The 56,321-nt window shown below is 58.1% G+C and carries 54 protein-coding genes, 1 tRNA gene and 1 pseudogene (1 of these 56 running past the window's edge); 32 read left to right on the top strand and 24 right to left on the bottom strand.

Annotated features, from left to right (window positions below; translation table 11 throughout):
- Positions 1-22: 22 nt before the first annotated feature.
- Positions 23-115, top strand: a tRNA-Sec gene (locus CRO59_RS28675).
- 244 nt (positions 116-359) lie between these two features.
- On the opposite strand, the gene CRO59_RS21155 is transcribed toward CRO59_RS28675, so the two are convergent.
- Positions 360-1,652 carry an OprD family porin gene (locus CRO59_RS21155; protein WP_097089849.1) on the bottom strand — a complete coding sequence of 431 codons (1,293 nt, stop codon included), beginning with the start codon at positions 1,650-1,652 and terminating at the stop codon, positions 360-362.
- Between the two features lie 199 nt (positions 1,653-1,851).
- Complete coding sequence (locus CRO59_RS21160) at positions 1,852-3,234, bottom strand: aspartate aminotransferase family protein (RefSeq protein WP_097089848.1); 1,383 nt, start codon at positions 3,232-3,234, stop codon at positions 1,852-1,854.
- Positions 3,235-3,393: 159 nt separating this feature from the next.
- Here CRO59_RS21160 and CRO59_RS21165 point away from each other — a divergent pair, with 159 nt between their 5' ends.
- Complete coding sequence (locus CRO59_RS21165) at positions 3,394-4,002, top strand: TetR/AcrR family transcriptional regulator (RefSeq protein ID WP_097089847.1); 609 nt, start codon at positions 3,394-3,396, stop codon at positions 4,000-4,002.
- 6 nt (positions 4,003-4,008) lie between these two features.
- On the opposite strand, the gene CRO59_RS21170 is transcribed toward CRO59_RS21165, so the two are convergent.
- The 3 genes from CRO59_RS21170 to CRO59_RS21180 all read right to left on the bottom strand — a co-directional run bounded on the left by CRO59_RS21170 (position 4,009) and on the right by CRO59_RS21180 (position 5,539).
- Positions 4,009-4,332, bottom strand: a complete 324-nt coding sequence (locus CRO59_RS21170; RefSeq protein WP_256578475.1) for a hypothetical protein — start codon at positions 4,330-4,332, stop codon at positions 4,009-4,011.
- Between the two features lie 176 nt (positions 4,333-4,508).
- Positions 4,509-5,180, bottom strand: coding sequence for a DUF3313 domain-containing protein (locus CRO59_RS21175; protein ID WP_097089846.1), 672 nt, complete (start codon positions 5,178-5,180; stop codon positions 4,509-4,511).
- A gap of 35 nt (positions 5,181-5,215) precedes the next feature.
- On the bottom strand, positions 5,216-5,539 hold the full coding sequence (locus CRO59_RS21180) for a hypothetical protein (protein ID WP_097089845.1): 324 nt from the start codon (positions 5,537-5,539) through the stop codon (positions 5,216-5,218).
- A 165-nt stretch (positions 5,540-5,704) separates the two neighbouring features.
- Between CRO59_RS21180 and CRO59_RS21185 the strand changes: the two genes are divergently transcribed.
- The 6 genes from CRO59_RS21185 to CRO59_RS21210 all read left to right on the top strand — a co-directional run bounded on the left by CRO59_RS21185 (position 5,705) and on the right by CRO59_RS21210 (position 12,309).
- Positions 5,705-6,415, top strand: coding sequence for a response regulator (locus CRO59_RS21185; RefSeq protein ID WP_097089844.1), 711 nt, complete (start codon positions 5,705-5,707; stop codon positions 6,413-6,415).
- A complete protein-coding gene (locus CRO59_RS21190) occupies positions 6,412-7,740 on the top strand; it encodes an ATP-binding protein (protein WP_097089843.1) in 1,329 nt (442 codons plus the stop codon). The genes CRO59_RS21185 and CRO59_RS21190 overlap by 4 nt, the downstream gene beginning before the upstream one ends.
- A gap of 62 nt (positions 7,741-7,802) precedes the next feature.
- Positions 7,803-8,987 (top strand): DUF2252 family protein, encoded by a 1,185-nt coding sequence (locus CRO59_RS21195; RefSeq protein WP_097089842.1) that lies wholly within the window; start codon positions 7,803-7,805, stop codon positions 8,985-8,987.
- A gap of 93 nt (positions 8,988-9,080) precedes the next feature.
- Entirely contained in the window at positions 9,081-10,370 is a 1,290-nt protein-coding gene (locus CRO59_RS21200; RefSeq protein WP_097089841.1) for an FAD-binding oxidoreductase, read from the top strand.
- Between the two features lie 13 nt (positions 10,371-10,383).
- On the top strand, positions 10,384-10,941 hold the full coding sequence (locus CRO59_RS21205; RefSeq protein ID WP_027614278.1) for a helix-turn-helix domain-containing protein: 558 nt from the start codon (positions 10,384-10,386) through the stop codon (positions 10,939-10,941).
- Positions 10,942-10,962: 21 nt separating this feature from the next.
- A complete protein-coding gene (locus tag CRO59_RS21210) occupies positions 10,963-12,309 on the top strand; it encodes a glutamine synthetase family protein (RefSeq protein WP_097089840.1) in 1,347 nt (448 codons plus the stop codon).
- A gap of 351 nt (positions 12,310-12,660) precedes the next feature.
- Here CRO59_RS21210 and CRO59_RS21215 read toward each other — a convergent pair whose 3' ends face one another.
- The 3 genes and pseudogenes from CRO59_RS21215 to CRO59_RS29015 form a co-directional block, all read right to left on the bottom strand.
- Positions 12,661-13,353, bottom strand: coding sequence for a PA1136 family autoinducer-binding transcriptional regulator (locus CRO59_RS21215; protein WP_256578474.1), 693 nt, complete (start codon positions 13,351-13,353; stop codon positions 12,661-12,663).
- Between the two features lie 23 nt (positions 13,354-13,376).
- Complete coding sequence (gene hchA / locus CRO59_RS21220) at positions 13,377-14,255, bottom strand: glyoxalase III HchA (RefSeq protein WP_097089838.1); 879 nt, start codon at positions 14,253-14,255, stop codon at positions 13,377-13,379.
- A gap of 242 nt (positions 14,256-14,497) precedes the next feature.
- Positions 14,498-14,611 (bottom strand): annotated as a pseudogene (locus CRO59_RS29015) (FAD-dependent oxidoreductase); the annotation flags it as partial.
- Between the two features lie 510 nt (positions 14,612-15,121).
- Between CRO59_RS29015 and CRO59_RS21230 the strand changes: the two are divergent.
- The 4 genes from CRO59_RS21230 (at position 15,122) to CRO59_RS21245 (ending at position 17,943) form a co-directional block, all read left to right on the top strand.
- Positions 15,122-15,664, top strand: coding sequence for a redoxin domain-containing protein (locus CRO59_RS21230; protein ID WP_097089837.1), 543 nt, complete (start codon positions 15,122-15,124; stop codon positions 15,662-15,664).
- 11 nt (positions 15,665-15,675) lie between these two features.
- Positions 15,676-16,215 (top strand): thioredoxin domain-containing protein, encoded by a 540-nt coding sequence (locus CRO59_RS21235; RefSeq protein WP_070086726.1) that lies wholly within the window; start codon positions 15,676-15,678, stop codon positions 16,213-16,215.
- Positions 16,216-16,313: 98 nt separating this feature from the next.
- Entirely contained in the window at positions 16,314-17,414 is a 1,101-nt protein-coding gene (locus tag CRO59_RS21240; protein ID WP_096795982.1) for a low temperature requirement protein A, read from the top strand.
- A gap of 226 nt (positions 17,415-17,640) precedes the next feature.
- Complete coding sequence (locus tag CRO59_RS21245; protein ID WP_025569629.1) at positions 17,641-17,943, top strand: putative quinol monooxygenase; 303 nt, start codon at positions 17,641-17,643, stop codon at positions 17,941-17,943.
- An 89-nt stretch (positions 17,944-18,032) separates the two neighbouring features.
- On the opposite strand, the gene CRO59_RS21250 is transcribed toward CRO59_RS21245, so the two are convergent.
- The 5 genes from CRO59_RS21250 to CRO59_RS21270 all read right to left on the bottom strand — a co-directional run bounded on the left by CRO59_RS21250 (position 18,033) and on the right by CRO59_RS21270 (position 22,050).
- Positions 18,033-19,016: an LLM class oxidoreductase gene (locus tag CRO59_RS21250; protein WP_097089836.1), complete on the bottom strand. Its 984-nt coding sequence runs from the start codon at positions 19,014-19,016 to the stop codon at positions 18,033-18,035.
- Between the two features lie 435 nt (positions 19,017-19,451).
- Positions 19,452-19,889 carry a hypothetical protein gene (locus CRO59_RS21255; protein ID WP_256578473.1) on the bottom strand — a complete coding sequence of 146 codons (438 nt, stop codon included), beginning with the start codon at positions 19,887-19,889 and terminating at the stop codon, positions 19,452-19,454.
- A 138-nt stretch (positions 19,890-20,027) separates the two neighbouring features.
- Entirely contained in the window at positions 20,028-20,672 is a 645-nt protein-coding gene (locus CRO59_RS21260) for a hypothetical protein (protein WP_256581064.1), read from the bottom strand.
- Positions 20,635-20,892, bottom strand: coding sequence for a hypothetical protein (locus CRO59_RS21265; RefSeq protein ID WP_097089833.1), 258 nt, complete (start codon positions 20,890-20,892; stop codon positions 20,635-20,637). Before CRO59_RS21265 ends, CRO59_RS21260 begins: the two co-directional genes overlap by 38 nt.
- Positions 20,893-21,132: 240 nt before the next feature.
- Positions 21,133-22,050 carry a LysR family transcriptional regulator gene (locus tag CRO59_RS21270; RefSeq protein WP_097089832.1) on the bottom strand — a complete coding sequence of 306 codons (918 nt, stop codon included), beginning with the start codon at positions 22,048-22,050 and terminating at the stop codon, positions 21,133-21,135.
- 179 nt (positions 22,051-22,229) lie between these two features.
- On the opposite strand from CRO59_RS21270, the gene CRO59_RS21275 reads away from it, so the two are divergent.
- The gene (locus tag CRO59_RS21275; protein WP_097089831.1) at positions 22,230-22,877 is read left to right on the top strand and encodes a hydrolase; all 648 of its coding nucleotides are present in this window, start codon (positions 22,230-22,232) and stop codon (positions 22,875-22,877) included.
- A gap of 188 nt (positions 22,878-23,065) precedes the next feature.
- On the opposite strand, the gene CRO59_RS21280 is transcribed toward CRO59_RS21275, so the two are convergent.
- The 4 genes from CRO59_RS21280 to CRO59_RS21295 form a co-directional block, all read right to left on the bottom strand.
- Positions 23,066-24,376, bottom strand: a complete 1,311-nt coding sequence (locus tag CRO59_RS21280) for a glycosyltransferase family 39 protein (RefSeq protein ID WP_097089830.1) — start codon at positions 24,374-24,376, stop codon at positions 23,066-23,068.
- 345 nt (positions 24,377-24,721) lie between these two features.
- On the bottom strand, positions 24,722-27,343 hold the full coding sequence (locus CRO59_RS21285; protein ID WP_097089829.1) for an EAL domain-containing protein: 2,622 nt from the start codon (positions 27,341-27,343) through the stop codon (positions 24,722-24,724).
- Between the two features lie 168 nt (positions 27,344-27,511).
- Positions 27,512-28,450: an AraC family transcriptional regulator gene (locus CRO59_RS21290; RefSeq protein WP_097089828.1), complete on the bottom strand. Its 939-nt coding sequence runs from the start codon at positions 28,448-28,450 to the stop codon at positions 27,512-27,514.
- Positions 28,451-28,475: 25 nt separating this feature from the next.
- Positions 28,476-29,309, bottom strand: a complete 834-nt coding sequence (locus CRO59_RS21295) for an oxidoreductase (protein ID WP_097089827.1) — start codon at positions 29,307-29,309, stop codon at positions 28,476-28,478.
- Positions 29,310-29,689: 380 nt separating this feature from the next.
- Between CRO59_RS21295 and CRO59_RS21300 the strand changes: the two genes are divergently transcribed.
- The 6 genes from CRO59_RS21300 to CRO59_RS21325 all read left to right on the top strand — a co-directional run bounded on the left by CRO59_RS21300 (position 29,690) and on the right by CRO59_RS21325 (position 36,562).
- Entirely contained in the window at positions 29,690-30,358 is a 669-nt protein-coding gene (locus tag CRO59_RS21300) for a GntR family transcriptional regulator (RefSeq protein ID WP_097089826.1), read from the top strand.
- 79 nt (positions 30,359-30,437) lie between these two features.
- Positions 30,438-31,244 carry an ABC transporter substrate-binding protein gene (locus CRO59_RS21305; protein ID WP_097089825.1) on the top strand — a complete coding sequence of 269 codons (807 nt, stop codon included), beginning with the start codon at positions 30,438-30,440 and terminating at the stop codon, positions 31,242-31,244.
- An 11-nt stretch (positions 31,245-31,255) separates the two neighbouring features.
- Entirely contained in the window at positions 31,256-32,032 is a 777-nt protein-coding gene (locus CRO59_RS21310) for an amino acid ABC transporter permease (protein ID WP_007967116.1), read from the top strand.
- 2 nt (positions 32,033-32,034) lie between these two features.
- Positions 32,035-32,814 (top strand): amino acid ABC transporter ATP-binding protein, encoded by a 780-nt coding sequence (locus CRO59_RS21315; protein WP_097089824.1) that lies wholly within the window; start codon positions 32,035-32,037, stop codon positions 32,812-32,814.
- A 171-nt stretch (positions 32,815-32,985) separates the two neighbouring features.
- Entirely contained in the window at positions 32,986-34,596 is a 1,611-nt protein-coding gene (locus tag CRO59_RS21320) for a gamma-glutamyltransferase family protein (RefSeq protein ID WP_097089823.1), read from the top strand.
- A 106-nt stretch (positions 34,597-34,702) separates the two neighbouring features.
- Positions 34,703-36,562 (top strand): ABC transporter ATP-binding protein, encoded by a 1,860-nt coding sequence (locus CRO59_RS21325; protein WP_097089822.1) that lies wholly within the window; start codon positions 34,703-34,705, stop codon positions 36,560-36,562.
- Positions 36,563-36,622: 60 nt separating this feature from the next.
- On the opposite strand, the gene CRO59_RS21330 is transcribed toward CRO59_RS21325, so the two are convergent.
- Positions 36,623-37,714 carry a GlxA family transcriptional regulator gene (locus tag CRO59_RS21330; protein ID WP_097089821.1) on the bottom strand — a complete coding sequence of 364 codons (1,092 nt, stop codon included), beginning with the start codon at positions 37,712-37,714 and terminating at the stop codon, positions 36,623-36,625.
- 87 nt (positions 37,715-37,801) lie between these two features.
- On the bottom strand, positions 37,802-39,202 hold the full coding sequence (gene gabP / locus CRO59_RS21335) for a GABA permease (protein ID WP_097089820.1): 1,401 nt from the start codon (positions 39,200-39,202) through the stop codon (positions 37,802-37,804).
- 412 nt (positions 39,203-39,614) lie between these two features.
- On the opposite strand from gabP, the gene CRO59_RS21340 reads away from it, so the two are divergent.
- The 3 genes from CRO59_RS21340 to CRO59_RS21350 all read left to right on the top strand — a co-directional run bounded on the left by CRO59_RS21340 (position 39,615) and on the right by CRO59_RS21350 (position 42,204).
- Positions 39,615-40,091, top strand: coding sequence for a GNAT family N-acetyltransferase (locus tag CRO59_RS21340; RefSeq protein ID WP_097089819.1), 477 nt, complete (start codon positions 39,615-39,617; stop codon positions 40,089-40,091).
- Positions 40,092-40,176: 85 nt separating this feature from the next.
- A complete protein-coding gene (locus CRO59_RS21345) occupies positions 40,177-40,560 on the top strand; it encodes a helix-turn-helix domain-containing protein (RefSeq protein WP_027611764.1) in 384 nt (127 codons plus the stop codon).
- Positions 40,561-41,136: 576 nt separating this feature from the next.
- Positions 41,137-42,204, top strand: a complete 1,068-nt coding sequence (locus CRO59_RS21350; protein WP_097089818.1) for an alkene reductase — start codon at positions 41,137-41,139, stop codon at positions 42,202-42,204.
- A gap of 92 nt (positions 42,205-42,296) precedes the next feature.
- Here CRO59_RS21350 and CRO59_RS21355 read toward each other — a convergent pair whose 3' ends face one another.
- Positions 42,297-43,346: a 3-oxoacyl-[acyl-carrier-protein] synthase III C-terminal domain-containing protein gene (locus CRO59_RS21355; protein ID WP_097089817.1), complete on the bottom strand. Its 1,050-nt coding sequence runs from the start codon at positions 43,344-43,346 to the stop codon at positions 42,297-42,299.
- Positions 43,347-43,800: 454 nt separating this feature from the next.
- On the opposite strand from CRO59_RS21355, the gene CRO59_RS21360 reads away from it, so the two are divergent.
- Positions 43,801-44,472, top strand: coding sequence for a lipopolysaccharide kinase InaA family protein (locus CRO59_RS21360; RefSeq protein WP_097089816.1), 672 nt, complete (start codon positions 43,801-43,803; stop codon positions 44,470-44,472).
- 130 nt (positions 44,473-44,602) lie between these two features.
- Here the strand turns inward: CRO59_RS21360 and CRO59_RS21365 are convergent, their stop codons facing one another.
- A complete protein-coding gene (locus CRO59_RS21365; RefSeq protein ID WP_027611768.1) occupies positions 44,603-45,355 on the bottom strand; it encodes an SDR family NAD(P)-dependent oxidoreductase in 753 nt (250 codons plus the stop codon).
- A 109-nt stretch (positions 45,356-45,464) separates the two neighbouring features.
- Here CRO59_RS21365 and CRO59_RS21370 point away from each other — a divergent pair, with 109 nt between their 5' ends.
- Together CRO59_RS21370 and CRO59_RS21375 are read left to right on the top strand one after the other, a co-directional pair.
- Complete coding sequence (locus tag CRO59_RS21370) at positions 45,465-46,382, top strand: LysR family transcriptional regulator (RefSeq protein ID WP_097089815.1); 918 nt, start codon at positions 45,465-45,467, stop codon at positions 46,380-46,382.
- Between the two features lie 130 nt (positions 46,383-46,512).
- On the top strand, positions 46,513-46,926 hold the full coding sequence (locus tag CRO59_RS21375; protein WP_097089814.1) for a nuclear transport factor 2 family protein: 414 nt from the start codon (positions 46,513-46,515) through the stop codon (positions 46,924-46,926).
- A 56-nt stretch (positions 46,927-46,982) separates the two neighbouring features.
- Here CRO59_RS21375 and CRO59_RS21380 read toward each other — a convergent pair whose 3' ends face one another.
- Positions 46,983-47,939: a LysR family transcriptional regulator gene (locus tag CRO59_RS21380; protein ID WP_097089813.1), complete on the bottom strand. Its 957-nt coding sequence runs from the start codon at positions 47,937-47,939 to the stop codon at positions 46,983-46,985.
- A gap of 42 nt (positions 47,940-47,981) precedes the next feature.
- Here CRO59_RS21380 and CRO59_RS21385 point away from each other — a divergent pair, with 42 nt between their 5' ends.
- The 4 genes from CRO59_RS21385 (at position 47,982) to CRO59_RS21400 (ending at position 52,895) form a co-directional block, all read left to right on the top strand.
- Positions 47,982-48,413 carry a GFA family protein gene (locus tag CRO59_RS21385; protein ID WP_097089812.1) on the top strand — a complete coding sequence of 144 codons (432 nt, stop codon included), beginning with the start codon at positions 47,982-47,984 and terminating at the stop codon, positions 48,411-48,413.
- A gap of 381 nt (positions 48,414-48,794) precedes the next feature.
- Entirely contained in the window at positions 48,795-50,249 is a 1,455-nt protein-coding gene (locus CRO59_RS21390; protein WP_097089811.1) for a DUF1254 domain-containing protein, read from the top strand.
- Between the two features lie 34 nt (positions 50,250-50,283).
- Positions 50,284-51,777: a DUF1254 domain-containing protein gene (locus CRO59_RS21395; protein WP_096796007.1), complete on the top strand. Its 1,494-nt coding sequence runs from the start codon at positions 50,284-50,286 to the stop codon at positions 51,775-51,777.
- Positions 51,778-51,845: 68 nt separating this feature from the next.
- Positions 51,846-52,895: a hypothetical protein gene (locus CRO59_RS21400; RefSeq protein WP_177409033.1), complete on the top strand. Its 1,050-nt coding sequence runs from the start codon at positions 51,846-51,848 to the stop codon at positions 52,893-52,895.
- Positions 52,896-53,051: 156 nt separating this feature from the next.
- Here CRO59_RS21400 and CRO59_RS21405 read toward each other — a convergent pair whose 3' ends face one another.
- Positions 53,052-53,321, bottom strand: coding sequence for a hypothetical protein (locus CRO59_RS21405; protein ID WP_097089810.1), 270 nt, complete (start codon positions 53,319-53,321; stop codon positions 53,052-53,054).
- A 322-nt stretch (positions 53,322-53,643) separates the two neighbouring features.
- Here CRO59_RS21405 and CRO59_RS21410 point away from each other — a divergent pair, with 322 nt between their 5' ends.
- From CRO59_RS21410 to CRO59_RS21420, 3 genes are all read left to right on the top strand, one after another.
- Positions 53,644-54,618, top strand: a complete 975-nt coding sequence (locus CRO59_RS21410; protein WP_027611777.1) for a quinone oxidoreductase — start codon at positions 53,644-53,646, stop codon at positions 54,616-54,618.
- A complete protein-coding gene (locus CRO59_RS21415; protein ID WP_027611778.1) occupies positions 54,615-55,553 on the top strand; it encodes a LysR family transcriptional regulator in 939 nt (312 codons plus the stop codon). The genes CRO59_RS21410 and CRO59_RS21415 overlap by 4 nt, the downstream gene beginning before the upstream one ends.
- Before the next feature lie 151 nt (positions 55,554-55,704).
- Positions 55,705-55,947 carry a hypothetical protein gene (locus CRO59_RS21420; protein WP_096796081.1) on the top strand — a complete coding sequence of 81 codons (243 nt, stop codon included), beginning with the start codon at positions 55,705-55,707 and terminating at the stop codon, positions 55,945-55,947.
- A 50-nt stretch (positions 55,948-55,997) separates the two neighbouring features.
- Here CRO59_RS21420 and CRO59_RS21425 read toward each other — a convergent pair whose 3' ends face one another.
- Positions 55,998-56,321, bottom strand: partial view of a bestrophin family protein gene (locus tag CRO59_RS21425; RefSeq protein ID WP_007967141.1) — the 3' end only. 579 nt of this gene lie beyond the right edge of the window; only the last 324 of its 903 coding nucleotides appear in the window; its start codon lies off the right edge, out of view; its stop codon occupies positions 55,998-56,000.

The following is a 56,321-nucleotide window of genomic DNA, read 5'->3' on the forward strand; positions in this document are numbered from 1 at the left end:
GCCGACGCACCCTGAGTTCAAAGGAAGGCAATCGCGCCCGGTGGCGCGGCCGGGCTTCAAACCCGGTTGGGGACGGCATCCGTTCCCGGGCAGGTTCGACTCCGGCTGCCTTCCGCCGATTACCGCAGCATCCATGACGCACTGAATCCCCTGTGGGAGCGAGCCTGCTCGCGAATGCGGTACGTCATTCAACGTCTATGCCGACTGATCGGCCGCTTTCGCGAGCAGGCTCGCTCCCACAGGGGGGGCAGGCTGGCGCGTACCAGCAGGGTTTCGTTGTCGGCGGCTTCGCGGAGTTTTTCCAGTCGATGGATTCGTAGGGCGACATCGGGCCAGAGGCTGGGTTTAACCACCAGCCATCAGAACCCCAACGGGTACTGAATCACTAAATAAATCCGGTCGATATCATCCCCGGCCTGTGCCTCGTTGGCCCGGTGCGAGACATGCGACAGCTGCACCGACAGGTCCTTCGCCGTGCCCGATTGCACGATGTATTTCAGATCGATATCCCGTTCCCAATGCTTGCCGCCAGCGCCTTGCTGCGGCTGATAGTCGCCAGTCTCGGCATCGAACGGGTTGTACGCGCCGCCCTTGGGCGCGTGAGTGCCGTCGATGTGGTCGCCGGAGACGTAGCGGGTCATGAAGGTCAGGCCAGGGATGCCGAAAGCGCCAAGGTCGAGGTCGTAGCGTGCTTGCCAGGAGCGTTCGCCGGCGCCGTTGAAGTCGGCGTATTTGATCGAGTTGGCGAGGTAGATCGAGTCACCGCCCACGAAATCGAACGGCGTGTCGCCATTTATGCGTTGCCAGCCGAGCATGACCGCGTGCGCGCCGAAACTGTACTTGCCGGACAGGCTGAACGCGGTGTTGTCGATGGCGCCGGCCAGCGCCCGACCGGTATCGCGGGTGTGGTAGAGGTTGGCATCGAGCAATAGGCCGGACTGTTTGAAGTGCAGATTGGCGTAGTACTGATGCCAGGTGTCAGTCAGGTCCGAGGCGTAAAGCGATCCACCAACCGGACTGTCGCCGAACAGATCGGCGCCGAGAAAACTGATTCCGCCAGCCTCGGTAGTGGCGCCGTAACCGGAAAAGTCGCCGTGGCTCGAAGAGCTGTCCTGATTCTTGAACGCGGTGAAGTGTCCGGCCGTGAAGTTAACGTTGTCGATTTCACGGCTGTTCACTAGCAAACCTGTGGCGTATTCCGGTTGCAGGCGTTTGTCCGAGGTGTCGAACACCGGCGTTTCCCCGGTCATCTCGCCGAACGCGAGGGTGGTGCGCGAAGCTTTCAGTTTGAACGCGCCGCCAGCGCTGGAGTAGTTCGGTTCACTACGACCATTGCTGTCGACCGGCAACAGACCCGTGCCGGAATGTCCTTTGCCGCCGTCGAGTTTCAGACCGAGAAAGGCGTGGGCATCGATGCCGAATCCGACAGTGCCTGGCGTGTAGCCAGAGGTGAACGTGCCGATAAAGCCCTGGGCCCATTCCTGTTTATAGTTTTTGCCGGAGGGAGAGGGCGAGCGGTAGTCGTTGCTCAGGAAGAAGTTGCGGCTGAGCACTTCGGTTTTGGCGTCGTCGAAGAAGTCATTGGCCAAAGCACTGTCGCTCGCTGCGCAAAGCAGTGCCAACAATGCAAAGTGTGGTGTTGAGGAAGCCATCAAGAGAGACCGACAATCAGGGAAGGTCTCTGATGATGGGCAGGATCAACCGGGCTGGATTGAGCCGATGTGCTGAGTTCAAGCCATTCCTGATTCCCTTGTAGGAGTGAGCCTGCTCGCGATAGCGGTCGATCAGTTTAGATCGATGTTAATGACACACCGCTATCGCGAGCAGGCTCACTCCTACAAGGGGTATGCGTTACAGCACGCCGTATTCGCGAGCCGTGCGATCCACGGCGATTCGTGTTTTGTCGACCAATTCATCCAGCTCCGCGCGCGTGGCGATCAATGCGGGGGCCATGATCATCCGGCCCAGCGTCGATCGAATGATCAGGCCTTCCTCAAAACCAATGGTGCGGCAGCGCCAGGCGATGTCGTTCTCGTTGGCGAAACGCTTGCGGGTGGCTTTGTCTTCGGCGAACTGCAATGCCGCCACCAGCCCGACGCCCTGAACCTCACCCACCAGCGGGTGGTTGCCGAACACTTCGCGCAGGCAGTTCTGCAGGTACGGGCCGGTGTCGTTTTTCACCTGAGTGACGACGCCTTCATCGCGCAAGGCCTTGAGGTTGGCGATGGCCACCGCAGCCGCCACCGGGTGACCGGAATAGGTCAGGCCGTGAGCGAACACGCCGCCTTTTTCCACCAGCGCTTCGGCCATACGTCGCGACAGGATCAGCCCGCCCATGGGGATGTAGCCGGAGGTCAGGCCTTTGGCGATCGACAGGGTGTCCGGTTCAAAACCGAAGGCCTGGTGCGCGAACCATTCGCCGGTGCGACCAAATCCGCCGATGACTTCGTCAGCACACAGCAGCACGTCGTATTGGCGGCAGATGCGCTGGATTTCCGGCCAATAGGTGGCGGGCGGAATGATCATGCCGCCAGCGCCCTGGAACGGTTCGGCGACGAACGCGGCGACCTTGTCGGCGCCCAGTTCGAGGATCTTGTCTTCCAGTTGCCGTGCGGCGCGCAGGCCGAATTCTTCCGGGCTGAGGTTGCCTTCGTGGGCGAACCAGTACGGCTCGTCGATGTGCGCCACGTCAGGGATGGTGCCGCCCATTTCGTGCATGAACTTCATGCCGCCCAGCGCCGTCGCAGCCAGGGTCGAGCCGTGGTAGCCGTTCCAGCGGCCGATCATGATTTTCTTCTCGGGCTGGCCCATCACCTGCCAGAACTTGCGCACGGTGCGGATCAGCACCTCGTTGGCTTCCGAGCCGGAGTTGGTGTAGATCGCGTGGCTGTAGTGCTGGGGCAGCAGGCTGAACAACAGCTCGGAGAGCTCGATCACCTGCGGGTGAGTGGTGTGGAAGAACATGTTGTAGTAGGGCAGTTGTTGCAGCTGTGCGCTGGCGGCAGCGGCCAGGTCCTTGCGCCCGTAACCGAGGTTGGTGCACCACAGGCCGGACATGCCGTCCAGGTAGCGATTGCCGTCGTTGTCCCACAGTGCCAGGCGATCACCGCTGACCATCACCCGCGGGCCTTCCTCGTTGAGCGCCTTCTGGTCGACGAACGCGTGAATGTGGTGGGCGGCGTCGGCGGCCTGATAATCGCGGGTGCTGCGGGTCGGATCGAATTCGGCAGACATGACGGTTCTCCAGAGAAACGGGGCAAGTGGGTGCGCGTTCATTCCAGCGGTGCACGGTTAATATTTGTCACCGACAAATATTTTTGTAAAGAAAATATTTGTCGGTGAAAAAAGAAATCCGTAGGCTGACGCCGATCAGCAAGACAGGACATCAGTACCATGAGCGGGCTCAGAGAACGGCAAAAGGAACAGCGCAGGGAAGTCATCGCGCAGGCAGCGCTGGAGTTGTTCAAGACCAACGGTTTTGCGGCCACCACGCTGGACCAGATCGCGATCCAGGCCGGGGTTTCCGCGCCGACGGTGGTCAATTATTTCGGTGGCAAACAGGAGATTCTGCTGGCCTTGCTCAAACAGCCGGACGAGCAGGCGATGCGCGAGGCGCGGGCCAATCTGGATGACGACAGCGATCCGCTGGAGGCGTTGTGCGAGTTCGAAGGCTTGATGACCGACTATCAACTGCAAGCGATGCCGGCCTCATTGTGGCGTGAACTGGCGCCGTTTCTGCTTACGGGTGAACTGGCGCTGGCGTTGAGCCCGTGGAATGCGGCGGTGATCGAAGAAACCAAGGCGCTGCTCGGGCATTTTCAGGCGCAAGGCAAGGTGCGGGCGACGGTAGATCTGGACGTGGCGGCGACGTTGTTCAACCAGTACGCGAACATGGCGTTTATCCGTCTGGCGACCGAGCCTGAGCCGGACAGGGCGGCACATGCCGAACACATGCGCGGTGTGCTGGGTTTGATCTGCCATGGCATTTTGAGCAGCGAGTAGTGGTTTTCAGGTTTTCGGCAACCACGGCTGCATCTGCTTCAGCATCCCGCGTCCGCCACGGCGCAACCCGGCGGCCACGGTCAGCCACGACAGCTCGGTAATGATCACCTCGCGGGCCTGCAGCAAGCGCACTTCGCCCGCCGTGCCACCGGCCGTTCCGCCATCCGGCATGTATACCGTCATCCAGTCACCGAGACTTTCCACCACCAGACACAGGCGCCAGCCTTGTTCCTCGGCAATCAGCCCGACCCTCGAGCCGTCGGGGTTTTCCATCCCGGCAAAGCGTGTGGTGGTGTCCTTGAACAACTGGTAACCCGGCAGATTGCTCAAGACCTTGTCTACGGTGTTTTCGATCGCTGAAAGTCTCTAGTGACTAGTTGCCAGACACACCGCTTTCGCGAGCAGGCTCGCTCCCACATTGGAATGCAGTTCCCCTGTGAGAGCGGGCTTGCTCGCGAATAGGTCAGCACATTCAGTGAGCAAGGCTAGCTGAAAAAGTCACACGGCTAACGACGGGTCGCCAGGTAGGACTTCCCAAGATCACTGGCCCAACCGTCCAGCACCGCTTTGACGTCATCGGCGGTCAGCACCTGCTTGTCATTTTCCAGCGGTAGCCCGATGCCCTTGCGCACGACTTCGGCGACCACTTCGCCGGTTGAGCCGTCTTCGAATGAGACTTCGGTGGTGATTTCGCTGTCCTGATCGCGAATGCCGGTGGCGGTGCTCACGCCGGCGGCAACCAGCGTCACCGGTAGCCATTCATAAAAGCGCAGGCCCTGGGTGCTGGCGGCGACGCGGGTGATCGCCGGTCTGACCGTCAGGGTGTTCGGGCCGGGTTGTGGCACCAGGCGCATGACCTTGCCCAGTTCCAGCCTGAGCGCGGCGTCGTAGTAATCGGTGACGCCGGACAGCGTGCTCAGCGGGATCCGCTCGGTCGGCGCGGCGCTCGGGTAGAACTGGCTGGGCGCCAGATAGGCCTGGGTGTAACGCCCCCGCGCCAGCGCCGGGCTGACCCAACCCAGCACCTTCTGCCCAGATGGCGACTGGCGCTCGCTGAGCACGCTGTAATCGTGCAGAAATCCGGTGTACTTCTGCGGTTCGACGGTTTTGCTGCTGCAGGCCGAAAGGCTCAGGGACGCCGTACACAGCACCGACATCAAGCAATGGCTTCTGATCATGCGAATCCTTGTTTTGCGCTTTTGCCTCGCGTCGTTCAAGCGCGGGCAGTGATTGGGGAGGAGAGCGGCGGGGTGTTGTCCGAGCACTCGATGTGCAGCTGGCCGTGGCTCATGATCCATTGGATCAGGTCGGCGGTCGGAATCGAATGCACGTACTCGACCCATTGCGAATCGCCGGGGCCGTACTGCTCGAAATAGCGGCGCAGGACGATTCGGCTTTGATCATCTGACAGGCCCAGGCAGAACTCCTGGAACAACAGCGGCGTATCCTGCTCGGGCGCGCTGGTGCGCTGGCTGAGAATCAACGGATAGCGGGCGTCGTGGCCCTCGGCGGTATAACGGTTGTGCAATGCGCTCATTGAAAGCCCCCCGGTTGTCGATGGCGTGCAGGGTGCCTGAGGGGTTTTGCCGCAGAATGTCCGATTGATGTCCGGGGCGACGGAATGTTGCTCGATTGAAATATATGACCCGCCCGCCAGAATAGTTTTAGATGCGTTCTTTTTTGGCCTGAGGATCCTGTGCCCGTGAGCAGACTGCTGATCGTCGACGATGACGTGGAAATTCTCGCCCTGCTGAAGAAGTTCTTCGTCCAGCATGCCTACGAGGTCGATGTCGCCGCCGACGGCGCAGCGATGTGGGCGGCAATTGCCCAGCAGCGCCCAGACACGATCATTCTCGACCTGATGCTGCCCGGCGAAGGTGGCCTGAGCCTGTGCCAGAAAGTGCGCGCGCAGATGGGCATTCCGATCATCATGCTGACCGCCATGGGCGAATTGAGCGACCGGATTGTCGGCCTCGAACTGGGCGCCGATGACTACGTGACCAAACCGTTCGCCCCGCGTGAATTGCTGGCTCGCCTGCGCGCCGTGCAGCGCCGCGCCGGTGAGCAGGTCAGCCCCGCGAGCGAGACGTCACGGCCGGTGATCGCCTTCGCCGGTTGGCATCTGGACATCACCTGTCGCGAGCTGCGCTCCCCGGAAAACGTGATGATTCCGCTGTCCGGTGGCGAGTTCGATCTGCTGGTGGTGTTTCTCGAACACCCGCAGCGCATTCTTACCCGCGAACAATTGATCGACCTGTCTCGTGGTCAGGGCCACGACGCCTTTGATCGCAGCATCGACGTGCAGGTCAGCCGCCTGCGGCGCAAGATCGAGCCGGACAGCAAACGCCCGGACCTGATCCGCACCGTGCGCAACGGCGGTTACATGTTCACCGCCAAGGTCACTCGTTCATGATCCATCGATTCCTGCGCCGTGATCCGCTGAGTCGGCGGATCGCGCTGACGATTGTCGCGGCCATGCTGGCTTCGCTGGCACTCAATTTCCTGTTCGTGGAGGTTGCGGGGACCTGGGCGCGGCCACCGATTGAACGTACCGGTTTGCTGGAGCAGATTGCCGCGACCGTCAAAGTGATCGAGGCCGCACCAGCGCCTTTACGCCCGAAACTGGCGCACGCAGCAACCGGCCCGACGCAGGAGGTGACCTGGAGTGCGCACCGCGACGAACTTGGATTGCCAGCAGGTGGCACGCAGCTCATCGCCAACAAGACGTCGGGGTTGCATCAGTTGTTGGGCGATGAGCGAGACATTCGGGTGTTCAATCCCGCTGACTGGCCGAGCGGCAGTCCGCTGGCGCGCTATGCGGCGCTGATTCAACTGCCGGATGCCAGTTGGCTGTTGTTCTCTTCGCCCGAACGCTCCTGGGGCCTGGACATCGGCACGCGCATCGCAATCATCATCGCCCTCGGCCTGATCGCCACCGTGCTGGTGGCCTGGCTGGCCACGCAGCAACTGGCCAAACCGCTGCAACGCTTTGCCAGCGCCGCCCGGCGTTTTGGCGGAGATCTGCGTGCGCCGCCGATCAAAGTCGAAGGCCCCGACGAGATCCGCCAGGCGATCATCGCCTTCAACACCATGCAGGCGCAGATTCAGCACTACATCAGCGAACGCACGCACATGCTCGCGTCGATTTCCCATGACTTGCGCGCACCGCTGACCCGTATGCGCCTGCGCAGCGAGTTCATGGAGGACTTTGATCATCAGGGCAAACTGATCCGCGACATCGAAGAAATGCAGTCGATGATCAACGCGGCACTGGCGTTCTTTCGGGAAGACACTCAGCCGGAGCAAAGCACCGCGTTCGACCTGTCGGAACTGTTGCAGACGATCATCGACGACTACCGCGACCAGAACATTGCCATCGATTTCCACGGCCCGGCGCATCTGGTCTACGAGGGCCGCCCGCTGGGGATCAAACGGGTGATCGTCAATCTGCTGGAAAACGCCGAAAAGTACGCGCAGCAGCCGGCAATCGCCCTGAGCAGCGACGGTTACAGCGTGTGCATCGACGTCAGTGACAACGGGCCGGGGATTCCCGAAGCGTCGTTGCAGCGGGTGTTCGACCCGTTTTTCCGCCTGGAAACCTCGCGCAACCGGGAAACCGGTGGCGTCGGGCTCGGGCTGTCGGCGGCGCGGGCGATTGTGCGCGAGCAGGGCGGGGAACTGACATTGAGCAATCGCAGCAGCGGTGGCTTGCTGGCGCGGGTTGAGTTGCCTTTGTAATACTTTGAAACATTTGCGAGCGAGCGGCGGTCAACAGGACACATTCACTGCAAGAAGCGTCCATGAAAACCCCACGGCCCTCCGCACGTCTTGAACCCCTGTCACAACTGCGCAATCTGAAAATGGCTCGCTCCGCGCATGCTTATGTGCGTGGCAGTACGGTGCAGTTTTATGAGTGGCTGCACAGCCAGCCCGGGCGCAGCCTGCCGAAAGGGCCGGCGGTGTGGATCTGCGGCGATTGTCACGCCGGCAATCTCGGGCCGACCGGCGATCTGAAGGGGCGCATCGACATTCACATCCGCGACCTCGACCAAACCGTTATCGGCAACCCCGCGCATGATCTGGTGCGTCTGGCGCTTTCCTTGGCCACCGCCGCCCGAGGCTCGGACCTGCCCGGCGTCGCCACCGCGCGCATGCTTGAAGAGATGATGCGCGGCTATGAACAAGCATTCGAAGACGACGTCGACAAAGAGCCGCCAAGACCCGCGCAAGTCAAGGCCGGCATGCGCAGCGCGGTGCAGCGTACCTGGAAGCATCTGGCCCAGGAGCGCATCGAGAGCACCAAACCAACTATTCCGCTGGGCAAGCATTTCTGGTCGCTGTCACGGGAAGAGCGCAGCGCGCTGAAATCGCTTTGCGCAACGCCTGACGTCCATACGCTGGTTACGTCCCTGAAGGGGCGCTCAAAGGACGACCGGGTGAAAATGCTCGACTCGGCTTATTGGGTCAAAGGCTGCAGCTCGCTGGGGCTCAAGCGTTATGCGGTGTTGCTGGGGGTGGGCGAGGGCGACGATCAGGAATATTGCCTGCTGGATATCAAGGAAGCGATTGCCGCCGCCGCACCACGAGTGGCGCGAGCCGCGATGCCTCGCGACAACGGCAAACGTGTGGTTGAAGGTGCGCGTTTTCTCTCGCCGGGCCTGGGCAATCGGATGATCGCCACCCGCGTGCTCGACCATGGCTTCTTCATCCGCGAACTGCTGCCTCAAGACATGAAACTGGAACTGGATCAGTTGAGCCAGACCGACGCGAAGCTTGCCGCCGGCTATCTGGCCCGGGTCGTGGGGCTGGCCCATGCCCGGCAGATGGACATGAGCACCCGGGCTTCATGGATGCGTGAGCTGCAGGCGTGCCGCACGAAGACGCTGGATGCACCGTCGTGGCTGTGGACCAGTGTTGTGCAGTTGGTTGGCAAACATGAGAAAGGTTATCTGGAGCATTGCCGGCGTTATGCGTTGGAGCATTGATCTGTGTGAGTGAAACAGTTGTCGGTTGCCGATATGAAATTTGTTCTGTAGATTTTCATGAAATTATAAGAAATAAATTTCATGAGGCGCCGAATGTTTCAGCAATCCCAACAGCATGTCGCCAGTTATTACGCCCACAGTTGCGCCGATATTCTCAGCACACGGCCGGCGCTGGAAGGTGTGCACGACACCGACGTGGTGATCATCGGTGCCGGTTTCAGTGGGCTGCACACCGCGTTGCGTCTGGCCTTGGCCGGCAAGCGCGTCACCGTACTCGAAGCCAGTCGCGTGGCGTGGGCCGCGTCCGGGCGTAATGGCGGGCAGGCGATTTTGGGCTGGTCGTGCGACATGCCGCCGCTGGAGGCTGCGCTTGGATATGAGCGCGCCAGGCGTCTGTGGGACGGCATGCGTTGGGCCGCGCAGGAGCTGCGTGAATTGCCCGGGCGGCATGGTTTCGATTGCGACTATCGCCCCGGCCATTTGTGGACGTCGGTGATGCCGCGTCGAGTCAGCCTGCTGACTGAGTGGCAACACGAGGCCAGTCACAAGTGGGGCCATGACGGTCTGCAGTTCATTCCTCGTGAAGACTTGCCGCAATGGGTCGCCAGCGATCGTTATCAGGCCGGCCTCTTTGACGCCGAAGGCGCACACCTCAATCCGCTGAAACTCGCCCTCGGGCTGGCCGCCGCCATCGAGCGGGCCGGCGGGCGTATTCATGAGCAAAGCAAAGCGTTGAGTTATCAGCAGGAGGGCAGCGGTTTCCGGGTCAATACCGAGCGCGGTGCGGTGAAGGCCGACGTGCTGGTGTTGGCCTGCAACGCCTATCTCGATGAGCTCGACCCGCAACTCTCCAGCTGCATCCTGCCGGTCGGCACTTATCAAGTCGCCACCGCGCCGCTGACACCGGAGCAAGCCACCGCGCTGCTGCCGAGTAACGTCTGCGTGACCGACAACCAGTTTGTTCTCGATTACTTCCGTCGCACGCCGGACAACCGCTTGTTGTTCGGCGGTGGCTGCACTTATCTGGGCGGTATGCCCAAGGACATTGCGGCGGCGACTCGGCCGTTTCTCGAACGCGTGTTTCCGCAGCTCAAGGGCGTCGAGCTGCAATTCGCTTGGGGCGGGCATATCGACCTGACGATCAAACGCACGCCTGACATTGGCCGCGAGGGCGATCGCTATTGGCTGCAAGGCTACTCGGGCCACGGCGTGCTGCCGACACTGGCCGCCGCCCGCGCGGTGTCCGACGCGATTCTCGGCGAGGCGGATGAATTGGCGTTGTACCAGGGCCTGAGCAATGGTCGTTTCCCCGGCGGCAAGCACTTCGCCGCACCGCTGGAGGCTATCGGCAAGGCCTGGTATCGGCTGCGCGACAGCATTTGATGAGATTTTGACCATGAACAAGCAAGAAGAAATCGCCGCGCTGGCGATCCTGATCCACGACCTGCGCAAGCACAAGAAATACACCCTCAAAGAGCTGGCCGACAAAATCGGCCGTTCGGTGGGTTTTCTCTCGCAGGTCGAACGTGGCTTGTCGCGCCCGACCGTGGCCGATCTCACCGCGATCAGCGAAACCCTCGGCGTGCCGACCACCTATTTCTACAGCCTGCCCAAAGCCAAACAAGTGCCATGGGTCACCCGTCCGGACGAACGCCGCACGCTGTATTACGCCAACGGCATCACCGACATTCTGGTGTCGCCGCAGATGCGTGCCTCGTTCTCGATGCTCGAAAGTCATCTGGAGCCGGGCGCGAGCAGCGGCGACCGCCACATGAGCGACAGCTCGGAGCAGGGCGGTTATGTGCTCGAAGGCGAACTGACCTTGTGGCTGGGCAACGACGACGAGCCGGTCACCTTGAGGGCCGGCGACAGCTTTCAATTCGACAGTCACACCCATTGCCGTTATGGCAACCTCACCGGGCAGCTCACCCGTGTGCTCTGGGTCTACACCTGATAACAACAAAGGATGAACACCATGGACGCTGTCTGCTCTGACCTGCTCGCCGAAGTGCGCGCGTTTCGCCAACGTTACCCCGAGGTGCGTTATGTCGACCTGATTTCCCTGGACATTCCGGGGCACTTCTACGGCAAGCGCTATCCGGTGGACATGCTCGAAAAAGTCGCGGCGGGCAGTGCACTGAAACTGCCGCAAAACTGCGTGCTGCTGGGCGTGCAAGGCGGTCTGTTCAAGATTGGTGATTACTGTTTCAACGACGGCGACCCGGACGCCGTGCGCCGCTTGGTGCCGGGCACGCTCAAACCGGTGACCTGGGAAGCGCAGCCGGTGGGGCAGATGCTGATTACCTCCGACGGCACCGCCAAACCGATCGAATTCGAACCCCGCGAGGTATTGGCGAAAGTGCTGGATAGACTGGCGGCCAAGGGCATTCACCCGGTGGTGGCTTTCGAACTGGAGTTTTACTTATTCGACAAAAAACTACGTGACGGCCTGCCGCAATTCCCCCGCGACGAACTGACCGATGATGCCGATGATCAGCCGAACATGCACATCGAGCGTCTGTCGCGTTTCGCCCCGGTGCTCGACGAAATGGTTGAAGCGACGCGGGCTCAGGGCATTGACGCCACGGTGATCACCGCCGAGCTGGGGCCGGGCCAGTTCGAAATCAATTTCGGCCATCTGGACGACGGCTTGCGCGCTGCGGACTGGGCGGCGCTGTTCTGTCGCAGTACCCGTGGGGTCGCGCTCAAGCATGGCTATCGCGCCAGCTTCATGGCCAAACCGTACGTGGAGCATCCGGGCAGCGGCATGCATGTGCATGTCAGCCTGTATGACGCGGCTGGCAACAACCTGCTGGCCGCCAATCACCAGCAAGCACTGCGCCACGCGGTGGCCGGCTGCCTGGATCTGCTGCCGCACAGCATGCCGATCTTCGCCCCGAACCAGAACGCCATGCGCCGCCTGAGTGGCACGGTGAACACTGCGACCCAGGCGAGCTGGGGTTACGAGGATCGCGACGCCTGCCTGCGCATTCCCGAATCGGACACGAAAAACCTGCGCATCGAATACCGACTGGCCGGCGCCGACGCCAACCCGTATCTGGTGCTGGCGGCGATTCTGGTGGGCCTGGAACATGGTCTGGAAACCGGCAAGGAGCCGATCCCTCCCCTCAACGATGACCGCAACAGCGGCATCGATTTCCCGACGGAAATCCTCGACGCGGTGCGCGCTCTGCAGCACCAGCCGCAACTGCGTGCGGGACTGGGCGCCGAGTTTGTCGACGTGTATTGCGAGAATAAACGTCAGGATCACCTGGCATTCATGCAGGAGATCAGCGCGCGGGAGTATCGCTGGTATCTGTGATTACTGGTTCAGCGCCACACTTGAGTCAGGTGCAGCGGCCGCGATGACCGGATGGAATTCAGTACTGGTGAATTCCATCGCTCATCAAAATTGAAGAGCGTGCCAAGAGGTATTTTGAACACCGGGCGTGAGGATGCCAAAAGAACGGCTTGAATGACGTCTGAAGAAAATCCAACGCCATCCCGTGTAATGCCTGCGCTGAGTTGGAAATAGTTGACGTTGGCTGGCAGCTATCGGCCAAAAGCAGGCGGTCGGGAGTGGCGTCTTGCGGCCAACAGTGGACACTCAGATCAGTTGATGAGGAAATTACTCGGAAGTCCAAACCGTCTAGCACTCGATCTTGCCACGTCCTTACCCATCGATCTCGCCGTTACGAATGGCCATCCTGATGGCTTGTGCTGTCGTTGTCACGCCCAGACGTCGGCGAGCTGAGCGCAGGTGATTTTCAACTGTACGCTCCGACAAACCGAGAGTCGCTGCAATATCCGCTTGCCGTCTTCCGGCAGCCGTCCATTCCATGACTTCGCGCTCTCGCGGGGAAAGGGTTCTTAACGCTTCGTCCAATGGCGCCTCAAGCAACCGCCGAGCCGCGAAAAAAGCGGCCGTCGCAACCAGGCTGAGTCCCAAGCGCACCCGCGCGCTCCCATCCACCGGCTCCCCCCCCAAGCTCATTGCGCCCTCAAGCCCCTGTGGACCAAAAACTGGCACCTGCAACCCCTGAATTCCTGGTCCACCTGGAGAACGAATCATCCGGTAACGCTCTTCTCCCTTAACCTGCTCTTTCTGCCAAAAGAAGGAATGCCGAGCATTCAAAAGGTGACGAGTCACCGGACAATGTCGAACGTAAGTCTCGGCATCCACCGCTTGACCGTTATCGAACCAATCGCCTTCGACCCAGTAGATATGCTCAACCACTTCCTCACTTGCCGTCGATGCAGAAAACAGCACGAATCGATCATAACCGTAGGGTGTGGCGAAACCCCTGACGGATTTCTTGATTGATTCAAGCGTGCGCGCCGTCTCTATCTCCAGAGCAGCGCGCATCGCTGTTTCGGCCGGCCCGTCGCTCACTCCGATGCAACCTCTTTCAACAATGCTTCAGCTGCCAACTTGCCCAGATTGTTGCCTGCCAATGGGCTGTCGCCGGTCAGCAACTTGCGGTCTTGGAGCGTCGCACCTGAAATATCCTGATTGATGATCTCAACTCCCAAGGATTTCAACTGCTCACCAAATTTCCACGTCAGATGCCCAGGCATATACCCTATGTCGGGCGTCTTTGCGTCGAGACTGTCTGGAAATGCGCAGATCTTGTAGCCGTTGAATATGTAGGAATTCCTAGACTCACCAATGCCCGCCGCGAGCATTGCTGCTGGGCCGTGACATAGGGAAATCACAAATTTGTCGTTGGTGATTGCCCAATGCAAAGCCGCTTTCACGTCGGCACTCTCCGGCAATCCAATCAGCGCGCCGTGCCCGCCAGGTATGAAAACGCCGATGTAATCCGAATCCTGCCCCAGCGCCTTCTCAACCACTTCGCACAGCTTCAAAGGTTTTTTGAACTGCTCACGGTATTTGGCGTAGAAATCCTTTACCTCGGTATCTTCGCTAGGCATGGCCCAGAACTCGAATTTCACTGGATTGCCTGACAGGGTCGCAACGTCGAACGCGAAACCGGCTTTGTCGAGGTGATACATGGGCAACAATGTCTCGACTGGGTGATTACCGGTGGAAAACATTGTTCCGTTGTCGGTCAGTAAGTAGCGCTCATCGGCGCCAATCAGCAAAATCTTCCAGCGGCCACCTCGGTAGGGATTTGCGTAATCCGCATCACTCAGATCAGATTTTGGCGAGGTAAATTGGCTAAGCGAGTATGGGGAGGGAAAAAAGGCATCGTCCTCCGCCTGATCCGGAGTGGGGCGCTTGTCGTCACTCTGCAAGGTAGTCATGGGTTTCTCCTACGAATGGGCCGATTGCCGAGGTTCATGCTAGTAGCGTGAGGTAGGCCCAGCAATGAGGGTTTTCCCTTAAAGAAATATTCCTCACACATACAGCGCGCCGATCGGCTACTTTCGGCAAAAAGCGGTCAGTGACAATATTCGCAAAGGCTACCGCTCAGCTTCCCGAAGACCGATCTCGACTATTCGTTAGGTACAGCAGCATCGCTGCACGAGCCGCATCTTTGATTACCTTCAGCCTCAACCAAGGTGATATTCCCGCCTTTATCAGCCAGGTGATACGCCAGCGAAGCGCCCACGATGCCGGCACTAATGACAACGACTCGTTTGTCCAGAGCATTTCCCATATCAACCTTCATTCTGTCGACCTGAAGGCGGTGTCAGTGTCTGCCTCTGGTCGGTTTCTGCTTGTCGTAACGGGCAGCCGTTGTCGTCCAGAAAGCAGATGTAGATTTGTCTGAAGTGGCGAAATAGCTTCCAAAATCATCGTGTTAAAGCGCCGCCTGAAATGGCAGCAAGATAAGCGCGTAAGTGTTGTTGGCACTTGAGGGTACCGAAAATTCGTTCAGCGACTACGGCAAGCGTCATCAACGACTATAGTCATTGGTGAGCCAGAGCGAATCTGACCATTCCCCTGCCAACCTGGCCTAATCCAATTCCGCGATTACACGGCGGATCTTCTTGTGTTCCTTGATGCGGAACGTGAACGTTTCGCTGCCGAAATCACTCAGGCTCAGGCTGAGATCGAGGCAGCGTTGTCTTTTTTTGAACCCCTTGATGGTGGATGGAGTTATCCCGCCGGGCACGTCGCATCCCACTGAGCACGTCCCAACAACCCATCTATCAAGGTTCAAGCAATGAATACTTTAGAGTTCGATGATGCACAAAAAACCAATGGCGACCTGGTTCAGGGTCCGCTGCCGGCCGGCACTGTCGCGCCCGACTTCACTCTTCACGCAACCCCTGATCAACAGTTGTCGCTGCGTGAGCTAAAGGGAAATCCCGTGATATTGGCGTTTTATCCCGCTGACTGGACTTCGGTGTGTGGTGACCAACTGACCTTGTACAACCAGTTGCTACCCACATTCAGAGAATACGGTGCGGCGCTACTGGGTATCTCGGTTGACAGCGCCTGGTGTCATCAGGCCTTTGCCAAAGATCGGAATTTTCACTTCAGCCTGCTGGCCGATTTCGAGCCCAAAGGGGCGGTGGCACGACAGTATGGAGCGTACGAATCCCAGCTCGGAGTTTGTAAGAGGGCACTGTTCGTGATTGACAAGGAGGGGGTGGTCGCCTGGAGCTATGTCTCACCAATGGCAATCAACCCTGGGGCGGACGGCATTCTGGATGCGCTGGATGCTCTGGTGAATTCGCCACAAGGCACGCCAATCAAAAATTAACAGGTGATTACATGGCCACTCTCAAAGTCCCGGTAAGTGCCAACGACCATCGTCAGGGAAGTGCGCATGCCAAGGTCACCTTGGTGGAATTTGGCGACTATGAATGTCCCTATTGCGGTGAAGCGTATTGGATGGTCAAGAATCTGCAGCAGCATTTTCGCGATGATTTGCTGTTCGTGTTCCGTAACTTTCCTCTGACCACCGCTCACCCGCATGCGCTGGGTGCAGCGGTCACCGCGGAGTATGCCGGGAGTCGAGGGTTCTTCTGGGAGGCTCACGACGAATTGTATGAAAATCAGGATCGATTGGGTCTGCCGCTGTATCGCGCCATTGTTCTCAAACACGGCCTTTCCAGGGAGGAATTCGATCTTGCAATGCAAGAGGATACTTACATTCCCAAAATACAAGCCGATTTCAATGGCGGTGTACGCAGCGGCGTGAATGGCACCCCAGCGTTTTACATTGACGGGCTTCGCTATGACGGAGTTCCAGAGTTCATCGGGATGAGTCAGATGATTGAGCTTTTGTTAGTGCGTGGACGAAATCGCTAGAGAACCAAATCGGCTTGGCATCACCCACATCGGAGCCGAGGAAAAACCAACGTTAGCTTCCTTTTACATTAAAGAGGTGGACACGGAGCCGGCAACTAATGAAATCTTTGAAGTATTATGAAGAAAATCGACACGCCACATGGTTGGAGTTGTTTTTTGACCTGACTTTCGTTGTTACGATAGGCCAGGTTACGCACACTCTCGGACATGTTCATGAAGGCCACTTTGAACATAAGCAACTATGGACATTCTTACTGCTTTTTGTACCGTTGTGGTGGATCTGGTCCAGTCACACGATTTACTCCAACAGGTTTGATACAGACAGCAATCTTCACCGTTTGGCAACATTATTCATAATGCTCCTGCTCATTGTGCTGTCGGCACGGATCGGGGAAGACCTGGAAGTGAACTACCCGCTTATTATTGCTTGCTATTTTGGTATACGTGCGATCATCAGTGTTATGTATATTTCGTCCATTAGTAAACTCGATTCTCGCGGCGAACTTTCCTCAAGGCTCGGCTTCGCCCTATTAGTTAGCGCAGTTATTAGCCTTTCATCCGTTATTTTTGACCCGCCCTTGCGTTACCTTGTTGCTTATATTGGGATTGTTCTTGATATTCTGTTTCCTGTATTTTTCTGGACTAAATTAAAACCGTTGCCAGCACACACAGAGCACTTGGTTGAGCGCATAGGCCTACTCACCCTAATCTTATTGGGGGAGTCAATTATTAGCCTTTCCGGAGGCTTATCTAACATTCAGTGGGGTTATTACAATGTGATGGCGGCCATCACCGGATTCATCATGATTTGCAGTATCTGGTGGATCTATTTTGATAGTTTTTACTTATTGAACAAACATCAAAGCAGTATGAGTGGGCACGCCTTGATCTACTCGCACCTTTTTCTTTTTATGGGGCTGGCACTCCTGGCAAATTTGATCAGGCATGCGATCCTGAATGACATTGCGATGCGCGATTTCCAGATTATGTCGATCACCGGCATGGTCTTGTTTTTCCTGGGGAAGCAATATGGCTATTTCATAGCTGTGAGTCGAATAAGGAAATACATACTGCAAAACACCTTGATCGTGTTTTCTTTAGGTGGGTTAGTTATATTTCTACCGCGTGTCGAGTACATATTGGTCGGCTTGACAGTCACCATGATCTGTTATGTTCTCCTGAATTTCAGATATCGTTGAGTCTTGATTATCAGGCCACAGCTCGGGAAAAGTGATCACGCGGCTGGTATGCGGTTTGCGCGCTGCCTACTACGTCATTCTCAGTGTCCAAGCGACATGCGACGCTACCCTTGGTCTCTTTGGGTTTGTAATCCTGGTGTCGTCGACCATAGTTAATTACCGGATGCCCCTTTTAGCTATTGCGACCAGATAGCACCAGCCGCATCGTAACAACAGGAGCCACGTCATGGTCAAAGTAGCGTTGTTCGTTCGTCTGGAAGCAAAACCTGGGAAAGAGAAAGAGGTGGAGCGCTTTCTCTTGAGCGGCCTTCCTTTAGTGGAGGAGGAGCCAGCCACTACAGCCTGGTTTGGAATCCGCTTGGGGCCGTCTACCTTTGGCATCTTTGACGCATTCCCGGATGAAGCGGGCCGGCAGGCTCATCTTTCGGGCAAGGTCGCGGCGGCGCTTATGGCAAACGCTGCCGAGCTGTTTGCCGAACCGCCATCAATCGAGAAGGTTGACGTCCTTGCGGCCAAGCTGCCCGGTTAAGCAAATCCAACAGGAAGTTCCATTCAGTTCGGGGAGGCTCACGATGGCTTCGTCAAGTGAGCATCCGTCGGCGTAGCAGTGACCGATCCTCAATGCGCTGCCGGACGCGGCTGCACTCCGAACTGCGCAACGATGTGCGTACCCAATTCCTCAATAACCTCCGCCGCAGGGCGCTTGCCATATTTGAGATTGAGAATGACGTGGTCCACGCCGATTTCCTCAAGCGACTCCAGCAAAAACCGTAGATGGTAACGTCCAAGTTTGAACCCCAAATGGATACGTGTGGGTGGCGTGGACGGATTCTCATCGAGATCGATGTACAGCGACTGAGTAAAGGGCTTGTACACAGAGCCACATTGCCTGGTGACCTCAAGCCGCCAATCTTCCACGACCAGCCGCTGCATATTCGGTATGCGTGGATAGTTGATCCATCCGTTGCTCTCACGCGCGATCCAATCCAGTGACTGGCGACTGTTGCCGGTCACGAGCATTGGAATGAATTGGGTGGTAGGTTTCGGAATCAGGTCTGCGCCTTGCATTTCACCAGTGCTCCAGTGGATGGGCTCAAAACTGGTGCTGTGGGCGCGGCGAATCACTTCGTAGTGTTCTCGAAAGATCTCTCCACGCCTTTCGGGATCGACGCCAAACGCCGAAAACTCCACTGGCCGATCTCCCGAAGCAACCCCCAGAATCAAGCGACCAGTGCTCAACTGATCGACGCTGGCTGACGCCTTGGCCGTGTGCAGGGGATGGTGCAGCGGGATGGCGATGGAGGCGGTGCCAAGTGCAATCTCCGAGGTATGGGCGGCCATATAACCCAGGTAAACCCAAGGGTCGAAGACTTGGCCGACATCGCCGAAGCCAGGGTCGCGAAGCGGCACGTCGCGAAACCAGAGCGCGCAGAAGCCCAGCGCCTCGGCTTGTTTAGCCAGTGTGACCTGGTTGAGCATGTTCGGAGTGTCCCCGTCGAACGCCTCCATGGGAAAGAATAATCCAAGGCTCAAATGCCCCTGAGTGAAGGTTCGGCTAAACCCTAGATGCTGCTGGTAAGGAATCGTGCTCGGCCGATACATACGGATTGACCTCATGGTAGAACGTGAACAGCGCCCCCGTTTCCAGAGGTGCTGCGGCATCGGTCGCTTTTGAACGACAGGTGGGGGGACTGGGTCTGGCTTTTACCCGTTGCGCCGTACTGCTGGTCGTGTGGACCGGATTCAGGGGCCAGTTGCTGGCGATAGGCGCGGGTTGGTCCGGGTGGGTGTTAAGCGGACGGTCAAAGGAAGTCAGATCTCTCGGCTCTATACCACCAGATGGGCAAGGTGTTCGAGGAATCATTCTATAAGCGTAGGCGGTTTTGCAGCTCTCCGCCATATTCTTACAATCGAGCCGCTGTCGGGCGAAAGTCGCGTATCGAAGGCAGTTATCGGTCGTTTCCTGCCATTCCAGAACGGCCGCTACTGGCCGATTCTTGCCTGTCGCGACAGGTTCAAAACGACCCATAGCTGTCATTAGATTAAGGTAACGAAGCGGGTTTCGAGGCTTACACTTGCAGGGTGAAGTGCATTGATCAATACGACGGCATCGTCGCCCTGGTTAAGGTAGATCAACGAGTCACCGGTCTCGAATGTAACTCTGAATCCCGCCAGCCAAGGCTCTTGGCCGTTGAAAGAGTCAAGCATTCCCTCAACGGCGCAAATTTTTGTATTCTCAAGGTGGGTGGCTGATAGATCTGCAAGCAAGTTTTCCCTCCTCCAGGAGCAGGTCACGTTCGGCTCTATCTCGAATGAAACCGGTGTATCAGAAGGCAACAAATCCGCGCCTACTCTCTCACCATCACTCACGAGATACATGGATAGAACTTCTCCCTCGCCAAAACGCCACTCTAGAGAACCTATGTGTCCCAGATCTTTCTCGTCGTTGAAATAGTACTGGTCGTGCAGCAGCATGCTCAGCCGCTTTCCCAAAAGCGAACGTGCGTTTTGCAGATCTAAGACTGCTCTTGTAGGGGATGGCGAGTGTCGGCTAGACATCGTGCACCTCATATAGGTGGGAAGAGACGAAAGCAAGATTTTATTGTGGTAGGTTTAATTATAGATAAAAGTATAGCTCATAATGTAGCTACCTATTCTATTCGTGCGGGCACTCACCCATACGAGCTGCATTCCCTGTTGTATATTTTTATCCAAATCCATTTTGTTCGTGCAAAGCTCAATCCAGCGGCTTGTACTTTTATCTTCGATCCATAGACCTGCCTCGCAACGACCAAACTTTCCCCTGGAAGGGCCGGGATATCTCAGCTCATATGAAGATTTATAACTAATAATTTTGCCAGGTAAAAGATAGGTCGCGGTGTCGTAACCATTCAGAGATAGAATAAATCCTAAGCAGAACCATCCAGTAAAATAGTTTAGAGCCTGTATTGCTGTCTTGAGTTCAGGCCGCTTGTAGAGTGTTCGAATTGCAGCGGTAAGCCCAGTAATGGAGCCGATCAGCAGGTATGTACTCCACTCGGGGATTTCAGGCATCAAAACTGTTCTTGCTGAAATTTTAGAAGCCCAGCCTACATAATAAAGCCATGCGCCAAAAAGCAAAAATACTACCGCTGTTAGAATTATTCTTTTTGATTTGCTTTCTGGTGAACTAGGTTCCATAAGCAGCTCTTGGGGGGCAGTAATTGTCGGAGGCAAAAGTTTAAGTGGTGACGTCAGCGGCGGGAGGAAGAAACTCATAAGTCAACCCTGCCTCATAAAACACCGTTCGCCACTCTAGAAAGCCCGGACGGTATTCGCACAGAAGACGAACGATCTGCCCATCTTCTCCGATATAGACTTCTTCCACCAAAGCGATATCTCCTGGCGCTGCCTCGCGAGAGTTAATCCAATCAGTTGAAACTATTTTTGCGTGCTCAGCGCTGATTAGTTTTATGAGATCGCCTTTAGACAGTGCCATGTCCCTTCGCCTGGATTTTTACTGATAACAAGTGCATCAGACTATCGGCTTTTTAAGGCAAAGTCCTTTCTTTTAGTCCGAAGGCTTCCTTTAGACGATGTCCGCTTTTGGCCGATTGCTGTCTGTGCCTACGGGCAGCTTCCGGTCAGAAGGCGACACTCGCGAGTGACCGCTTTCCCATAGCGGCCATGCGCGAACGGCGGATAAAGAGGAAGTCTGTCGCTCTCGCTTAGCCCAACCTCACGCCAGCGCATCATCCTGATGTGACAGCGGCTGCACCGCCAGGTGTGGCGTTTCGCCGAAGAACTCGATCAGCAGTTCAGTGAGCACACGAATTTTGCGCGCAGGGTGCGGACCCGGCGGGCGGATGATGTAGGCGCCGGCCGGAGGGGGAGGATGGTTTGTCATGATCGGCACCAGTGCGCCGGATGCCACGTGTTCATGGGTGAGGCAGTCGGGCAGGTAGGCGACACCCAGGCCTGCGGTCGCGGCGGCGACCAGGGCGATGCCGTTGTCGGCTTTGAAGCGGCCTTGCGGACGAACCGTGATGACTTTGTCGCCATCCATGAATTGCCAGGCTTCGGTGCCCTGCATGAGGGCCTGATGGGCAATCAGTTCATCCGGCGTGTGGGGTTCGCCGTGCGCGTTGATGTATGCGGGACTCGCGACGAGCTTGGCGTAGACCGGGCCAATCCGTCTGGCGATCAGATTGGAGTCGTGCATATAGCCCACCCGGATGGCGCAATCGTAGCCCTCGGCAATGAGGTCAACGAAGCGATCGCTGTAACAGGTCTGGATGTGCAGTTGCGGATGCCGACGCGCCATTTCTGCCAGCATCGGGGCGAAGTGACTCTGGCCGAACGACAGCGGCACGGCCACGCGCAAGCGGCCGCGGAGGGCGCCGGCGGGCAGGATCGTTTCCTTGGCGATGTCGATCTCGGTGCAAACCCTGGCGGCGTAGTCCCGGAACGTCGCACCGGCCTCGGTGAGCGCCGCCCCGCGCGTGGAGCGTGCCAGCAATTGCACACCCAATTCGGTTTCAAGCCGAGCCAGGCGGCGGCTGACGATCGATTTTGACACGCCAAGCCGCAGGGCAGCCTGCGAAATGCCCCCGGCATCAGCCACTTCCACGAAGGTCTGCAGTTCTTCGATGTCCACGCTTGCGTTCCTCTTTTCGCGACACAGCACGTCGCGCAATGCTACTACTGCGTCGAACATGGGAACAGCACAATGGATTTGCCGGGCATGGCGTCATTTGCACGTGTCCCGGAACCCATCACCCGCACAGGCTCCGGCCTGATTCACAAACGTGCGTCACCCATGAAAAGGATTTGCCAATGGCAAGCGAGACTCTCCGCAACCCCCATACCGATCAGCTACTGACCCCGGAAAACTCGGCGTTGATCATCATCGATTATCAACCTGTTCAGGTTTCTTCGATCCGCTCGATGCCGCGTGATGAACTCGTCTTCAACATAACCAGCGTCGCGAAGGCGGCGGTCAACTACAACCTTCCGATCATCCACTCGACAGTCAATGTCGCGACCGGCCGCAACAAGCCGCCGATCCAGGAGCTGCAACAGGTGCTCGGCCATCTGCCGACCTATGACCGCACATCGATCAACAGTTGGGAGGACACGCAATTCAAGCAGGCAGTCAAGGCGCTCGGGCGCAAGAAGCTCATCATGACTGCACTCTGGACCGAAGCGTGCCTGACATTCCCGGTGCTCGACGCGATCCAGGAAGGTTATGAGGTTTATGTGCCAGTCGATGCGGTCGGCGGCACATCGCTCGCCGCGCACGAGGCGGCGTTGCGCAGAATGGAACAGGCGGGCGCGAAGCTCATCAGTCGGGTGCAAATGTACTGCGAACTACAGCGCGACTGGGCGCGGGAAGTGACCGTGCCGGGCTTTCTGGGCGTATTCGAGAACTTCGACGGGTTCAACGCTGAAAAAGCGCTGGAAGAGGCGAACAACAAGGCTTGATTAGCGGGCAGTGGATGAAGGTGTCGCTCGCGAAAGCGGGCGCCACCTTTTTTTTTACTGCTGCAAACGACTGCTTTTGCGCAGGCCCTGCCGCCGATTCAGTACCTTGGATGCGTCATGACCCTGTCAGATACCAACATGTGGATGCTGGACAGTCCTGTCGCTAACTCATGAATCAGGAAGAGGCTTCACCAAAACCAATACGGCAGAAACTTTGGTGTGGGTTCGATCATGAGTTCCAGGTGGTAGGTGATCGGGTTGAAGAAAAACATATCCAGTATCAGAAATGCCGCTACGCCAATCGACAGCGTCATGAACTCGCGATAGGGATGCTCGGCGAAGTACTGGTGTTTGCCATGGTAGAAGCTCAGCAGCGCAGACAATCCCAAGGCTACGCCCAGGTAGTTGGGCTGTAGCGGGACATCGGCGAAGTTGTTGTAGACCAGCACCGCCACCAGCATCCCCAACCCAAGCAGAGGCAACTTCAGGCAGAAGTTCAGCAGGCCGTTTTTGGCGCGGATCAAGGCGGCTTCCTTGCTGACGAAAAGGTAGGCGGCCAGCAGCGAAATGGCCGGGGTGATTGCGAGGATGTAGCGCGCTTTCTTCGAGCTGGGAATAGTGAACAGCACCAGCAGCACCAACAGCCACCCGGTCAGATACAGCAGCAGGTCGATGTCTTTATCGCGGGTCGAGCGGAAGAACAGTTTGTACTTCTTGAGAATTACATTAATGGCGTAAAACACCGTGATGCCGTAGGTAAACAAGCCTGCGGAGAAGTAGAAGTAATAGCGTGGCGCGTGGTCGGAACCGAAGCGTCCGATGCCCTGCATGTTCAGCACTTCGTCTAGGAACGCTTGCCCACCTTGCAAGTAGGCGGCCCATGCCAGCAGCGCAACGCCAAGAGTCAGAATCACGCCCGAGAGCAATGAAAACAGCAGCAACATGCGCCACTGCCGGCTCAGCAAGTAATAAGCACCAATGACAGTCGCGGGCCCGATCAAGCCAATAGGCCCCCGAAACGCGAAACCCAGTGCCAACCCGAGGTACAGCAATGCAAGGCGACGCGGGTCCTTTTTTATATCGGCCGCATAGGCAAAGTAGAAGCACATCACCGTTAACAGCGCCGGATAGACATCCAGTGCCAGTGAGTTGACGCCGTCAAGAAAAGCCCAGGTGAGCAGGCTGAAAAGAACGCCATACGCGCCCCATTTCTTGCTGTGCAACGCGCCCAGCCGATAAATGAATACCAGCATCAGCGAAGCGGCCACGCAGGACGGAAAACCCATGGAAAGAATGGACACCCGGCCGAACGGCAAGGAAACCAGATAGACCAACAGGGTATTGAGAACCGTATAGTCGGGATAAGGCTTGAGGTCGTCGGCAATCGGGAACAGTGTGATGCCGTGCAGCAACATGTACTCGGCAAAGTCGACAAAACGTGTTGTGTAGTTGAGGACCGCGGGTTTGTACTGCAATGCCATGAACACGGCCAGTGTCATGAAAAAAATGCTCAGGCATGGATTTCTCGTAATCAACCCCGTCAACATTCCAGCCCGCGAAGTGCGCCCTACAACAAGCGGGGCATCATATCGATCCATCGTTAACCCTTTGGTGACGTTGTTCTTTTGACCGCAATCCTGACAGTCCGGTGACGCCTGCATTGAACTTGTGTGGGGTGCGAGATTGACGTTGAGCCTGATCCGCGGTGAGGAATATTCAAGCATGACGGCCCTAAACACACCCTGAACAAAACCAATTGAAGTCAACAGGAAAACGTATTAACAACGCGTGTCGAAACGGGCTTTGTGCATTTCAATGATTGAATGGCAGTGATACAAGGCCGGCTAAATGACGCGCCCTTTCTTCGGCGACGGATGCTCGGCCGGTTCAGCCCTGGCGCTTTTCAACAACTGCGCAAACGCGCTCTTGTCGATCGGTCGACTCATGAAATAACCCTGCACCTCATTGCATTGATCCTTGCCGAGAATCTCCAGTTGCTCCTCGGTTTCCACGCCTTCGGCGGTCACGGTCAGGCCCATGGCTTTGCCCAGGCCGATGATCGCCTGAACCACGGCGCGATCGTTGGCGCCGTTGCTGATCGAGGCGATAAAGCGTTTGTCGATCTTGATCCCGTCGAACGGGTAGGCGCGCAGGTAGCCGAGGGACGAATAGCCGGTGCCGAAGTCGTCCATGTTCAGCCGCACCCCGAGTTGCTTCAGCGCATTCATCGTGGCCAGCGCACCGTCGGTGTCGACGAGCATCACGTTTTCGGTGATTTCGAGTTCCAGGCGACTGGCCGGGAAACGGGTCTGGATCAGCGCTTCGCGCACGTCTTCGACGACATCGCTGAGGGCAAATTGCGCCGGGGACAGATTGACCGAGAGCAGAATGTCTGACGGCCAGCTCAGTGCGGTTTCACAGGCTTCACGCAATACCCAGCGCCCCAGCGCCACGATCAGGTCGGTCTGTTCCGCCAGGCCGATGAACACGTCCGGCCCCAGTAGGCCCTTGGTCGGGTGTTGCCAGCGCACCAGCGCTTCGACCGAGACGATGTGCTTGCCGTCGACGGTGTAGCGCGGCTGGTAATGCAGGATGAATTCATCGTTTTTCAGCGCACCGCGCAGATCGCTTTCCATTTGCCGGCGGGTCTGGATCTGGTCGCTCATGTGCGCTTCGAAATAGCACCAGGTGTTCTTGCCCTCGGACTTGGCCTGATACAGCGCAATGTCGGCGCAACGGATCAACTCGCTGGGCACGAAGCCTTGACGGCGGCTCAGGGCGATGCCGATGCTGGCGCCGACGTGCAGCGGGTGATGCTCGAAGACCATCGGTTGATGCAGGCTCTCGACCAGCCGGGTACAAAAGCGGTCGACCTCTTGCCGAGTGTCCATGCCATTGAGCACCACAACGAATTCGTCACCGCCCAGGCGCGCGACGATGTCGTGCTCACGGGTGCATTCGCGCAGGCGACTGGCGACTTCCTGCAACACCGCATCACCGGCCGGATGGCCGAGGGAGTCGTTGATCGGCTTGAAGTTGTCCAGATCGATCACCAGCAACGACAGTGGCGGGGCATGCTCTTTGAGCAGCAGCGCGTCATCCAGATAACGCGACAACTGATTGCGATTGGGCAGGCCGGTCAAGGCGTCGTGCATCGACAGGTGCTGGATCTGCGCATGGGCAGCGACTTCGTCGGTGATGTCACTGGCGGTGCCGCGGTAGCCGACCACGCTTTGCTTCTCGATGATCGGCCGCGCTGAGAGCCGACAGTGGCGTTGCTGCCCGGCGTGATCGCGGTAGGTGCAGCGCAGGTCGCTGGCACTGCTGTCTTCGGTGAGTTTTTTCAGCCACAGCTCCAGCGGCGTAGTATCGCAGGACACCAGTTGCCCGATGCCTTGCCCCAGCCACTCGGTTTGCGGGTAACCGGTCACCTCGTTGAAGCGCGCCGAGAGATAGGTCAGGCGCAGCTGGTTGTCGACTTCCCAGATCCAGTCCGATGCGGCTTCGGCCACGGCGCGAAAGCGTTCTTCACTGGCTTCCAGCGCGTGGTTGGCCGCCTCCAGCGCCTGATTCGAGGTCTTCAACGTGCTGAAACTCTGATCGACGTAGGTCGACGATCGCACGGCGTGACGCAGGAAATAGGCGGTCAACAGCATCAGCACGGCCAGCACACCGCCGAGCGTTGGCAGCAATGACCACAATAATTGCTGCCCGGGGCGCTTCAGATCTGCCGTCATGCTGAAACCGGTACTGTCCAGCGGCACGCGTGGTTGCTCCCCGCTGAGCTGTTCATCCGGCATCAGAGTCAGGTTGTTCAGGCCATAGGCCACGCCAAGCGCTTGCAGTTTGGCCGGTGTCAGCTTGTCGACGAATACCAGCACCGAGGTCTGTTGCGGATCGCCCACCGGACGCTCATCGTTGGGCAGAATGGCCGCCGCCGTGACCAGCGCCGGCCAGCCGTCGAACAGCGAGTAAGTGCTGACAGGCACGGTCAACTCGGACTGGTTTTGCACCTGCTCAATCAGCGACGCGGCAGGCACCGCGAGCCAGTGCGCGATGTCCGCGTCTTCCTGCTGTCCCTGCACCACGGCGTATTTGGTGCCCTGCCGATCCAGCACGAACACGCCGTCATAACCGTCAGTGGTGAACAGCGTCTTTCCAATGTTCTGTTGGGTGTACGCCCAGTCGGTATCGACCTGGGTGTGCAGGTGCTCATAGGCGGTGGTCCAGTCAGCGTAACTGGTGATGTAGCTCTTTGAGGTGCTGATGCGGTTTTCCAGAGCGCGGGCCATGTAGAAACGGTTCTGCTCGACATCCTCGCGATCCAGGCGAGCGGCAATACCGAGCAGGGTGCCGATAGCGGCAATCACCCCGACGATAAACAGCGTGCCGACCGCAAACGCCAGGCGGCGGGTGATTGCACTTTGCTGAGGCGGAACCGGCGCAGCGGGAGCGAAGACATCCATATGTTCGTCCTTGATTCTCTGTCTGAATCATCTGGAACAGCGGCCCGCGTGCAATGTTCAATGTGTTTGCCGGGCTTGCACCGAGGCGGATTTCTCAAGCGTAGTGAATGCGCGGGGATTTTGCCTTGAGACTGCGACGGGCATGCGATGGCCGGGAACGATCAGTGCTCAGTGCGAAGAAACATACGGGGAGGGCGTGGCGGACTGGGGCAGGGCATACGTGGCTTTCATCCACGCAATTTCGGCCAGCGGCGTGCGCCCGAAGAATCGCTTGAACTCGCGGCTGAACTGCGAGGCGCTTTCATAACCGACGTTGAACGCCGCCGTCGCGGCCGGTATGGCGCCACGCAGCATCAGCAAGCGCGCCTGATGCAGGCGCGTGGCCTTGAGGTATTGCATCGGCGATGAGTCGGTGACGTTGCGAAAATGCACATGGAAGCTCGGTACGCTCATCCCGGCTTCCTCGGCGAGGGACTCGACGTCCAGACGCTGTTCATAGCTGCTGTGAATCCGCCGGATCGCCCGGCTGACCTTGCCGAAATGCCCTTGCTGCTGGAGCGCCGCACGCATCGACCCGCCTTGGGCGCCGGTCAGAATCCGGTAGTAGATCTCCCGAACCAGCGCCGGCCCGAGGATCTGCGCGTCGCCCGGATCGCTCATCGCTTCGAGAAAACGCAGGGTCGAGGCGCGCAATGGATCATCCATGGGCGAGGCGTACATGCCCTTTGGCAAAGCGTCGCTGGGGCCGAACACCTCGTCGACCTGCAGCATCAACTCGCTGGCCAATTGCAGGTCGAGGCGCATATATATCGCGAGCATCGGTTCAGCCGCACTGGCCTCGGTTTCCATGGTGAACGGCACCGGCACCGACACCACCAGATAATGCTGTGCGTCATAGACGTAGACGTCATCGCCCAGATAGCCGCGCTTGCGCCCCTGACAGAGAATCACGATGCCCGGCTCATACAGCACCGGGGTGTTGCTCAGCGGCCGATTCGAGCGCAGAAAACGCACGTCCTCCAGCGCACTGAGGTTGTAACCCTCCAGCGGCGCGAGCTGTTCAAGCAACTGCACCATGCGCGCGGTATACGGATCGGATGGACTCATGGGCATTTTTCTCCTCGCCAGGTACTCAGCCATCGGTGGAGCGGGTCAGGGTTCCCCATTGCTCGATGTCGCTGAGGCTGCGTTGCAGTTTATCGCGCACCAGATTCAGCGCATCGCTGCCCAATAGCAAGTGCGCGGGCGGCGCGGGGCTGGCGATCAGTTGCAGCATGGCCTGCGCAGCCTTGCGCGGATCGCCCAACTGCTTGCCGCTTTTCTCTTCACGGGCCTTGCGCACCGGGTCGAAGCTGGCGTCATAGTCGGCAATGCTGCGCGCCGTGCGCTGCATCGAACGCCCGGCCCAATCGGTACGAAACGAGCCAGGTGCCACCGCCGTGACAAAAATGTTGAACGGCTGCAATTCCTTGCTCAGCGTATCGGAGAGCCCTTCGAGGGCAAACTTGCTCGAGCAGTAATAGGCAATACCGGGCATGGTGATGGTGCCGCCCATCGAGGTGATATTCAGAATGCGCCCGGCGCGCCGTTGCCGGAAATACGGCACGAACGCCTTGATCATCGCTGCCGCGCCAAACACGTTGACGTCGAACTGTCGCCGCATCTCTGCTAGTGGTGACTCCTCGAAAATGCCCTCATGACCGTAACCGGCGTTGTTCACCAGTACATCGACCGGACCCAGTGTGGCGTCGACGTCGGCGATCACCCCGTCGATGCGTTCGAAATCGGTGACGTCGAGCAACACCCCGTGTGCCCGATCCGCTGACAAGGCCTCGAACGACTTCAGATCGGCCTCGTTGCGCACGGTACCGATCACCCGGTGACCGGCGTTGATCGCTTCTTGCGCGAGCGCGCTGCCAAAGCCGCTGCTGACACCGGTGATGAATAAGGTTTTGCTGCTGTGCATGGCAAGCTCCGACGGATAGGTGAAACGACATGGTAGGCAGCGCGGCGTGGCAAGGGTATGCCGGTTTGTCTGGGAGGATTGCCTATTTCTATAGGCAGGCCTGCAAGGGAAGTTGTCCTTCAGCCCACAAAAAAAACGTCGTTCCTGGAGCGGCGCTGCCATTCAGTTGAGTGTTACTCAGCTACCAATCCGCACCTTTGCGGTGCTCGCCATGGGCGATCGGGTAGCACCGCTCGAGTCTTGCACGGCAGGGCCTTATCGCCGTTTTGCCGCTTAAATCTTGCAAATCAAAAGCTTGGGCTGCACATGTGGAATCTGGCATGCATCGTGCTTCTTTGTATCCGTGGATAATTGGATACAAAAAGACAAAAGGTGCCGCCATGCAATTCGCTCCCGCCTACGACCAGCGTCAACCGATGACCGCCGAGGAAGAGGCCTACAACTTTCTGTTGGAAGGCATTTGCGGTGGTCGTTATCGCAAGGGCGACCGGTTGATCGCCGAGGACATCGCCAGTGAAATCGGCATGAGCCGCATGCCGGTGCGCGAAGCCTTTCGCCGCCTCGATGCGCAGGGCCTGGTGACGCTGCGGCCTAATCGTGGCGCGGTGGTCAGCGGTCTGGATGTCGAGCAAATGCACGAAGTGTTCGAGATGCGCAGTGCCCTGGAAGGGCTGGCGATTCGCATCGCCGTGCCCAAGATCAGCGAGCGTCAGTTGACCGCGCTGGAGCGGCTGCTCGATGAAATGGACGACTACCGCGAGGAGAGTGCGGCGTGGGTCAGCCGCCATCGCAAGTTCCATGAGTACCTGTGCAGCCTCAGCGACCGCCCACGGCTGCTCAAGCAGATCGGCGCCCTCTACTCATTGATCGAAGCCCCCATGCGCCTTTGGCTGCAGCACATCGAAAAGCCCCTGAGTGCGCGCCAGGAACACCAGATGATCCTCGATGCGATTCGCGCCGGCGATGCCAGCAAGGCCGAAGCCGTGGTGCGCGAGCACATCGAAAGCACGGTCCCCGAACTGATCAAATTTTTGCAATCGGAAAAATAACCACAGAGCGGAACACGAGTCCGCCGATGTTTTGACTTTGAGTACTGCCCCGTTACTAACCGAACTGGAGTGTCTGGTCATGCATACGTCTCGCCTGTTACTGGCTGCAATATCCCTCGGACTCTGTACGCAGTGGGCGCTTGCCGCACCCACGGTGCCGGAGCGTCTGGTCAAGGTCGACAAACTGACCTATTGCTCGGGAATGGATTCACCGCCGCTGGTGTCTTTTGATGAAGCGCAAAAGCCCAAAGGGCTGACCGTCGACCTCGGCCTGGAAATCGCCAAACGCCTGGGCGACAAGAAGGTCGATTGGCGGGTGATTCCATTCTCCGGATTGCTCCCGGCCTTGCTCGCCAAACAGTGCGACATGATCGTCGACCAGTTGTTCGACAAGCCCGAGCGCCGTGAGGTGATCGACATCGTCAACTACATGTATTCCAGTCAGGCGGTGGTGGTGCCCAAGGGCAATCCGAAGGCGCTCAAGACCTTGGCGGATCTCAGCGAGCACAAGATCGCGGTGCTCAACGGTTCGACCATCAAGACCCTGCTCGACACCGAGAATGAAAGCCTGAGCAAGGCCGGCAAGCCGCCGATGAAACTGGTGGTCTACAACACCGACACCGATGCCTTCCAGGCCCTGCGCATCAATCAGGTCGACGCTTACGGCACCACCGTAGAAACCGCCGGATATTACGCGGCGATGGCCCCGGACCTGTTCGAGGAAGGTGTGCCAGCCTTCAGCCGGATCCTGACCGGGCTAGGCATTCGCAAGGATGATCCGCAACTGAGCGCCGCCGTGCAGCAGATCATCACCGACATGCGCAGCGACGGCAGCTACAACCAGCTGTTGAACAAGTGGCACGTCTCCAGCGACACACTCGATTGAGGTAAGCGTTGATGAACTTCAATTGGGATGTGTTCTGGCAGTACCTGTTGCAGCCCAGCGGCGTGTACCTCACCGGGCTCTGGCTGACGTGCCTGATCAGTGTGCTGGCGATGCTGCTGGGCTGTGTGCTGGGGCTGGCCGCCGCATTGTTGCGCTTATCGAAGAACCCTTTACTGCATCTGCCGGTGCGTTTTTATGTGTGGCTGATGCGCGGCACGCCGCTGCTGGTACAAATCGTCTTTCTCTACACCGCGCTGGCGGCGGGCGGGATTTTTCGCTTCGAAGACATCGAGCTGTTCGGGCTGGTGGTGCCCGGCAACATTCAGGCGGCAATCATTGCTCTGGGCCTCAACGAAGGCGCGTACATGGCCGAGATCATTCGCGCCGGGATCGGCGCCGTAGACAAGGGCCAGTACGAGGCCGGCCGTTCGCTGGGCATGACCTTCGCCAAACTGATGCGCCGCATCGTGCTGCCGCAGGCGTTCCGGGTAATCGTGCCGCCGCTGGGCAACGAGTTCAACGTGATGCTGAAAAACACCACACTGGTCAGCGTGATCGGCGTGCAAGAGCTGTTGCTCAGCACGCAGATGGTCACCTCGGCGACTTTTCGGGTGTTCGAGTTGTACCTGGTGGTGGCGATCTATTTCCTGTTGCTTACCACGCTGTGGGGCTTCTTTCAGCGCTGGCTGGAGAACCGTTTCGGCCAGTCCGACCGACCTTCTGCGCCACCGCCGGCCTCCAGCCGGATGTTCGGGCGCAGCACGCTGAAACTGCTGAGGGGGCGTTAATCATGGCGCAGCAAAGTGACGAGCTGATCATCGAGGCGCTGAACATTCACAAGGCCTTTGGTGACCTGCAGATTCTCAAAGGCATTTCCCTGCAAGTGCGACGCGGTGAGGTAGTGGTGCTGATCGGCGCCTCGGGTTCGGGCAAAACCACGTTTATCCGCTGCATCAATCTGCTCGAAGACATTCAGGGCGGAGAGATCCGGGTCAACGGCCGGCCCATGGGTTATCGCACCCGGGCGGACGGCAGTCTGGTGCGCGACTCGGAACGCAACATCGCTCGCCAACGCCGCGACATCGGCATGGTGTTTCAGCGCTTCAACCTGTTCCCGCACATGACCGCGCTGGAAAACATCATCGAAGCACCGATTCAGGTGTTGGGTGTGCCGCGCCAGGCTGCGCTGGATCAGGCGCACGCGTTGCTCAAGCGAGTCGGGCTGGCAGACAAGGCCAGCCATTACCCCTCGATGCTTTCCGGCGGCCAGCAGCAACGGGTGGCGATCGCCCGAGCACTGGCGATGAAACCGCAGGCGATGTTGTTCGACGAACCCACCAGCGCCCTCGACCCGGAAACTGTCGGCGAGGTTCTGCAGGTGATGAAGGAGCTGGCCGAGGAGGGCATGACCATGGTCGTGGTCACCCATGAAATGGGCTTTGCCCGCGAAGTGGCCGACCGGGTGGTGGTGCTCGATCAGGGCGAACTGATCGAACAAGGCCCGCCGGAGCAGATTTTCAGCCGGCCCACCCATCCCCGTACTCAGGCCTTTCTCAGCCGCGTGCTGTGAATTTCACAAGGATATTGACGATGCGTTTATCGAGCTTATGCGCGGAGCCGCAGCCCCGACACGTTGCAGATCTTCGAGAAGATCCCCGGAAAACATCCAGCGGCTGATCACCCGTGAATGGAACCGGATCAAGTCCGGCCAATGAATTGCTGATTTTGAAGAGCCTTTGCCATGTTGAAATTTTCTGCTCACGAATATCCCTATCCATCGCAACGCCAAAGCGTGTTCGCCCGTCGTGGCATGGTCGCGGCGTCTCAGCCACTTGCCGCGCAGGCCGGTATCGAGATGCTGCAGAAGGGCGGCAACGCGATTGACGCCGCCATCGCCACGGCGGCGGCGCTGACTGTGGTCGAACCTACGGGCTGCGGCCTGGGCGGTGATGCGTTTGCGCTGGTCTGGTTCAAGGATCAGCTGCATGGCCTCAATGCCAACGGCCATGCCCCGGCGTCGCTAAGTATCGAAGCGGTCAAGGCGACCGGCCATGAACAGATGCCGCTATATGGCTGGACGCCAGTGACGGTGCCCGGTTGCCCATCGGCCTGGGCCGAGCTGTCGCAACGCTTTGGCGTGTTGCCGTTCGCCGATTTGCTGCAACCGGCGATCAGTCTGGCCAGAGACGGTTTTCCCTTGTCGCCGGTGGTTGCCCATCAATGGCAGATCGCGTTGGATGAGTTCGGCCCGCATCGTGATGAGGTGCTGCAGGCCTGGTTCGATACGTTCCTGATTGACGGTCGCGCGCCCAAGGCTGGGGAGCTGTTCCGTAACCCGGCGCAGGCGCGAACCCTCGAAGAACTGGCCCTCACGCGTTGCGAGAGTTTGTATCGCGGCGATTTGGCGCAACGCCTGGATGCGCATTCGCGGGCAACGGGCGGCTATCTGCGCGCCACGGATCTGGAGCATTACCGCGCGCAATGGGTGGAACCGATTCACGTCAATTACCGTGGCGTGGATGTCTGGGAAATCCCGCCGAGCGGGCAGGGGCTGGTGGCGCTGATGGCGCTGAAGATTCTTGAAGGGTTCGACTTCGATCACCGTGACAGCCAGCAGACCTGGCACCGGCAACTGGAGGCGATGAAGCTGGCCTACAGCGATGGCCTGCACTACATCACCGATCCGCTGCACATGCGCGTGGCCGTGACCGATTTGTTGAGCGACGAGTACAGCGCCCGTCGCCGTGCACAGATCGGCGAACAGGCGCAGCCGCCGAAGCCGGGTGATCCTCACGCCAGCGGCACGGTGTATCTGGCCACGGCGGATGGGCAGGGCAATATGGTTTCGTTCATCCAGAGCAATTACCACGGTTTCGGCTCAGGCGTGGTGCTGCCGGACAGCGGTATCGCCCTGCAGAACCGCGGCCAGGAATTCAGCCTGGATCCCGAGCATGCCAACGCGTTGGCGCCGGGGAAAAAGACCTTTCACACGATCATTCCCGGCTTCCTCACCAAGGACGGTCAGGCGTTGGGCCCGTTCGGTGTGATGGGCGGCTACATGCAGCCGCAGGGCCATGTGCAGATGGTGATGAACCTGGTGGATTTCGGCTTGAACCCGCAGTCGGCACTGGACGCGCCGCGCTGGCAGTGGCTTGGCGGGATGAAGGTGGGCATCGAGCAGGGCGCTTCAAGGGATCTGGCCAACGCGTTGGCGCGTCGCGGGCATGAGGTGCAGATCGCCAGTGACCTGACGGATTACGGACGCGGACAAATCATTCTGCGTGATCCAGTGACGGGCGTACTGTGTGGCGGGACTGAGCCGCGGGCGGATTCGCATATCGCAGTCTGGTAGAGACGGCAGGCACTCGTCAGGTCGGGAGCACACACTTTTTCACAAAGACCTCCCGGGATCCAATCGGTGGCAGAATCTCCCTGACTTGAACGTTCAGGAGAACATCATGCTTCGTGTGTTTGAACGAAGACTCGACCCTTTCCCGCCTGACGAGGTGCCACCGCCACCCAACGGTCTGGCTAAATTTCTCTGGGCCTGCACTCGCGGCGCTCGCGGCTACATTCTGGCATTGGCGTTGCTCAGCGCTGCTGTGTCGATCTATGAAGCGTGGCTGTTTTCCTTCCTCGGCCAGGTCGTCGATCTGCTCTCGACGTGGCAGGCCGGCGGCGAAGCGGCGGTGCAGGAGAGCCGCGTGTTGTGGGGTATGGGTATCGTCATGGTCTTGAGTGTCGGGCTGGTGGCGTTGCGCACCATGGTCCAGCACCAGATTCTGGCGATTAACCTGCCGCTGCGCCTGCGCTGGGATTTCCATCGGCTGATGCTGCGGCAGAGCCTTTCGTTTTTCTCCGACGAGTTCTCCGGCCGGGTCACGACCAAGGTCATGCAGACCGCGCTCGCTGTACGCGACGTGCTGTTCACCATGATCGAGATCTTGCCGGGGATTGGCGTGTACTTCATCGCGATCATTGCCCTGGCTGGCGGTTTTGCGCTGAAGCTGATGTTGCCGTTTCTTGCTTGGGTCGTGCTGTTCGGTCTGGCCATGTGGTACTTCGTGCCGCGCCTGGGCAAGGTTGGCCAGGAACAGGCCAATGCGCGCTCGATGATGACCGGGCGTATCGCCGACGCGTACACCAACATCACCACGGTGAAGCTGTTCTCCCACTCCAACCGCGAAGCACATTTTGCGCGGGCGGCGATGGAAGATTTCAAGCAGACCGGTTTTCGCCAGATGCGTCTGGTCAGCCTGTTCGAGATCGTCAATCAGGCCTTGGTGGTGGGGTTGATCATGTCAGCGGGCGGCTATGCCCTGTGGCTGTGGCACCAAGGCGACGTCGGCGCCGGTGCGGTGGCGGCGATTACCGCCATGGCGTTGCGGATCAACGGCATGTCGAACTGGATCATGTGGCAGATGACCTCGCTGTTCGAAAGCATCGGCACCGTCCAGGACGGCATGGCGACGCTGACCCAAGGTACCAAGGTTCAGGACGCGCCAGATGCCGGCGTGCTGGTGACCTCTGGCGGCGCGGTGACGTTCGACAAGGTCAAGTTCAACTACGGTGGCGAGCGTCAGGTGCTCGATGGCCTGAGCCTGAGCATTCGTCCCGGTGAAAAAATCGGTCTGGTGGGCCGCTCCGGTGCGGGCAAATCGACGCTGATCAACTTGCTGCTGCGTTTCTATGACGTCGACAGCGGCGAGATTCGCATCGACGGCCAGAACATTGCGCACGTGACTCAGGACAGCCTGCGCAGTGCGATCGGCATGGTCACCCAGGACACCTCGCTGCTGCACCGTTCGATTCGCGACAACATCGCCTACGGCCGGCCCGATGCTACAGACGCACAGATCCGCTGCGCCGCTGCCAATGCGCAGGCTGACGAGTTCATCAGCCAACTCAGCGACCGTCAGGGCCATACCGGCTACGACACTCTGGTAGGTGAACGCGGGATCAAGCTGTCCGGCGGCCAGCGCCAACGGGTGGCGATTGCCCGAGTGATGCTGAAGAACGCGCCGATCCTGCTGCTCGACGAAGCCACCAGTGCACTGGACTCGGAAGTCGAAGTGGCGATTCAGGAAAGCCTTGATGACATGATGCAGGGCAAGACCGTGATCGCGATCGCGCATCGACTGTCGACGATTGCGGCGATGGACCGGCTGATTGTCATGGATGACGGGCGCATCATCGAGCAGGGCACCCATTCGGAGTTGCTGGAGAAGAACGGCGTGTATGCGCGGCTGTGGGCGCATCAGAGCGGCGGGTTTCTTGGAGAAGACAAAGGCGTGGTGGAGGCCTTGGATCAGGCGTAAACGGGCAGGGCACATGGCCGGGGCATCTTGGGTGTTCCCGGCCGATTTGCCTCGGTTTGCTCAAGCCAGATCGGCACGCGCCATCATTCGAACACTGGCAAACGTCGATTCGTTTCTCGCCTGATCGAACGTTGTCAGTGTGTTAATCGATGACGGCGGCGTTATCCGTTTACGACTCATTGCAGAACCAGAGCGCTCGTCGCTCGGCGGCACCCCAAAGTGCTCGCGATAGCATTTTGAGAAATGCGGTGTGGAGGCAAATCCGCAGACATACGCCAGTTCTACGATCGACAGCGAGGTTTGCTTGAGCAGTTGTCGCGCGCGAATCAGCCGCAACCTCAAGTAGTAGCGTGACGGCGTGCATTGCAGGTATTTCTGAAACAACCGCTCCAGCTGTCGGCGTGACAGATCGACGTATTCGGCGAGGTTGTCCAGCTCGATCGGTTCCTCAAGATTGGCCTCCATCAACGCAACGACTTCTTGCAGCTTGGGCTGATGCGTACCGACCACATGCTTGAGCGGTACGCGTTGATGGTCCTGCTCGTTGCGGATGCGCTCGTAAACAAACATCTCCGAGATGGCGGCGGATAACTCTCGACCGTGATCACGGGCGATCAGGTGCAGCATCATGTCCAGCGGCGCTGTTCCTCCGGAACTGGTAAAGCGGTTGCGGTCGAGGGTGAAGAGGCTGGTGCTGACGTTTACGCGTGGGAAAGCTTCCTGCATGGCCGCCAGAAATTCCCAATGCACGCTGCACTCATAACCATCGAGCAATCCGGCTTTGGCGAGTGCCCAGCTACCGGTGCACACACCGCCCAAGCGTCTGGATTGCCGGGCCAGGGCTTGCAGCCAGGATGTGTGCTCGCGGGTGATCACGCTCTGGATGCCGACCCCGCCGCAAACAATCACCGTGTCCGCCACGCCGGGGTTGCTCCACGAGCCATCCGGCGTGATCGGGACCCCGTCGCTGGCCCAAACAGCCGCACCATTGGCGCTGAAGGTATGCCAGCGATACAGCGTTCGCCCCGACAATTGATTGGCCATGCGCAGTGGTTCGACGGCGGATGCCAGCGACATGAGGGTGAATTTATCCAACAGCAGAAACCCGACGGATTGGGTCGTACCGTCGGCCACGGTGGGGGTCGATGACATCGTGTCCTCACAGGAATCGGTCTGAGATGCAGGCGTCGGTCATTCCCTTGGTCTTCGCCAAGGGAATATCGGCTTTGGCGTGAACGCCTAGCCCACCGACGTTGCGCGTGCCGCCGGGGCAGGGTGACGCGACGTGATCAGGCCGATAAAGGAGATTGCCAGCGCCAGGCCAATGGTGGTGGTGACTTCGGTGCGGTGCTGCGGGGTGATCATCATGACCGCCAGCGCCGTGCAGATGAAGCCGATCACCAGCCACGTCAGCCATGGAAACAGCCACATGCGGAAGGTCAGCTCGACCTTGCGCTGTTGCAATATCCGCCGCATGCGCAGCTGCGACACCGCAATGGCGAGGTACACCAGAAGGGCAATCGCCCCGGAACTGGCCAGCAGGAACTCGAACAGCCCGGCGGGCATGAAGTAGCTCCACACGGTGATCGACGCACCCAGCACGGTGCTGGCGATCACGGCGGCGCGTGGCACACCGGCCGCGGAAGTGGTCTTCAGCGTTTTCGGTGCATCGCCGCGACGGCCCAGCGAGTACAGCATGCGCGAGGCAATGTAGATCGAGGAGTTCATGCAACTGGCCACGGCGATCAGCACGACAACGTCGACCATGAACTTGGCGTTTGGAATGTTCATGATTTCCAGGGCGCGCTGATACGAGCCCACCGAGGCCAGCAGCGGATCATTCCAGGGCACTACGGAGATGACCACGAAGATCGACAGCAGGTAGAACACGCCGATGCGCCAGATCACCGAGCGGGTGGCCTTGGCAATGTTCTGCGCCGGGTTATTCGATTCGGCGGCTGCGATGGTCACCGCTTCCGTACCGATGAAGCTGAACATGATCGTGATGAAAGCACCGACCACCGCGGACAAGCCGTTGGGCGCAAACCCGCCGTGCTCGGCCATCAGGCCGCTCAACCCGCTGACTTCGCGGTCGGGCACCCAGCCCATCAACACGGCAAAACCGACCCCGATGAAGCCGATGATCGCCACGACCTTGGCCATGGCGAACCAGAACTCGAACTCACCATACTTGGACACGCTGAACAGGTTGGTCACCACCAGCGCAATGATCGATCCCAACGCGAACAGCCAGGCATCGACCTGCGGAAACCATTGGTGCAGCACATGCCCGGCCGCCAATGCCTCGATGGGAATCACCAACACCCAGAACCACCAGTACAGCCAACCGATGGTAAAACCGGCCCAGCGGCCGATGGCCTGGTCGGCGTAGGTGGAGAACGAACCGGTGTCCGGGTTGGCCACCGCCATCTCGCCGAGCATGCGCATGACCAGCACGACAAGCAGACCTGAAAACAGATAGGCGAGAAGCACCGCCGGCCCTGCTGCGGCAATGGCGTGTCCTGAACCGACGAACAAACCGGCGCCGATAATCCCGGCGATGGACAACATTGTGACGTGACGAGGCTTGAAGCCCTGCGCCAATTGGCTACTCGAATCCATGGAGTTCGGGCTGATCATCGGTATTTTTATTCTCTGCTGATCGACATTTAAGCCATTGAACGGGCACACGATCGGTCACCATCGTTGCCTGCTGAACTCCCGAGAGAAGCCCGTCCAACCGCCGCAGTTCTTATCAACCCCATGATCTGACCGGGATTGTTTTGATAGGAAGACACGGCACCTTAGCCGGCCTTGCAGCAGATTCAATAGCCTGATTGCGCCATGATCGTGTCTGATATCGACATGTGAATACCATGAGGTCGCATTGGAGACCTGTCGGTCACGCAAGGCTCTGGCAATCAAAACCCAGATTGACCAGGTCATGTTCGTTTTTGAGATGGGTGCCTGAATTCGACGGTGAAGCCAAACTGGGCCCCACAAGTCAGGCTCTCTATACTGGCCTTCCAGGATGGTAAATAGAGCACAACCTATGCCCGTCGCACCCAATCAATATTTCCCAGTCATTTTGGTCCCGGCTCAACCAAGCGACCTGGACAATCTTGTAGCCATTCGAATTGAGGCCATGCGCGAAAGTCTGGAGCGTGTCGGGCGATTTGATCCGGTGCGTGCGCGAGAGCGGTTTCTTGGCGGTTTTGACGCTCGCAACACACGCTATATCGAGGTATCTGGAGAGAGGGTTGGTTTTGTAGTGGTCAAGCATCACCACAATGAACTCTTGCTCGACCACTTGTATGTGAGACCGAGCGCGCAAGGATCAGGTGTAGGGGCTGCTGTTCTCACTCAGATTTTCAAAGAGGCGGATGCGGCTGCGCTCCCTGTTAAAGTTGGCGCTCTGAAAGAAAGTGCCTCGAATCGCTTTTATACCCGCCATGGCTTCCAATTCACCGAAAGCAGTGAATTCGACAATTATTATGTGCGTCAGAGTGTTCCGGCAAAACAATGGTAGAAAGCGTTCTCAGGCTCGGTATATCCAGTAAACTTGGCGTCAATCTCGCGCCTTAGAGCGCCAAGGTATACAGAAGGAAACCGCCATGCTTGAACTCGAACCGCTGTGCTTCTCGTCCGACTGCCCTAGCCGGGCTTTATTCGAGCAGATCGCTGATAAATGGTCGATGATGGTATTAGCCGTGCTTGATGACGGTCCGCAACGTTTCAACGCGATCCGTCGTCGCCTGCAAGGCGTCACCCAAAAAGCGCTCACGCAATGTCTGCGCCGGCTGGAGCGCAACGGCCTGGTATCGCGCGAGGTGATTTCGCTTTCGCCAGTCGCGGTGCAGTACCAAATCACGCCGCTGGGCCGCACGCTGCAACAACCTTTTCGAGCACTGCATGAATGGACGCTCGCCAAGTTGCCGGAGGTTGATGCTGCCCGGCAGAAGTTCGACGCCGCTGCAATCGGACCAACAAGTACGTAGGGAAGGTTGCTTCACTGGATTACTTGAACGCGTTGTCGGCCGCCCATGCTGCGCTTCGGGACTTGTCATCCGATGGCTTGAAAAACACCGAAGATCTCAATCGAACCAGCGCGATCATGTAAGCATGAAACTCTGCTAACACTTTTTGTTGTTGGCAGTGCGCTGGTTTTTGCCTTTCAACCGCGGGCAATCAATCTCGATACCTGCTTCAACCGAACCTTCACATCGATTGCTCAGGCCGTTCGATCATAAACGCAGAGCGTCCTGCTCTTGCGCGCGAGGCCACTGTATATGGCTCGCCAGCCCATACGCCGCCGACCATTTCCTGACGGTAGGTATCCTCAGACCTACCAGGTGTACGAACGGTGCCTAATTGACGCCAGGTTTATTATTGATACCTTGTCGATTGTCCTCACTTGAGGGAAGCGGTCCGAACCAAACCCTTCGTTCGCCACTATTGCCGGCGGCTTGCAGCCAGCCAATCGAGCATCCGACAGAAGCATTTCTTTGGTCGAGCCGCGCTTGAGAAATCGTTAGGCACGGGCGGACATTCAATAAATTTATTCTGAGGAAAGTATGGGAAATTTTAAGCTTCTAACCCCCTTGAACAACGAAGAGCTCACTTTCAGAAATCGGGTGTTCATGGCGCCGATGACAAGAGGTCGATCCAAGGATCAGGTGGCCAACGAATTGACTGCGACCTATTACGCACCGCGCGCATCGGCGGGCCTTATTTTTACCGAAGGCACCCAGATCAGCGCCCAGGCCGTCGGCTGGACGAATACCCCAGGGATCTATACGCCTGAACAGATTGCGGGCTGGAAGAAGGTAACTCAGGCAGTTCATGAAGCCGGTGGCCTCATTTTCGCCCAGCTCTGGCACACCGGTAGAGCATCTCATCCTGATTTTCATGGAGGAGAACTCCCGGTCGCGCCATCGTCAGTCCCCTTCAATAGCCAAGCATTCACGCCAGAAGGCATCAAACCCTCGGTGACCCCACGCGAACTGACTATTGATGAAATCAAGTCCACCATTGCGGACTACGAAAAAGCTGCACAGGCCGCGAAAGATGCGGGCTTTGATGGTGTAGAGATACACGGTGCCAATGGTTATCTGCCCGCACAGTTTCTGGAGGACGGCTCAAACAAACGCACCGACGAATATGGCGGTACCATTGCGAAGCGGGCGAGGTTCTTGCTCGAAGCCACGGACGCCGCGATCAGAGTCTTCGGACCGGCCCGTATCTCGGTCAGGCTGTCGCCGCGCATTCCGTACAATGACATGGGCGACTCCAATCTCGAGCAGACCTACATGTACGCGGTAGAAGCGCTGGAAAGTAGAAACGTTGGAATTCTGCATTTCATGGAACCCGGGACTCTACCGGAAGGCGCGAAACCCTTGGCGCCCGGGGCTCGCCAGCGGTTCTCAGGAATTTTCGTGTTGAATGTTGGTTATGATCGGAAGTCCGCGGAACAGGCCCTGCAAACCGGCCTGGCCGATGCAGTCACATTTGGCACGCTGTTCATCAGCAACCCTGATCTGCCGGAACGCTTCTTCCTTGATGCGCCGCTGGCTACTGCGGATGCCTCCACTTTTTACAGTGGTTCGGAAGAGGGCTATACCGACTACCCGCCGCTGGCCTAGAGATCGAAGCGCGATTTTCGTTTTGGTACCGACCAACAGTTTGATCATGGACGAGCAACTTGCCGCCTCACGACGGCAAGTTGCATCAGGCCCTACAAGGTAAACGACAGCGCGGAGAAAACCATCCCGCCGCTGCCAGCCCAGCCCATGCAAAATTGCCCGGTCTCGGCTTCGCCCCGACTCATCGCATCGAAGATGCCGTAGGGGATGGACGCGGTAATGATGTTGCCGGTCTTGTGCCCGACATGGTGCAGCTTTTGATCAATACCGATCAGTTGCCCAATGTGCTCCCACATCTTTGGCGAACCGGTATGAATAAACACTTTATGAACATCTGCTGCAGAGATGTTTTGCAGATTGAAGACTTTTATCGCTTCATTGCGGCCATCTTCATGCAAGGCTGCCGCGTAGGAATTGAATTGATACTGCCCACCGGTCGGTGAAATACGTGGAATATCCTCTTCATTACAGAACAGTTTCCAGTCCGGTAGGGAGATGGTCGACAAGTCACTCAAGTCCGGCCGGTTGATGTACGAGAACTTGAAGTTGCCGGGGGCCTCATGACTGAGGATGGTGACCGTGACGGCTTCGCCAATGGTAAAACTCGGAAACTTGTAAGCCAGTTCCGCCGACGACTGCAAAGAGAAGTTCTTGGGCATGACCGGCCCGCCAGCAGACATGCCAAATTCCATATTGACGATCGCCGCGTAGCGAATCTCGCCGGCCTGCATCTTACTGTTGATGACATCCATGGCAGTCACCCAGCCATTGCAGGCGTCGACCACATCGAAGTTTCTGCAACTCAGGCCCAGCGCCTTGGCGATGAACGTACTGTTGGCCGGCTCGATGAAGCCTCGCGTGACGTTCGGATAGATCAACAGATCCAGGTCGGTCTTGTCGATGTTGGCCTGAGCGAGCGCCGAGTTGAATGCAGTCTCCATCAGTTCCATCGGCGTTTCGTCGGCGCCCAGCCAGTGACGCGTGCCGCTGCCGCTTTTTTCAAGCAACTTGCTGATGGTCTTCAAGGTTTTTGGCAAGTCTTCCTGGAACGTATCTTTAGAGTGTTCCTCGACCAGGTTTATAACGTCTTGATTGCTGACGATGCGTGACGGGAGAATCCCGGACAGCCCAACTATTTTCATATGACTTCCTTGTTGAAAGTATGCATCCGTGGGCAATGGCTGCGGATGAGCAAACCCTTACTCATCCCTGTAAGGAGCCACTGGCGGCAATACTTTTAGCACAAAGAAAACGCGGATCAAGAAAGTTGTTGGTTATTTTCCTTAATCGAATTGAATCATGACCTGGGTCAATTTAACGGCTTTCAAGTTAATCGAAAAACAGTCGGGCGGACCCTCGCGACGCGGTTGGCATCTGTGTTTGATGTCGTCGGCTATCGGCGAAAAGGACACACCTGAAGGGATAAACACCCCTCAATAGCCAATTTTCGTCACGTGGTTGCATAAAAGCCCCAAGCTGGCCCTAAAATCCTCGAACACCGAGGGAACTATTAACGTCCACCAACAGACTGAGCTGCTGTTGCGACCCTCATGCAAACGTCGCACGAAACGATTTCTACAATAAATGGAGCGCACAATGGGCAGGGCAGGCGATGAATTTGATTTCTGGTGGGGTACTTGCGGGTCGTGGGTGGAACCGCCGAATGTGCGCCGCAGCGGCACCAGCGGTGTCCAGCTGATTGTTCAAGGTGACAAGACGTTTTTTGTAAAGCGCCAGACCGGCCATTTGTTCCGCAGTCTCCGTTACCCCACTGGCCGACCCACCGCACTGCGTGAAGGCGTTGCCCTTTCAAGACTCGAAGAGCTGGGCGTGAATGCGCCAAGACCGGTATTTTATGGCGCGAGAAAAGTCGACGGCGTATGGCAGGGTGTCTTGGTTACCAAAGACCTGGGCGGCTTCATCGATCTGGATACCTGGTATAGCCAGGGCGCTGCAAGCCTGTTGACCACAGAGCAACATCTGCGACTTCTTGAACGTTTGGCGCAAATGCTGGCGCGGATGCACTCGGGCAAATGGCAGCACGGTTGCATGCGCTCCAAACACATCTTTATCAAGGCGTCGATTACCGACACAGACTTCGATTTCGAACTGGCGCTGCTTGACCTGGAGAAATCTCGCGGTCGTGCTACGGCAATGGGCGCGGCGCGTCACGACATTCCTCAACTCAGACGGCATTCTTTCTGGGATGAGTCGCAGTGGCGGCATTTCCTTTCCTGCTACGAGCAAGCCGTTGGCAGAACCCTGTAAAAAGATTGTGCGGCAGTGACACCCGCTCAATCTGCGCCTGACAATAGCACCAGCGAACGCCGTCCGGGTTGGTAATGCACACACTCAGGCGTGGGGTGGCGGGCGACCGCGACAATCGCCCGCTGACTACTCAGATTTGCGCCTGGCCACCGTCAACAAACAGCTCGATACCGTTAACGAAACTGGCGTCATCGGAGGCCAGGAACAACGCGGCGCTGGCAATTTCGTCAGCTTCACCGACACGCCCCATGGGGATCAGCGAAGCCATGTAGTCGAGCAAGCCCTGCTGCTGAGCGGAATCTGGGCCGGCCAATTCAACCAGGCCAGGCGTGCGGGTGGCGCCGGGGCTGATGGTGTTGATGCGCACCTGGCGGTCTTTCAAGTCCAGAATCCAGTTGCGGGCAAATGAACGCACGGCGGCTTTGGACGCGGCGTAAACACTGAAGGCGGCGGTGCCCGAGCTGCCCGCCGTAGAGCCGGTGAGAATCACCGAGGCTTTTTGGGCCAGCAGTGGCAGTGCCTTTTGCACAGTGAACAGCACGCCTTTTACGTTGCGATTGAAGGTGTCGTCGTACTGCTGTTCAGTGATGTCACCCAGTGGCAGCATCGATCCACCACCCGCATTGGCGAACAGCACATCGATTCGGCCGTGGGTTGCGCCAATCTGGCGATACAACGCGTCCAACTGATCAAGGTTGGCGGAATCCACCTGAACGCCGGTGGCGTTGCCAACCGCGGCGACAGCGGCGTCCAGTTCGGCTTGACGACGGCCCGTGATATAGACGTGAGCGCCTTCCTGAGCGAAGCGTTTGGCAGTGGACAGACCGATGCCTGAGGTGCCGCCGGTAACCAATGCAATTTTGCCTTCGAGTTTGTCAGTCATGGTGTTTCTCCCGTATTTCGAATGAGTGAGTTGCGGTGTGGGAGAAGCTTATCGACGGGAAAAAACTTTCAAAATAGAATTGTCTGAAACCTATCGTTGCAGAAATGAAATGAGCAGACTTCCGGATTTCGAAGGGTTGGCGATGTTTGCCAAGGTAGCCGAAGAGGGCTCGTTCGCTGGTGCGGCACGGGTCATGAGCGTGTCGGTGCCGACGGTATCGCGAGCTGTCGCACGGTTGGAGGAGCGTCTGGGCGGGCGCTTGTTCAACCGCACCTCGCGGCAACTGGCACTCACCGAGTTCGGCGCGAGCATGGCGGCCAAGGCGGGTGAGATTTATCGGCAGGCTGAAGAGGTGGAAAGCGAGGCTCAGGATTTATCGGTCCAGCCCCGCGGCCAAGTACGCTTGGCGATACCCATGTCGTTTGGCTTGCGTTGGGTGGCACCACTGATGCCGCAGTTGCTGCGCCAGTATCCCGAGCTGTCGATTGACCTGCACCTTTCGGATGCCTCGGTTGACCTGATCGCCGAGGGCTTTGATGCGGCGTTACGCATCGCCGTATTACCGGATTCCTCGCTGGTTGCAAGGCGCCTGTGTGCCGTCACTCAATACCTGGTCGCCTCGCCGGCTTATCTGGACGCTTATGGCCATCCTTGCCACCCCCGCGAACTCGCGTCCCGCACGTGCCTGAGTTATGCCTACCGGGCCCGCAGCCAAGTGTGGCGGTTCACCCATAAAGACGGCAGCGAAGAAGACGTGGTGCCCAGCGGCCCGTTAAGAGTGACCAACTCGGATGCGTTATTGCCAGTGTTGCTTGAGGGCTTGGCTATCGCCGAACTCCCGGAATTTATCGCCAGCGAGTACTTGAAAGACGGACGCTTGGTCGTGGTGCTACCGGAATGGAGCATGGCCCGTGGCGGTTTGTATTTCGTCACCCCCTCGGCGCGTACACGGCCAGTGAAAATCAAAGCGCTGTCGGACTTTTTTGCCGAACATCTAAGCCAGCCTGAATGGCGATGGCCGTCATGAGACGTTGGCTTTCAATTATGAAACGATGATTTTCATTAACGTCTATTTTTGAAATCAAAGGGATCTCCTAACGTGATCAGGTCAGCACCTGCAGCGTGCCCATCCCTTATGCGTTTCGGAGAAAGTCGTCATGAAAAATGCCGTGGAATTACTTCAAAACTACCTGGATGCCATCCAGACGCCGCATCGGGCGGCAGCACTTTTCGCGGAGGATGGCGTGCTGGAGTTGCCCTACCTGGAGTCGCTGGGCATACCCCACCGTGTGCAAGGCCCCGCCGCCATTGAGAATTTCATCGGCTCATTGCTCGGTAAAGTGCCGGACTTCAAATTTCGCAACGTTCATTTTCTGATCGACACACCCGACCAGGCGTTTGCCGAATACAGCGTAGAGGCCCTGGTGCCTGCCACGGGGCGCATCTACCGGCAAATGTACGCCGGCCGCCTGGTGGCCAAGGACGGCAAAATTCAGCTGCTGCGCGAATCCCTGGATACCGTGGCCGCTGCCAAAGCGTTCGCGCCGGTTGATTCAGAGCGAGACCAATAAATCGCGATTATCCCGGTAGGGCGGGCAGGGACTGGTGCTGGCATGGATCACTTCCCTCAGTGGGCGTTCGAGCGCAGATAATGATGCAGTTCCTCACCCACTATTTCGAACGCCTTGGCGATCCGTTTGATTTTGCGCAAGTCACTGTGCATCGCGATCCACACTTCGACCTCGAAGCCGAAGCTGTCTGGCAATACGTGAATCAGCCCATGACTTATGGCGATAGGTATCGGGCAAAGACCGAAGCCCAATCCCGCTTTCAATGCAGCCAGTTGCGCAAGGTGGTGATCTGTGGCAATCGCGAAATGCTGATCGGCTTCACACAGCCCGGCTTCGACCAAGCGACGCAAGTCAGCTGAGCGACGGTCTGGCCCGATCAGCGGCCGCTGGCGCAGCGACGTCAGGCTGACGGGCTCACCATAACGCTCCAGGCACTCGGCACTGGCATGGACGCCGATCCGCAAGCTGCCGACCCGCCGCACCACGATATCGGCCTCCATCGGACGCATCAGGCGTACGGCTATATCCGATTGCAGCCTGGCGATGTCTTCCAGTGCGTCGCCGATGCTCAGTTCGAGCTTCAGTCCAGGATGGTCGTAATGGAAGTTCCGCAGTAAAGCGGGCAATACCTCCACTCCCAGCAACTCGCCACAGGTCAGCCGCACCGTGCCGTGGTCCACCGACGTTTCAGCGCTGGCCGCCCGGTTGAAGGCTTGCGCGGCGAGATCCATGGCCTCGACATGATCGATGAGGCGCTGCGCCCCACTCGTAGGCGTCAGGCCTGAGGGCGTGCGGGTGAACAGGCTCAAGCCGAGTGTCTGCTCAAGATGATCGAGGCGTCGGCGGGCCGTGGCCTGCGCAATCCCCAACAACTTCGAGGCACCGCTCAGGCTGCCCGAGCGCAGCACCGCAAGGAACACCTGCTGGCTTTCCCATTCAAGACCGCTCATACATTCTTGACCAACAGCTGCTCCTTTTTTGCTCTTCTGCTCGGGCGAGTGAAAAGCGATCATGCGCGCCGAACTTATCCGGGCGTCATTGTAAGGAGTCAACGCATGAGATTCACCGGTCAGTGTCTATGTGGACAGGTCAGCATCGAAATCGAGGCGCAGCAACTGCCACCGCTGTATGCCTGTCATTGTCTGAACTGTCAGCGTTGGAGTGGCAGCGCGTTCGGCCTGCACGTGCTATGCCCGGCTTCGGCAGTGCAGGTGAAGGGCGAAACGGCGACCTTTGTACACGAGCACCAAGGGCATACCTCCACGCAACATGCCTGCGGCGAGTGCTACACCCGACTGTTCAACGAGACCAGCGCCGCGCCCGGTATGCGTGTGGTGCGGGGCGGCGTGTTGGAAGGTTCGGAACACTTCACGCCGGTGGCGCATATCTGGACGCGACGCAAACAACCCTGGCTGGTTCTGCCGCAAGGCGTTGCACAATGGGAAGAGAGCCCGACGCCCCAGGCGTTTGCCAGCGTACTCGGGTAAAGAAGCGAGATGGTGGCTTAACAATACTCACCAACGCTTGTACGTTGCCCCTTGGATAAGGGGGCAACACACTTCATCTCTATTGATCGAATCAAATCATGCGGCCTCCAGCGCTGGTCAAAAACGCCTGTTCTGGGGCCATACAGCTGAACGATCACCAAGATGCCTTTGTTCCGTTGCGATCCTTATCCAGGTTCTTGCCTTCAGCTTGCGATTACGGCCCAAGAGCTGAGGGACAGTTATCAGAAATGGAAATAGGATCTTAATTTTTCATACCTTTTCTGGCCGATCTCATTTCCTCTGCTAGGTTTTTCTAACGAACAATCTTCCATCAGAAGATTGATTCACCGAGAAACCGTCCCAAGCAAGGATGCCTTCCGTATGAACAAAACACCTTTATTCGCCAGCGGTCTGTTCGCTACCGCGGTATTGCTCGGCGCGGTTGCCGTGCAGGCACAGACCTCGCCAGTAGTACAGGTATCCGGCCCCGAAGCCGATGTGAAGGTGACCGAAACCTACGTACGGATGATGGCGCGGGAGGCGTATTTCTGGGGTTGGCCGATGGCCAATATTTATAATCGCCGCCTGAAGTTCAAGGATCTGCCGCAGGCCGGGTTGATGGGGGGCATCGTGCCCGTGGCGCCGATCAACCATCTGTCGATGCTCACCGACTACATTTCACCGGGGGAACGCCTGGTGGCTTGTCCGAACCAGGATGTGGTCTACGGTGCGGGCAGCATTGCGCTGGATATCGAACCGGTGGTTTTGCAGGTCCCGGACTTTGGCGACCGGTTTTGGGTTTATCAGGTGGTGGACCTGCGCTCCGACAGCTTCGCCGAGCTAGGAAAGATGTACGCCACCAAACCGGGCTTCTATCTGTTGGTGGGGCCGGACTGGAACGGCAAGGTGCCTGAGGGCATCACCCAGGTCTTTCGTGCAAAGACCAATACCGGTTTCGTGATTCCGCGGGTGCTCCAGGACGATACGGCCGAAGATCGCAAGGCCATCCAACACTATTTGTCGGGCATCGACATGTACCCGCTGTCCAAATACGACGGCAAACTCAAGCAGCGTGACTGGAGCCAGTCGCCGAAATTCCCTGCCGAGGCGTCGGGTGACGAGGAAACGCGTTGGGTGCTCCCGGAAAAGTTCTTCGATGAGCTGCCGGCGATTCTCAAGGACGCCAAACCGCTGCCGGGAGAAGAGGCGCGCTATGCGCAATTGGCGGTGCTGGCACAAATCGCCCAGCGCGATCCCGAGCTGAAAAAAGCCATGATCGACGAGGCGCAAAAGTCTGATGCAGACGTGGTCAAGCCGTTGTTGCAGTTCCGCAACTACGGGAAGCAATTGCCCAATCACTGGAGCACCATCGATAACGGCGCAGCGTTTGGCACCGACTACTTCCTGCGCACGGCGGTTGCCCGGTCAAACATCTTCGTCAACAAACAGATCGAGACCAAGTACTTCTATCAGGATCTGGACGAGTCCGGCGTCCGACTCAACGGCGCGCAGCGCTACAGCGTGACCTTCCCCAAAGGCGCGCTGCCACCGGTCAAGGGTTTCTGGTCGCTGACGCTGTACAACCAGCAGCATTTCTTCGCCGAAAACTCGTTGGGGCGTTATTCCCTCGGCACCAAGAACAAGTCGCTCAAGACCAACGCCGATGGCTCGCTGACGCTCTATGTGCAGAGCGATTCGCCGGGCGCCGACAAGGAAAGTAACTGGCTCCCGGCGCCGAAGGGCGCGGACTTCTCGCTCTATGTTCGCGCCTACTGGCCGGAAGCGGCCGCGATGAATGGCCAGTGGACGCCACCGGCGGTGGTCAAGGTCAACTGAACCGATTTTCCAACTGTGTTCATAAGGACAGCCGATGAACCGTTTGCGCACCTCACTGATGGCCTTGGCCGTAAGCCTCTCCCTAAGCGGCCTCGCCGATGCCGCGACGCGTTATGAAGAACTGGCCAATCAGCCTTTTGAAAAAGGCTTCCCGACCGAAGCGACCGCACGCAGCCTGATCGAGGAGCTGGTGTTCCAGCGCGCCGTGCAGTCGTATCTGTGGGCCTTGCCGGCGATCAACATATGGTCGATGAAGGAAGCGTCGGAGAAGCAGTTCGGCGCGGGCTACAACATCCTGCCGACCTGGAAAAAACGCATCAACGCCAAGACTCTGGTAACCACACCAAATTCCGACCTGGTCTACGCCATGAGCTATCTGGATCTGGCGAAGTACGGCCCGTTGGTGGTTGAAGCACCGCCCGGTGTGCAGGGCATGTTCGATGACTTCTTCCAGCGCCCGATTGTCGGGCCGACCATCGACGGCAGAACCTGGCGCGGTGACGTTGGCCTGGCGGGTCCCGACAAGGGCAAGGGCGGCACCTATGTGCTGCTCCCGCCTGATTACAAGGGGCCGGAGCCGACCGAGGGATTCGTCTATCGCTCGCGCACCAACAACGTGTTCCTGTTCTGGCGCACCTTTTTCAAGGATCCGAAAGACCTCAGCGTGCCGGTAGCCGAAGTCGAGCGTACGAAGATTTATCCGCTGGGCAAGAAGGACTCGGCCCTGCCGATGCAATTCCCCGACGCCACCGGCGCACCGATCAACATGCTGTTCCCCGAAGACGGTCGCTACTTCGACATGCTCTCGCGTTTCATCGACGCCGAAGCCGTCGATCCGGCGGACATGGACATGCGCGGCTTCCTGCACACCCTGGGCATCGAGAAGGGCAAGCCCTTTGCCCCGGATGCCGAGCGGCGCAAGCTGCTGGATGACGCCGCGCGCACCGCGTTCAAGATGAGCAAGGTGGTGACCAGCCACTTGCTGTACAAAGAGCCGGGTGGTCTGTACTACAAGGATCGCCAATACGTGAACACCTTTGCCGGAGAGAATACCGAGTTCCAGTCCAGCGGCAGCTTCACCAATCTTGAGCAGCGCGTGGCGTTCTTCACCTCGGCCTATTCCGACAGCCCGGGCATGGTCATGAACATGGTCGGCGCCGGCGCCAAGTATCCCGCCACCACCCGCGACGCCGAGGGCAAGTTCCTTGACGGCGCCCAGACCTACAAGCTCAACCTCCCGGCCAATGTCCCGGCGGCGTTGTTCTGGTCGGTCACCGCCTACGACAACCTCACGGCATCGGGCCTGGACAACGGCCAGCCGTTCCCGTCCCTCAATCAGATGGATAAACCGGCGCAGAACAGTGACGGCTCCACTGACATCTACTTCGGCCCGACATCGCCGGGCGAGGGCAAGAACTGGATCAAGACCGTACCGGAGAAAGGCTTCCTTGTGATCGTGCGGTTGTATGGGCCGAAGCAGGCGTTTTTTGACCAGAGCTGGAAACCAAGTGATCTGATCAAACAATAGAAGCGCCCCAGACGTGAACAATTGGACCCTGCGCCTTCAGTACGCCTGGTGAAATGGAGTGCAAATCGATGCAATCGATAAGGATTCGATCAAGTCTGACACTCTGCGGGGCGGTGCTCAGTGGCTTGGCCTGTGCCGCCAGCCCTCTGCCGAAACTGGGTTCCCCGTCAGTTGCAGGGGCCAAGGTCGATCCGGAAAAATGCCACCAGCTACAACAGGACTTCGACATTGACCTGAAAGAAGTGGTCAAGGCCGGCTGCGAACCGTCCACCGAACAGATATCCAGACTGATGGACAACCCGGTGGGCAACCTTGTCCTGCTGTTCAACCAGTACGATTACACCGCGCTCAAAGGTCCGCACAGCAACGGCACACGGATGCTCGGCAAATACAGTTTCATGCCGACTTTTCCGATCTCTCTTGGTGAAGACTGGAACCTGATCAATCGCCTGCCGATCAGCTACGTCAGCGCCCCGGTCAACCGCAAGGCCGGTAACCTGATTGGCATGGGCCCCAACGAGATTCTGCACGATCGCGGTGACTTCACCTCGGTCGTGCAGGACCCGTTCGACCGTACCAGCGGTTTCGGCGACCTGGCCTACGTTGGTGTGTTTTCGCCCAAGGAGCCGATCCGCTTTGCCGGGGGTGGCAAGATGGTCTGGGGCTTCGGCCCGACCGCGATGTTTCCGACTGCCGAAGAAGACGTGCTCGGTACGGGCAAATACTCGCTGGGCCCGGCGTTCGTCGCCGCGTACCTCGGCCCGGACTGGACCCTTGGCGTGTTCCCGCAGCACTGGTGGTCGGTTGGCGGTGATAGCAAGCGCAAGGACGTCAGCCTGACCAATGTGCAGTATTTCATTCAGCGGGCGATTCCCGGGCCGGAACAATGGCGCATCGGCATGACTCCCAACGTCACGGTCAACTGGAAGGCCGAGGGCGGCAACAAAGTCACGTTTCCCATCGGTATCGGCGCTGGGCGAATTTTCAATTTCGGCAAGTTGCCGGTGAGGATCTCCGGGGAAATTCAGTACTCGGCGATTCATCCGGATGACCTGATCAGCAGCCGCTGGAATTTCCGGCTGTCGTTCATTCCGGTCATACCTACCTTTATGTTTTGAAGATTACCCCAAGCCGGGGCGTGCATGCGGGGGCATCAGAGCAGAGGGTTTGTGGGGCAGGGCGCTCAATCGCCGAGAGTAAGGACTGTCGCTTGGCTACAACAGGCGCTGGTGCGTGCTCAGCACATAAGTCACGCACCAGACTCGTTTGAATAATTACCACTGACCGCTTCCGAGGCAGGCGATTATTTCCCAGCCACTGAATTCCCACCAGGAATAGCGCTCATCAGAGCAACTTCTGGCCAGGCTGGCCGTCTGGATTTCTCCAGCTTTCTGTTGTGTTGAGAAAGGCGTGTCAATCGAGGCGGTCGCCTGCTTGACCGTCTGTGGAGCACTGATGGTCGTTGGATGAACGGCAGCGTTTGTGACCGTTGCGGCGAGAGCGAGTGTCGCGGCGATGGCCAGGGTAGTCATGGACTTTTTCATGTTCGAATCCTTTCAGTTAGCTGACAGCGGGCTTAAACATTGGCCCCGACCTGCCTTCTGAACAGATCGGGCATTCGCGTAATGTCACGCCAGAAAAGCCTATCACTGCGCTATCTGCGGAACAGTCGCACAACTGTGCTATTGACAGTTTTGAACCGTTGGTATTTACAGCGCCGCAACTGATGCAGCGCTCCATTCCATGATGTTATTGCTGCAAATCATGCATTAATGTCGTGCAGTCAGCCCGTCTTGTTCGTCGGTAAGTCAGTTCTCACACTAGCGGCATCTGTTTGGAAGACTTCTGACCTTAGAGGAAACGACCATGGTATCCGCTATCCGCTTTAATCAGTTCGGCGCGCCTGATGTGTTGAGTCTGGAAACGTTGAGCGAACAATTGCCCGGGCCAGGTGAGGTCTGGATTGAACAGGACGCCATCGGGGTCAACTTCCTCGATGTGACTCAACGCAAGGGTGCGGTGCCTGTTGCGCTGCCATCCGGACTCGGATTGGAGGGGGCCGGGCGAGTCGTCACCGTGGGTGAGGGCGTCAGCAATGTGCACGTTGGTGATAGGGTCGCTTATGCTACTGGGCCCATTGGCTCATATGCTTCGGCCCGACTTTATCCAGCCGAGCGACTGGTGAAGATACCCGACGCCTTGTCGTTCGATGATGCCGCAGCTGTCATGTTCAAAGGCATCACTGCGCAGTACCTGTTAAAAACCACCTATCCAGTGGCACAGGGCACCACAGTTCTCATCTATGGCGTGGCTGGAGGATTGGGGGAAATCATGGTGCCATGGGCCAAGCACTTGGGGGCGACCGTGATTGGTGTGGTTTCAAAACTGGCCAGCGTCGAAAAAGCGCTGAGATCCGGTTGTGATGAGGTGTTGGTATTCAATGCCGACAACCTGGCGTCTGAGGTCAGCCGTCTTACCCAGGGCAGAAAGGTTGACGTGGTCTACGACCCTATTGGCCGTGCGTCTTTCCAGGCGTCTTTGGATAGTCTCCGGCCACGCGGGCTGATGGTTTCGTTCGGGGCCTCGTCAGGTGCGCCCTCGGCTGTAGAACTGTCGACGCTCAATGCTAAAGGCTCGCTGTTCCTCACACGTCCTTCACTGGCAGCACACACCGCCAGTGCCTGTGAGTACCAGGAACGGGCGCAGGATGTGCTGGCCGCCATAGGCGCAGGTATTATCAAGCCCAGGATTTGGGCCAGCTACGCTCTGAAAGATGCATCGCAGGCGCATACGGCATTGGAGTCGGGGCAGTCATCGGGGGCGATCATTCTAAAACCATGAATCTTGATGTTCTGAATAGTCAGCACAGTGACGAAATCGCTGCGTTTCTGGCCGTTGCCTCCCAAGGCTCGTTTGTCGCTGCAGGTCGGCTCCTGCAGCGACACCCAACCGTCGTATCGAAACGACTGGCCGCCATGGAAAAGCGCCTCGGTGTGCGTCTCGTCGAGCGTTCAACCCGTCAGGTTCGAATTACGCCAGTAGGTGCCAAGCTTGAGCAGCATCTGCGCTCGGCCATCAACCTGATGAATGAAGCGCAACAGCAGGCGACGCAAGGTGCCAGCGAAGTTCGAGGAACGTTGCGGCTTGCACTGCCGGCAGCCATGGGACGGCGCTGGCTTGGTCCGATGTTGCCGGAGTTTCTCAAGGAACATCCGCACGTTTCGATCCTCGCAGACTATAGCGAACGCCTGGTGGACATCATCGACGAAGGATTCGACGCTGCGATCCGAATCGGAGAACTGGAAGACAACCGACTGATCGCCAAACGGTTAAGTGACCACCGCCGGATCCTCGGCGCTTCGCCCGCTTACATAGAAAAGCATGGCATGCCCGACCATCCACACGATCTGATCAAGCACAATTGCCTTCGCTTTAGTGGCCTTGCGTCTTTTCCGCAATGGAGGCTTTTTCGCGGCAGCGAGTTGCAAACAGTCGCGCCAAAAGGAAACCTCACGGCCAACGACAGCGAATCGTTACTTGCCGCCGCTTGCGCTGATTCAGGGATACTCGGCGCAGGCGAATGGCTGATGCGCCATGACATTGCTGCAGGAAAATTGCTTCACGTTCTTCCGGACTGGCAACTCGACACCGCTGGTGGGGTTTACCTGGTCCGGCCGTCAGCCAAGTTTCCCAGCGCCGTTGTAATAGCTTTCAAACAGTGGATCGAGTCAAAGTTTACCCCTGCGCCTCCATGGGCTATTTGCCGGCCTGATTGAAATCCACTTCAAAAATTGCTGGCCTCTTGGTTAAAAGCTCTCCAACTCTAAATAATCTGAACCCCGCCCGAACGCCCACGCCTAACGATCAGCTTGTGTTCATTCGCACAGGCCCGGTGCCAATACCGGCACATTCCGAGAGGTGGTCAACGTGGCTAAAGACGAGAAGAAGAGCAAAAAAGACGATGCTTCGAAAGCCAGCAAGGACTTGAAAGACAAAAAGTCTTCGCCGGAAAAGAAATCAGCGGCAGCTTCGGCGCTTTCCAAGTCCTCTGACAAGAAAGACAAGAAGAAAGACGCCGAACCGAAAAAGTCTGCGAAAAAAGCCGATAGCAAGCCGGAAAAGGCCAAGGATGCTAAGAAGGCTGACAAGCCGGCGAAAAAGAACAAGTAATACCTGCGACTCGCCAGGGCTTTACGCCCTGGCATCCCTCAGATCGTTCTTCAAGCCGTTTCTTCAACCCTGCGCGCATCCCCCAACGAATCACGCTGCATCGACTGCAGGTTTTTCTCGATGGTTTCGCACAGTGCTTCCATCTGGATTTGGTGCTCGCTATGGCGAAACGGGCTTTGCAGGTCAGTACCGATGCGTTCGATGGCCAGCAGCATGAAGCCCACCACCGTCGAGGCCAGCGGGGTGAACCAACCCAGCGATTCCACCAGCCCCACCGGCACAATCAGGCAGAACAGCGAGATAAACAGGCGCGGGAAATACACGTAGGGGTAGGGCAGCGGGGTATTGGCGATCCGCTCCATCCCGCCCTGGCT

This window comes from Pseudomonas sp. LAMO17WK12:I5 (assembly GCF_900215165.1).
Lineage (GTDB): Bacteria > Pseudomonadota > Gammaproteobacteria > Pseudomonadales > Pseudomonadaceae > Aquipseudomonas > Aquipseudomonas putida_A.

Bases quoted from the DNA above. Each gene is read 5' to 3' on its own strand.
- CRO59_RS21155 (WP_097089849.1), bottom strand. From the start codon at position 1,652: ATGGCTTCCTCAACACCACACTTTGCATTGTTGGCACTGCTTTGCGCA.
- CRO59_RS21160 (WP_097089848.1), bottom strand. From the start codon at position 3,234: ATGTCTGCCGAATTCGATCCGACCCGCAGCACCCGCGATTATCAGGCC.
- CRO59_RS21165 (WP_097089847.1), top strand. From the start codon at position 3,394: ATGAGCGGGCTCAGAGAACGGCAAAAGGAACAGCGCAGGGAAGTCATC.
- CRO59_RS21175 (WP_097089846.1), bottom strand. From the start codon at position 5,180: ATGATCAGAAGCCATTGCTTGATGTCGGTGCTGTGTACGGCGTCCCTG.
- CRO59_RS21180 (WP_097089845.1), bottom strand. From the start codon at position 5,539: ATGAGCGCATTGCACAACCGTTATACCGCCGAGGGCCACGACGCCCGC.
- CRO59_RS21190 (WP_097089843.1), top strand. From the start codon at position 6,412: ATGATCCATCGATTCCTGCGCCGTGATCCGCTGAGTCGGCGGATCGCG.
- CRO59_RS21195 (WP_097089842.1), top strand. From the start codon at position 7,803: ATGAAAACCCCACGGCCCTCCGCACGTCTTGAACCCCTGTCACAACTG.
- CRO59_RS21200 (WP_097089841.1), top strand. From the start codon at position 9,081: ATGTTTCAGCAATCCCAACAGCATGTCGCCAGTTATTACGCCCACAGT.
- CRO59_RS21205 (WP_027614278.1), top strand. From the start codon at position 10,384: ATGAACAAGCAAGAAGAAATCGCCGCGCTGGCGATCCTGATCCACGAC.
- CRO59_RS21210 (WP_097089840.1), top strand. From the start codon at position 10,963: ATGGACGCTGTCTGCTCTGACCTGCTCGCCGAAGTGCGCGCGTTTCGC.
- CRO59_RS21215 (WP_256578474.1), bottom strand. From the start codon at position 13,353: ATGCGCGCTGCTCTGGAGATAGAGACGGCGCGCACGCTTGAATCAATC.
- hchA (WP_097089838.1), bottom strand. From the start codon at position 14,255: ATGACTACCTTGCAGAGTGACGACAAGCGCCCCACTCCGGATCAGGCG.
- CRO59_RS21230 (WP_097089837.1), top strand. From the start codon at position 15,122: ATGAATACTTTAGAGTTCGATGATGCACAAAAAACCAATGGCGACCTG.
- CRO59_RS21235 (WP_070086726.1), top strand. From the start codon at position 15,676: ATGGCCACTCTCAAAGTCCCGGTAAGTGCCAACGACCATCGTCAGGGA.
- CRO59_RS21240 (WP_096795982.1), top strand. From the start codon at position 16,314: ATGAAATCTTTGAAGTATTATGAAGAAAATCGACACGCCACATGGTTG.
- CRO59_RS21245 (WP_025569629.1), top strand. From the start codon at position 17,641: ATGGTCAAAGTAGCGTTGTTCGTTCGTCTGGAAGCAAAACCTGGGAAA.
- CRO59_RS21250 (WP_097089836.1), bottom strand. From the start codon at position 19,016: ATGTATCGGCCGAGCACGATTCCTTACCAGCAGCATCTAGGGTTTAGC.
- CRO59_RS21255 (WP_256578473.1), bottom strand. From the start codon at position 19,889: ATGCTGCTGCACGACCAGTACTATTTCAACGACGAGAAAGATCTGGGA.
- CRO59_RS21260 (WP_256581064.1), bottom strand. From the start codon at position 20,672: ATGAGTTTCTTCCTCCCGCCGCTGACGTCACCACTTAAACTTTTGCCT.
- CRO59_RS21265 (WP_097089833.1), bottom strand. From the start codon at position 20,892: ATGGCACTGTCTAAAGGCGATCTCATAAAACTAATCAGCGCTGAGCAC.
- CRO59_RS21275 (WP_097089831.1), top strand. From the start codon at position 22,230: ATGGCAAGCGAGACTCTCCGCAACCCCCATACCGATCAGCTACTGACC.
- CRO59_RS21280 (WP_097089830.1), bottom strand. From the start codon at position 24,376: ATGACACTGGCCGTGTTCATGGCATTGCAGTACAAACCCGCGGTCCTC.
- CRO59_RS21285 (WP_097089829.1), bottom strand. From the start codon at position 27,343: ATGGATGTCTTCGCTCCCGCTGCGCCGGTTCCGCCTCAGCAAAGTGCA.
- CRO59_RS21290 (WP_097089828.1), bottom strand. From the start codon at position 28,450: ATGAGTCCATCCGATCCGTATACCGCGCGCATGGTGCAGTTGCTTGAA.
- CRO59_RS21295 (WP_097089827.1), bottom strand. From the start codon at position 29,309: ATGCACAGCAGCAAAACCTTATTCATCACCGGTGTCAGCAGCGGCTTT.
- CRO59_RS21300 (WP_097089826.1), top strand. From the start codon at position 29,690: ATGCAATTCGCTCCCGCCTACGACCAGCGTCAACCGATGACCGCCGAG.
- CRO59_RS21305 (WP_097089825.1), top strand. From the start codon at position 30,438: ATGCATACGTCTCGCCTGTTACTGGCTGCAATATCCCTCGGACTCTGT.
- CRO59_RS21310 (WP_007967116.1), top strand. From the start codon at position 31,256: ATGAACTTCAATTGGGATGTGTTCTGGCAGTACCTGTTGCAGCCCAGC.
- CRO59_RS21315 (WP_097089824.1), top strand. From the start codon at position 32,035: ATGGCGCAGCAAAGTGACGAGCTGATCATCGAGGCGCTGAACATTCAC.
- CRO59_RS21320 (WP_097089823.1), top strand. From the start codon at position 32,986: ATGTTGAAATTTTCTGCTCACGAATATCCCTATCCATCGCAACGCCAA.
- CRO59_RS21325 (WP_097089822.1), top strand. From the start codon at position 34,703: ATGCTTCGTGTGTTTGAACGAAGACTCGACCCTTTCCCGCCTGACGAG.
- CRO59_RS21330 (WP_097089821.1), bottom strand. From the start codon at position 37,714: ATGTCATCGACCCCCACCGTGGCCGACGGTACGACCCAATCCGTCGGG.
- gabP (WP_097089820.1), bottom strand. From the start codon at position 39,202: ATGATCAGCCCGAACTCCATGGATTCGAGTAGCCAATTGGCGCAGGGC.
- CRO59_RS21340 (WP_097089819.1), top strand. From the start codon at position 39,615: ATGCCCGTCGCACCCAATCAATATTTCCCAGTCATTTTGGTCCCGGCT.
- CRO59_RS21345 (WP_027611764.1), top strand. From the start codon at position 40,177: ATGCTTGAACTCGAACCGCTGTGCTTCTCGTCCGACTGCCCTAGCCGG.
- CRO59_RS21350 (WP_097089818.1), top strand. From the start codon at position 41,137: ATGGGAAATTTTAAGCTTCTAACCCCCTTGAACAACGAAGAGCTCACT.
- CRO59_RS21355 (WP_097089817.1), bottom strand. From the start codon at position 43,346: ATGAAAATAGTTGGGCTGTCCGGGATTCTCCCGTCACGCATCGTCAGC.
- CRO59_RS21360 (WP_097089816.1), top strand. From the start codon at position 43,801: ATGGGCAGGGCAGGCGATGAATTTGATTTCTGGTGGGGTACTTGCGGG.
- CRO59_RS21365 (WP_027611768.1), bottom strand. From the start codon at position 45,355: ATGACTGACAAACTCGAAGGCAAAATTGCATTGGTTACCGGCGGCACC.
- CRO59_RS21370 (WP_097089815.1), top strand. From the start codon at position 45,465: ATGAGCAGACTTCCGGATTTCGAAGGGTTGGCGATGTTTGCCAAGGTA.
- CRO59_RS21375 (WP_097089814.1), top strand. From the start codon at position 46,513: ATGAAAAATGCCGTGGAATTACTTCAAAACTACCTGGATGCCATCCAG.
- CRO59_RS21380 (WP_097089813.1), bottom strand. From the start codon at position 47,939: ATGATCGCTTTTCACTCGCCCGAGCAGAAGAGCAAAAAAGGAGCAGCT.
- CRO59_RS21385 (WP_097089812.1), top strand. From the start codon at position 47,982: ATGAGATTCACCGGTCAGTGTCTATGTGGACAGGTCAGCATCGAAATC.
- CRO59_RS21390 (WP_097089811.1), top strand. From the start codon at position 48,795: ATGAACAAAACACCTTTATTCGCCAGCGGTCTGTTCGCTACCGCGGTA.
- CRO59_RS21395 (WP_096796007.1), top strand. From the start codon at position 50,284: ATGAACCGTTTGCGCACCTCACTGATGGCCTTGGCCGTAAGCCTCTCC.
- CRO59_RS21400 (WP_177409033.1), top strand. From the start codon at position 51,846: ATGCAATCGATAAGGATTCGATCAAGTCTGACACTCTGCGGGGCGGTG.
- CRO59_RS21405 (WP_097089810.1), bottom strand. From the start codon at position 53,321: ATGAAAAAGTCCATGACTACCCTGGCCATCGCCGCGACACTCGCTCTC.
- CRO59_RS21410 (WP_027611777.1), top strand. From the start codon at position 53,644: ATGGTATCCGCTATCCGCTTTAATCAGTTCGGCGCGCCTGATGTGTTG.
- CRO59_RS21415 (WP_027611778.1), top strand. From the start codon at position 54,615: ATGAATCTTGATGTTCTGAATAGTCAGCACAGTGACGAAATCGCTGCG.